The 56,372-nt window shown below is 70.8% G+C and carries 54 protein-coding genes (2 of these 54 cut by a window edge); 40 read left to right on the top strand and 14 right to left on the bottom strand.

Going from position 1 to position 56,372, the window contains the following annotated elements; genetic code table 11:
- The 3 genes from rho to AB0H64_RS19990 form a co-directional block, all read left to right on the top strand.
- A protein-coding gene (gene rho / locus AB0H64_RS19980; RefSeq protein ID WP_357626336.1) for a transcription termination factor Rho crosses the window boundary here: on the top strand, positions 1-2,033 show its 3' portion. The gene continues 22 nt to the left of window position 1, outside the view; only the last 2,033 of its 2,055 coding nucleotides appear in the window; its start codon lies off the left edge, out of view; its stop codon occupies positions 2,031-2,033.
- Between the two features lie 140 nt (positions 2,034-2,173).
- Positions 2,174-3,451: a sensor domain-containing protein gene (locus AB0H64_RS19985; protein ID WP_357626338.1), complete on the top strand. Its 1,278-nt coding sequence runs from the start codon at positions 2,174-2,176 to the stop codon at positions 3,449-3,451.
- A 10-nt stretch (positions 3,452-3,461) separates the two neighbouring features.
- Positions 3,462-4,097, top strand: a complete 636-nt coding sequence (locus AB0H64_RS19990) for a response regulator transcription factor (RefSeq protein ID WP_357626341.1) — start codon at positions 3,462-3,464, stop codon at positions 4,095-4,097.
- Positions 4,098-4,118: 21 nt separating this feature from the next.
- Here the strand turns inward: AB0H64_RS19990 and AB0H64_RS19995 are convergent, their stop codons facing one another.
- The gene (locus AB0H64_RS19995; protein WP_357626343.1) at positions 4,119-5,147 is read right to left on the bottom strand and encodes a hypothetical protein; all 1,029 of its coding nucleotides are present in this window, start codon (positions 5,145-5,147) and stop codon (positions 4,119-4,121) included.
- 228 nt (positions 5,148-5,375) lie between these two features.
- On the opposite strand from AB0H64_RS19995, the gene rpmE reads away from it, so the two are divergent.
- From rpmE to AB0H64_RS20090, 19 genes are all read left to right on the top strand, one after another.
- A complete protein-coding gene (rpmE, locus tag AB0H64_RS20000; protein ID WP_310710575.1) occupies positions 5,376-5,594 on the top strand; it encodes a 50S ribosomal protein L31 in 219 nt (72 codons plus the stop codon).
- Between the two features lie 89 nt (positions 5,595-5,683).
- Positions 5,684-6,736, top strand: a complete 1,053-nt coding sequence (prfA, locus tag AB0H64_RS20005; RefSeq protein ID WP_357626347.1) for a peptide chain release factor 1 — start codon at positions 5,684-5,686, stop codon at positions 6,734-6,736.
- Positions 6,733-7,596: a peptide chain release factor N(5)-glutamine methyltransferase gene (prmC, locus tag AB0H64_RS20010; protein WP_357626349.1), complete on the top strand. Its 864-nt coding sequence runs from the start codon at positions 6,733-6,735 to the stop codon at positions 7,594-7,596. The genes prfA and prmC overlap by 4 nt, the downstream gene beginning before the upstream one ends.
- A 22-nt stretch (positions 7,597-7,618) precedes the next feature.
- The gene (locus tag AB0H64_RS20015; RefSeq protein WP_310710578.1) at positions 7,619-8,266 is read left to right on the top strand and encodes an L-threonylcarbamoyladenylate synthase; all 648 of its coding nucleotides are present in this window, start codon (positions 7,619-7,621) and stop codon (positions 8,264-8,266) included.
- Positions 8,267-8,355: 89 nt separating this feature from the next.
- Positions 8,356-10,233, top strand: a complete 1,878-nt coding sequence (locus AB0H64_RS20020) for a hypothetical protein (RefSeq protein WP_357626352.1) — start codon at positions 8,356-8,358, stop codon at positions 10,231-10,233.
- Complete coding sequence (locus AB0H64_RS20025) at positions 10,230-10,613, top strand: hypothetical protein (RefSeq protein WP_357626355.1); 384 nt, start codon at positions 10,230-10,232, stop codon at positions 10,611-10,613. The genes AB0H64_RS20020 and AB0H64_RS20025 overlap by 4 nt, the downstream gene beginning before the upstream one ends.
- A 133-nt stretch (positions 10,614-10,746) precedes the next feature.
- Positions 10,747-12,012: a serine hydroxymethyltransferase gene (gene glyA / locus AB0H64_RS20030; protein WP_357626357.1), complete on the top strand. Its 1,266-nt coding sequence runs from the start codon at positions 10,747-10,749 to the stop codon at positions 12,010-12,012.
- Positions 12,013-12,069: 57 nt separating this feature from the next.
- On the top strand, positions 12,070-13,407 hold the full coding sequence (locus AB0H64_RS20035; protein ID WP_357626359.1) for an MraY family glycosyltransferase: 1,338 nt from the start codon (positions 12,070-12,072) through the stop codon (positions 13,405-13,407).
- A 132-nt stretch (positions 13,408-13,539) separates the two neighbouring features.
- Complete coding sequence (locus AB0H64_RS20040) at positions 13,540-13,959, top strand: hypothetical protein (protein WP_357626361.1); 420 nt, start codon at positions 13,540-13,542, stop codon at positions 13,957-13,959.
- A gap of 67 nt (positions 13,960-14,026) precedes the next feature.
- A complete protein-coding gene (locus AB0H64_RS20045) occupies positions 14,027-14,242 on the top strand; it encodes an AtpZ/AtpI family protein (protein ID WP_357626363.1) in 216 nt (71 codons plus the stop codon).
- Between the two features lie 67 nt (positions 14,243-14,309).
- Positions 14,310-15,107, top strand: coding sequence for a F0F1 ATP synthase subunit A (gene atpB / locus AB0H64_RS20050; protein WP_357626365.1), 798 nt, complete (start codon positions 14,310-14,312; stop codon positions 15,105-15,107).
- A gap of 70 nt (positions 15,108-15,177) precedes the next feature.
- Positions 15,178-15,408, top strand: a complete 231-nt coding sequence (atpE, locus tag AB0H64_RS20055) for an ATP synthase F0 subunit C (RefSeq protein ID WP_357626368.1) — start codon at positions 15,178-15,180, stop codon at positions 15,406-15,408.
- A gap of 40 nt (positions 15,409-15,448) precedes the next feature.
- Entirely contained in the window at positions 15,449-15,994 is a 546-nt protein-coding gene (locus AB0H64_RS20060; protein ID WP_357626666.1) for a F0F1 ATP synthase subunit B, read from the top strand.
- Positions 15,994-16,803: a F0F1 ATP synthase subunit delta gene (locus tag AB0H64_RS20065; RefSeq protein ID WP_357626371.1), complete on the top strand. Its 810-nt coding sequence runs from the start codon at positions 15,994-15,996 to the stop codon at positions 16,801-16,803. Before AB0H64_RS20060 ends, AB0H64_RS20065 begins: the two co-directional genes overlap by 1 nt.
- Before the next feature lie 23 nt (positions 16,804-16,826).
- On the top strand, positions 16,827-18,476 hold the full coding sequence (atpA, locus tag AB0H64_RS20070) for a F0F1 ATP synthase subunit alpha (RefSeq protein ID WP_357626373.1): 1,650 nt from the start codon (positions 16,827-16,829) through the stop codon (positions 18,474-18,476).
- Positions 18,477-18,479: 3 nt separating this feature from the next.
- Entirely contained in the window at positions 18,480-19,382 is a 903-nt protein-coding gene (locus tag AB0H64_RS20075; RefSeq protein WP_357626376.1) for a F0F1 ATP synthase subunit gamma, read from the top strand.
- 1 nt (position 19,383) lies between these two features.
- Positions 19,384-20,829, top strand: coding sequence for a F0F1 ATP synthase subunit beta (atpD, locus tag AB0H64_RS20080; RefSeq protein ID WP_357626378.1), 1,446 nt, complete (start codon positions 19,384-19,386; stop codon positions 20,827-20,829).
- A gap of 96 nt (positions 20,830-20,925) precedes the next feature.
- Positions 20,926-21,324: a F0F1 ATP synthase subunit epsilon gene (locus AB0H64_RS20085; protein WP_357626381.1), complete on the top strand. Its 399-nt coding sequence runs from the start codon at positions 20,926-20,928 to the stop codon at positions 21,322-21,324.
- A 26-nt stretch (positions 21,325-21,350) separates the two neighbouring features.
- Entirely contained in the window at positions 21,351-21,728 is a 378-nt protein-coding gene (locus AB0H64_RS20090; protein ID WP_357626384.1) for a DUF2550 domain-containing protein, read from the top strand.
- 157 nt (positions 21,729-21,885) lie between these two features.
- Here AB0H64_RS20090 and AB0H64_RS20095 read toward each other — a convergent pair whose 3' ends face one another.
- Positions 21,886-22,476: a cob(I)yrinic acid a,c-diamide adenosyltransferase gene (locus AB0H64_RS20095; protein ID WP_357626387.1), complete on the bottom strand. Its 591-nt coding sequence runs from the start codon at positions 22,474-22,476 to the stop codon at positions 21,886-21,888.
- A gap of 127 nt (positions 22,477-22,603) precedes the next feature.
- Here AB0H64_RS20095 and AB0H64_RS20100 point away from each other — a divergent pair, with 127 nt between their 5' ends.
- The 4 genes from AB0H64_RS20100 to AB0H64_RS20115 all read left to right on the top strand — a co-directional run bounded on the left by AB0H64_RS20100 (position 22,604) and on the right by AB0H64_RS20115 (position 26,238).
- Positions 22,604-23,518: an ATP-binding cassette domain-containing protein gene (locus tag AB0H64_RS20100; RefSeq protein ID WP_357626390.1), complete on the top strand. Its 915-nt coding sequence runs from the start codon at positions 22,604-22,606 to the stop codon at positions 23,516-23,518.
- The gene (locus AB0H64_RS20105; RefSeq protein ID WP_357626392.1) at positions 23,515-24,624 is read left to right on the top strand and encodes an ABC transporter permease; all 1,110 of its coding nucleotides are present in this window, start codon (positions 23,515-23,517) and stop codon (positions 24,622-24,624) included. The genes AB0H64_RS20100 and AB0H64_RS20105 overlap by 4 nt, the downstream gene beginning before the upstream one ends.
- An 11-nt stretch (positions 24,625-24,635) precedes the next feature.
- A complete protein-coding gene (locus AB0H64_RS20110; protein ID WP_357626394.1) occupies positions 24,636-25,823 on the top strand; it encodes a histidine kinase in 1,188 nt (395 codons plus the stop codon).
- A 97-nt stretch (positions 25,824-25,920) separates the two neighbouring features.
- Entirely contained in the window at positions 25,921-26,238 is a 318-nt protein-coding gene (locus AB0H64_RS20115) for an STAS domain-containing protein (RefSeq protein WP_310710597.1), read from the top strand.
- Between the two features lie 165 nt (positions 26,239-26,403).
- Here the strand turns inward: AB0H64_RS20115 and AB0H64_RS20120 are convergent, their stop codons facing one another.
- Together AB0H64_RS20120 and nucS are read right to left on the bottom strand one after the other, a co-directional pair.
- Complete coding sequence (locus AB0H64_RS20120) at positions 26,404-26,946, bottom strand: TetR/AcrR family transcriptional regulator (protein ID WP_357626396.1); 543 nt, start codon at positions 26,944-26,946, stop codon at positions 26,404-26,406.
- A gap of 304 nt (positions 26,947-27,250) precedes the next feature.
- A complete protein-coding gene (gene nucS / locus AB0H64_RS20125) occupies positions 27,251-27,913 on the bottom strand; it encodes an endonuclease NucS (protein WP_310710599.1) in 663 nt (220 codons plus the stop codon).
- 92 nt (positions 27,914-28,005) lie between these two features.
- Between nucS and AB0H64_RS20130 the strand changes: the two genes are divergently transcribed.
- Both AB0H64_RS20130 and AB0H64_RS20135 read left to right on the top strand, forming a co-directional pair.
- Positions 28,006-28,299: an ATP/GTP-binding protein gene (locus tag AB0H64_RS20130; RefSeq protein ID WP_357626399.1), complete on the top strand. Its 294-nt coding sequence runs from the start codon at positions 28,006-28,008 to the stop codon at positions 28,297-28,299.
- A 53-nt stretch (positions 28,300-28,352) separates the two neighbouring features.
- Positions 28,353-29,057: an alpha/beta fold hydrolase gene (locus AB0H64_RS20135; RefSeq protein WP_357626402.1), complete on the top strand. Its 705-nt coding sequence runs from the start codon at positions 28,353-28,355 to the stop codon at positions 29,055-29,057.
- Here the strand turns inward: AB0H64_RS20135 and AB0H64_RS20140 are convergent.
- Genes AB0H64_RS20140 through AB0H64_RS20150 form a run of 3 tightly spaced genes read right to left on the bottom strand, consistent with a single transcriptional unit; the run spans position 29,020 to position 30,912 of the window.
- Entirely contained in the window at positions 29,020-30,363 is a 1,344-nt protein-coding gene (locus AB0H64_RS20140; RefSeq protein WP_357626404.1) for a sigma-70 family RNA polymerase sigma factor, read from the bottom strand. The genes AB0H64_RS20135 and AB0H64_RS20140 overlap by 38 nt on opposite strands.
- Positions 30,360-30,731: a YciI family protein gene (locus AB0H64_RS20145; protein ID WP_357626406.1), complete on the bottom strand. Its 372-nt coding sequence runs from the start codon at positions 30,729-30,731 to the stop codon at positions 30,360-30,362. The genes AB0H64_RS20140 and AB0H64_RS20145 overlap by 4 nt, the downstream gene beginning before the upstream one ends.
- A gap of 46 nt (positions 30,732-30,777) precedes the next feature.
- Positions 30,778-30,912, bottom strand: a complete 135-nt coding sequence (locus tag AB0H64_RS20150) for a hypothetical protein (protein ID WP_357626409.1) — start codon at positions 30,910-30,912, stop codon at positions 30,778-30,780.
- A 151-nt stretch (positions 30,913-31,063) separates the two neighbouring features.
- On the opposite strand from AB0H64_RS20150, the gene AB0H64_RS20155 reads away from it, so the two are divergent.
- The 5 genes from AB0H64_RS20155 (at position 31,064) to AB0H64_RS20175 (ending at position 43,110) form a co-directional block, all read left to right on the top strand.
- Positions 31,064-31,489 (top strand): hypothetical protein, encoded by a 426-nt coding sequence (locus tag AB0H64_RS20155; RefSeq protein WP_357626411.1) that lies wholly within the window; start codon positions 31,064-31,066, stop codon positions 31,487-31,489.
- Positions 31,490-31,693: 204 nt separating this feature from the next.
- Positions 31,694-34,966 (top strand): LamG-like jellyroll fold domain-containing protein, encoded by a 3,273-nt coding sequence (locus AB0H64_RS20160; protein WP_357626413.1) that lies wholly within the window; start codon positions 31,694-31,696, stop codon positions 34,964-34,966.
- Positions 34,967-35,125: 159 nt separating this feature from the next.
- Complete coding sequence (locus AB0H64_RS20165; protein WP_357626414.1) at positions 35,126-41,332, top strand: RHS repeat-associated core domain-containing protein; 6,207 nt, start codon at positions 35,126-35,128, stop codon at positions 41,330-41,332.
- Between the two features lie 112 nt (positions 41,333-41,444).
- On the top strand, positions 41,445-42,212 hold the full coding sequence (locus tag AB0H64_RS20170) for an SDR family NAD(P)-dependent oxidoreductase (protein ID WP_357626417.1): 768 nt from the start codon (positions 41,445-41,447) through the stop codon (positions 42,210-42,212).
- Between the two features lie 103 nt (positions 42,213-42,315).
- The gene (locus AB0H64_RS20175) at positions 42,316-43,110 is read left to right on the top strand and encodes an alpha/beta fold hydrolase (protein ID WP_357626419.1); all 795 of its coding nucleotides are present in this window, start codon (positions 42,316-42,318) and stop codon (positions 43,108-43,110) included.
- A gap of 70 nt (positions 43,111-43,180) precedes the next feature.
- Here AB0H64_RS20175 and AB0H64_RS20180 read toward each other — a convergent pair whose 3' ends face one another.
- From AB0H64_RS20180 to mce, 3 genes are all read right to left on the bottom strand, one after another.
- Positions 43,181-44,248 carry an AI-2E family transporter gene (locus tag AB0H64_RS20180; protein ID WP_357626422.1) on the bottom strand — a complete coding sequence of 356 codons (1,068 nt, stop codon included), beginning with the start codon at positions 44,246-44,248 and terminating at the stop codon, positions 43,181-43,183.
- A gap of 346 nt (positions 44,249-44,594) precedes the next feature.
- Positions 44,595-45,881 (bottom strand): DivIVA domain-containing protein, encoded by a 1,287-nt coding sequence (locus AB0H64_RS20185; RefSeq protein ID WP_357626425.1) that lies wholly within the window; start codon positions 45,879-45,881, stop codon positions 44,595-44,597.
- A 193-nt stretch (positions 45,882-46,074) separates the two neighbouring features.
- A complete protein-coding gene (gene mce / locus AB0H64_RS20190; protein WP_357626428.1) occupies positions 46,075-46,497 on the bottom strand; it encodes a methylmalonyl-CoA epimerase in 423 nt (140 codons plus the stop codon).
- Between the two features lie 84 nt (positions 46,498-46,581).
- On the opposite strand from mce, the gene AB0H64_RS20195 reads away from it, so the two are divergent.
- The gene (locus tag AB0H64_RS20195) at positions 46,582-47,778 is read left to right on the top strand and encodes an acetyl-CoA C-acetyltransferase (protein ID WP_357626430.1); all 1,197 of its coding nucleotides are present in this window, start codon (positions 46,582-46,584) and stop codon (positions 47,776-47,778) included.
- 16 nt (positions 47,779-47,794) lie between these two features.
- Here AB0H64_RS20195 and AB0H64_RS20200 read toward each other — a convergent pair whose 3' ends face one another.
- The 3 genes from AB0H64_RS20200 to AB0H64_RS20210 all read right to left on the bottom strand — a co-directional run bounded on the left by AB0H64_RS20200 (position 47,795) and on the right by AB0H64_RS20210 (position 50,149).
- On the bottom strand, positions 47,795-47,926 hold the full coding sequence (locus AB0H64_RS20200; protein ID WP_357626433.1) for a hypothetical protein: 132 nt from the start codon (positions 47,924-47,926) through the stop codon (positions 47,795-47,797).
- A gap of 146 nt (positions 47,927-48,072) precedes the next feature.
- On the bottom strand, positions 48,073-48,744 hold the full coding sequence (locus AB0H64_RS20205) for a DUF4230 domain-containing protein (protein ID WP_357626435.1): 672 nt from the start codon (positions 48,742-48,744) through the stop codon (positions 48,073-48,075).
- Positions 48,745-48,796: 52 nt separating this feature from the next.
- Complete coding sequence (locus AB0H64_RS20210) at positions 48,797-50,149, bottom strand: hypothetical protein (protein ID WP_357626438.1); 1,353 nt, start codon at positions 50,147-50,149, stop codon at positions 48,797-48,799.
- Positions 50,150-50,380: 231 nt separating this feature from the next.
- Between AB0H64_RS20210 and AB0H64_RS20215 the strand changes: the two genes are divergently transcribed.
- The 5 genes from AB0H64_RS20215 (at position 50,381) to AB0H64_RS20235 (ending at position 55,045) form a co-directional block, all read left to right on the top strand.
- The gene (locus AB0H64_RS20215; RefSeq protein WP_357626440.1) at positions 50,381-50,893 is read left to right on the top strand and encodes a MarR family transcriptional regulator; all 513 of its coding nucleotides are present in this window, start codon (positions 50,381-50,383) and stop codon (positions 50,891-50,893) included.
- 97 nt (positions 50,894-50,990) lie between these two features.
- Complete coding sequence (locus AB0H64_RS20220) at positions 50,991-51,926, top strand: tetratricopeptide repeat protein (RefSeq protein ID WP_357626443.1); 936 nt, start codon at positions 50,991-50,993, stop codon at positions 51,924-51,926.
- Between the two features lie 9 nt (positions 51,927-51,935).
- Entirely contained in the window at positions 51,936-52,565 is a 630-nt protein-coding gene (locus tag AB0H64_RS20225; protein WP_357626445.1) for a cytidylate kinase-like family protein, read from the top strand.
- Positions 52,566-52,666: 101 nt separating this feature from the next.
- Positions 52,667-54,076 carry an NAD-dependent malic enzyme gene (locus AB0H64_RS20230; protein WP_357626447.1) on the top strand — a complete coding sequence of 470 codons (1,410 nt, stop codon included), beginning with the start codon at positions 52,667-52,669 and terminating at the stop codon, positions 54,074-54,076.
- A 390-nt stretch (positions 54,077-54,466) separates the two neighbouring features.
- The gene (locus AB0H64_RS20235; RefSeq protein ID WP_355437143.1) at positions 54,467-55,045 is read left to right on the top strand and encodes a YqgE/AlgH family protein; all 579 of its coding nucleotides are present in this window, start codon (positions 54,467-54,469) and stop codon (positions 55,043-55,045) included.
- Between the two features lie 4 nt (positions 55,046-55,049).
- On the opposite strand, the gene AB0H64_RS20240 is transcribed toward AB0H64_RS20235, so the two are convergent.
- Positions 55,050-55,706, bottom strand: coding sequence for a TetR family transcriptional regulator (locus AB0H64_RS20240; protein ID WP_357626450.1), 657 nt, complete (start codon positions 55,704-55,706; stop codon positions 55,050-55,052).
- 155 nt (positions 55,707-55,861) lie between these two features.
- Here AB0H64_RS20240 and AB0H64_RS20245 point away from each other — a divergent pair, with 155 nt between their 5' ends.
- Positions 55,862-56,372: the start of an MFS transporter gene (locus tag AB0H64_RS20245; RefSeq protein ID WP_357626453.1), read on the top strand. The gene runs 1,100 nt beyond the window's last position; 511 of the gene's 1,611 nt are visible here — the first part of the coding sequence; its start codon is at positions 55,862-55,864; the stop codon falls past the right edge of the window.

The following is a 56,372-nucleotide window of genomic DNA, read 5'->3' on the forward strand; positions in this document are numbered from 1 at the left end:
TCTCCGACGCATCGGGCTCGCCTGCGCAGCCCGCGTCCGGCGACACCCCCTCCCGTGCGGCGAAGCCTCGCGCGCGTCGCTCCGGCACCGGCCTGTCCGCGAAGGTGCTGCCCGAGCTGCAGAAGATGGCCGCCGAGCTGGGCATCAGCGGCACCGGGCGCATGCGGAAGAGCCAGCTCATCGCGGCCATCCAGGAGAAGCAGGGCGGCTCCGCGGACGGCGCGAGCGCGCCGGCTCCCGTGGCCGAGGCACCCGCCGTGGCTGACGCGGCTCCCGTGGCGGAGCGCCCCACCCGGGCCCGCAGGGAACGTTCCCGCGCCAAGCCCGCCGACGAGCCCGCGCCTCAGGCCGAGCCCGTCGCCGAGCCCGTGGCCGCCGCTGCCGCCCCGGCTCCCGTGGCCGAGCCGGTAGTCGAGCAGCCTGCCCAGCCCGCTGACGTGACGCAGGGCGACCAGCGTGGCGAGCGCGGCGAGAGCCGCCGCGAGCGGCGCAGCCGCGGCGAGCGCCGCGAGCGTGGCGAGCGCGCCGGCAACGACCGGGGCAACGACCGCCTGACCGGCGACCGCGGTGAGGGCGGCCGTGACGGCGGTCGCGACAGCATCCGTGACGGCGGTCGTGACGGCGGCCGTGACAGCATCCGCGACGGCGGCCGTGACGGTGGACGCGACGGCGGCCGTGACAGCGGTCGCGACGGCGGCCGTGACGGTGGCCGGGACGGCCGTGACCAGCGCGTCGCCGACGCCGGCCGTGACCAGCGCGGCGACCGCAACGACCAGCGCGGTGGCGGCGACGACGACGACCGCGGCGGACGCGGTCGCCGGGGCCGGTTCAGGGAGCGCAACCGCGGCCGCGGCCGTGACCGCTTCGAGGGCAGCGAGCCCGTGATCGGCGAGGACGACGTCCTCATCCCGATCGCCGGCATCCTCGACATCCTCGACAACTACGCGTTCGTGCGCACCAGCGGCTACCTGCCGGGCAGCAACGACGTGTACGTCTCGATCGCGCAGATCCGCCGCAACGGCCTGCGCAAGGGCGACGTCATCACCGGCGCCGTCCGGCAGCCGCGCGACGGCGAGCGCCGCGAGAAGTTCAACGCCCTGGTCCGCCTCGACACCGTCAACGGCATGGACCCGGACCAGGCCCGCAACCGGCCCGACTTCAACAAGCTGACGCCGCTCTACCCGCAGGAGCGCCTGCGCCTGGAGACCGAGCCGAACATCCTCACCACGAGGATCATCGACCTGGTCGCGCCCATCGGCAAGGGCCAGCGTGGCCTCATCGTCTCGCCGCCCAAGGCCGGCAAGACGATGGTGCTGCAGTCGATCGCCAACGCGATCACCCGCAACAACCCCGAGTGCCACCTCATGGTCGTGCTCGTGGACGAGCGGCCCGAAGAGGTCACCGACATGCAGCGGTCGGTCAAGGGCGAGGTCATCCACTCGACCTTCGACCGTCCCGCCGAGGACCACACCACGGTCGCCGAGCTCGCCATCGAGCGGGCCAAGCGCCTGGTGGAGCTGGGCCACGACGTGGTCGTCCTGCTCGACTCGATCACCCGCCTCGGCCGCGCCTACAACCTGGCGGCCCCGGCGTCCGGGCGCATCCTGTCGGGTGGTGTCGACTCCACGGCGCTCTACCCGCCGAAGCGCTTCTTCGGCGCCGCCCGCAACATCGAGAACGGCGGCTCGCTGACGATCCTCGCCACGGCCCTGGTCGAGACCGGGTCCAAGATGGACGAGGTCATCTTCGAGGAGTTCAAGGGCACGGGCAACGCCGAGCTCAAGCTCAACCGTTCCCTGGCGGACAAGCGCATCTTCCCTGCGGTGGACGTCGACGCGTCCGGCACCCGTAAGGAAGAGATCCTCATGGGCAAGGACGAGCTCCAGATCGTGTGGAAGCTCCGCCGCGTCCTGCACGCCCTGGACATGCAGCAGGCTCTGGAGCTTCTCCTGGAGAAGATGAAGGAGACCAAGTCCAACGCCGAGTTCCTCCTGCAGGTCCAGAAGACCACGGTGAGCAACGACCGCGACTGACGCGCGCACGAGTAAGGGGCGGCCGGGTCTCCCGGCCGCCCCTTTCGCGTCCCGTGGCTCCCGCGAGGGGGGATAACCCCACCCCCGGACGGGAAGCTCCCCGGATTCACTCCCGCGCTCCCGCAGGGCACGCTGTCCCCATGGGAGCCGACATGACCGCCGTGGCGACACGGACGCGGGTGCCGTTCGAGCCTCGGGGCCCGTGGGCCGTGCTGACCGACCCCGCGACGTGGCGGGCCGTGCCGTACTGCCTGCTGAGCCCCGTGGCCGGGCTGGGCTGGTTCGTGGTGCTGACGCTGGCGGTGCCGCTGTCGCTCGGCCTGGTGCTCCTGTGGATCGGCATTCCGCTGCTGGTGGCCACCATCTGGCTCTGGCGCGGCGCGGCCAACCTGGAGCGGCGCCTGTTACGCGTCGCGTTGGGCGTGCGCATCGTGCCGCCGCACCGGCCCCGGCCCGGCAAGGGCATCGCCAGGCATCTGAGCTGGCTGCTCGGCGACCCGGCGACCTGGAGGGACCTCGGTTACCTGCTGCTGCTGTTCCCGCTCAGCCTGTTCGAGTGCGTGATCTCCGTCGCGCTGTGGACGGCGACGCTGTCCATGCTGGCGGCCCCGATCCTGTTCACGGGGTACGCGACCCTGACCTACGCCTTCGGGTTCGTGGTCGACTCCTGGCCGGAGGCGGTGCTCGCCTCCGTCGCCGGGCTGGGCATGCTCGTCGTCACCGCGTACGCCGTGCGCGGCATGGCGTGGCTGCACGGCACGCTGGCCGTCGTCCTGCTCGGCGGGAGCGAGGAGGAGCGGCTGCGGGCCAGCAGGGCGAGGGGCGTCGACGCGGCCGAGACCGAGCGGCGCCGCATCGAGCGCGACCTGCACGACGGCGCCCAGCAGCGGCTGTTGTCCGTCGCGGTCGACCTGGGCCGCGCCCGGACGAAGCTCGACACCGACCCGGAGGAGGCGCGGGCGCTCATCGAGCAGGCGCACGCGGGCACCAAGGCCGCCATCCAGGAGCTGCGCGACCTCGCCCGCGGCATCCATCCGGCGATCCTCAGCGACCGGGGGCTCGACGCGGCCCTGTCGGCGCTGGCCGCCCGCGCCCCGATCCGCGTGGACGTGTCGGTCGAGGTGGAGGAGCGGCCGCCGGCGGCCGTGGAGAGCATCGCGTACTTCATCGTGGCCGAGGCGCTGGCGAACCTGGCCAAGCACGCCGCGGCCACCGAGGCGAGCGTGCGGGTGGCCCGGGAGGGCGGGGGAGTGACGGTGGACGTGTGGGACGACGGGATCGGCGGAGCGGTCGTCCACCCCGGCGGCGGGCTGGCCGGCCTGGCCGACCGGGCGGCCACCATCGACGGCGTCCTGGTGCTGCACAGCCCCGTCGGCGGTCCGACGATCGTGCGCGCGGAGCTGCCCTGCGCGTGGTAGTCATGAGGTCATGCGCGTGGTGATCGCCGAGGACTCCGTGCTCCTGCGCGAAGGGCTGGCGCGCCTGCTGGCCGACGGCGGCGTGGAGACGGTGGAGAGCGTGTCCGAGGGCGACGCCCTGGTGGAGGCGGTCGAGCGGCACGACCCCGACCTCGCCATCGTCGACGTCCGGATGCCGCCCACGCACACCGACGAGGGGCTGCGGGCCGCACTGCGCGTGCGCGAGGCGCGGCCCGACTTCCCGATCCTCGTGCTGTCGCAGTACGTCGAGGAGCGCTACGCCGGGGAGCTGATCGGCCGGGCCGTCGGCTACCTGCTGAAGGAGCGGGTCGCCGACGTGGCCGAGTTCCTGGAGGCGGTGAGACAGGTGGCCGCGGGCGGCACGGTCATCGACCCCGAGGTGGTCATGCAGCTCCTCAGCCGCCAGCGCCGTGGCGCCCCGCTCGACACGCTGTCGCCGCGTGAGCGTGAGGTGCTGGCGCTGATGGCCGAGGGCCGCTCCAACACCGCGATCGCCTCGCGGCTGGTGGTCACGGAGGGCGCGGTGGAGAAGCACATCTCCGGCATCTTCACCAAGCTGGCCCTCGGGCCGGCGCCCGAGGACCATCGGCGGGTGCTCGCCGTGCTCACCTACCTGGGCCGTTAGAACGTCCCAGGAGCGGGCGCGTCAGGGCCTGACGTCGACGAACTCCTGCGGTGACAGGGAGCTGCGGGTCTTGGTCGTGCCCGGCGCCTTGACACGGAAGTAGCCGTCCTTCCGGGCCGTGTACGTCTTGACGTACTTGCCGGAGGAGTTGCTCCGCGCGAAGCCCAGCAGCTTGTACGTCTTGGTGCCCTTGGCCTTGAAGTACACCTCCAGCTTCTTGCCCGGGTAGGCCGCGGAGCCGCGGAAGACCTTGCCCTGGACCTTGACCGGACGTCCCTTGGCCGCCTTGGCCGGGGCGCTGATCGTCACCCTGGTCCTCGTCTTCCCGGAGGAGCCCCGTGCCGGGGCCTTGACGGTGAACGACGCGACGCCCTTGAGCGTCTGGCCGCCCCGGGTGGCGTGGACCTCGAGGGTCCACGAGCCGGGCCCGGTGTCGTCGCTGAAGTACGTGACGCCGCGGTAGTAGCCGTCGGAGCCACGCTCCAGGTCGCCGAGGTCGAAGGTCTCGGCCGTCTCGTCGTGGACCAGCAGGGCCGACACGGACGCCGCCCCGGTGACGCCCGCCCGGACCGAGACCTTGACGTCCTTGCCCTTGACGAGCTGCACGGGGTTCGGCCGCACCTCCGCGTCGGTGATGCCCTGCCGGGCCGCGACGCCGAGGACGAAGACGTTGTCCCGGGTGGCGCCGTCGCGGGTGACCTTGACGTTCATCCGCCAGCTGCCGGCGGGGTCGTCCTTGCCGATGGCGAAGCGGCCGGTCAGCGTGGTCTCCGCCGCGCCGGACGGCCGGAAGTTGAAGCCCACCGGCCGCCCGGCGCCTCCGGGTGGCGTGATGTCGCCGCTGACGGCGCTGACGGTCCCCGGGTCCCTCAGCTGCAGCGTCACGCTGACCTCGACGTCCTTGTCGAGGGGGATGAACGCGTCGGAGGAGGCCGCGCCGGAGAAGTCCGGACCGGCCGTGGCCGCGTTCGCGGCCGAGACGTGCACACCTCCGACGAGAAGCGTTGCCCCCGTAGCGGCCGCGATGAGCAGCCGCATCCCCTTCATCATCTGATCGCAGTCCTTATGGGTGGTAAGTAACGGTTTGTGCGCGGGAGCCTAGTGTGACTCGCGTGACCGCGTCATAAGGATCGCCATACGACCCGGGGGAATGCCACGTGGCCTGGGAGGGTTGAAGCATCTGGCACACTGGTAGCTGACCCGTAGCGGCTCCGGCTCCCGCCGACGCGCTCAGCGCGTGAACAGGCGACCCGGCGGCCGCACCCCGAAAGGACAGCAATGAAGCGCGACATCCACCCCGACTACAACGTCACCCAGGTGACCTGCACCTGTGGCAACACCTTCACGACGCGCAGCACCGCGAAGAACGGCGCCATCCACGCCGACGTGTGCTCCGCCTGCCACCCGTTCTACACGGGCAAGCAGAAGATCCTCGACACCGGCGGCCGGGTGGCCCGCTTCGAGAAGCGCTTCGGCAAGAAGGCCTCGGGCAAGTAGCTTCACCGACGCCGGCCCGGACGCACTCATGGGTGCGCCGGGTCGGCGTTGTTGGTGAACGGCCGGAAAACCAAGCAGAAGGACCCACGGTGAACCTCGACGAGTTGCTCAAGGAGTATTCCGAGCTGGAGCTGCGGCTCGCCGATCCCGCCGTGCACGCCGACCAGCACCAGGCCCGCACCCTCGGCAGGCGTTACTCCCAGCTCACGCCCATCGTCACCACCTACCGCGAGCTGGAGTCGGTCCGCGACGACCTGAGCGCCGCCAAGGAGCTGGCCGGTGAGGACGAGGCGTTCGCGGCCGAGGCGACCGAGCTGGAGGAGCGCATCCCCCAGCTGGAGGAGCGCCTCAAGCACCTGCTGATCCCGCGCGATCCCAACGATGACAAGGACATCATCATGGAGATCAAGGCGGGCGAGGGCGGCGAGGAGTCCGCGCTGTTCGCCGGCGACCTGCTGCGCATGTACCTCCGCTACGCCGAGCGGCTCGGCTGGAAGACCGAGATCATCGACACCCAGCCCTCCGACCTCGGCGGCTACAAGGACGTCACGGTCGGCATCAAGGCCAAGGGCGACGAGGGCGTGTGGTCCCGGCTCAAGTACGAGGGCGGCGTCCACCGCGTGCAGCGGGTGCCCGTCACCGAGTCGCAGGGCCGCATCCACACCAGCGCCGCGGGCGTGCTCGTCTATCCGGAGGCCGAGGAGGTCGACGTCCACGTCGACCCCAACGACCTGCGCATCGACGTCTACCGCTCCAGCGGCCCCGGCGGCCAGAGCGTCAACACCACCGACTCCGCGGTCCGCATCACCCACCTGCCCACCGGCGTGGTCGTCTCCTGCCAGAACGAGAAGAGCCAGCTCCAGAACAAGGAGTCGGCGCTGCGCATCCTGCGCGCCCGGCTGCTGGCCATCGCCCAGGAGCAGGCCGACGCCGCCGCGCAGGCCGAGCGCAAGTCGCAGGTCCGCACCGTCGACCGCTCCGAGCGCGTCCGCACCTACAACTTTCCCGAGAACCGCATCTCCGACCACCGCGTCGGCTTCAAGGCGTATAACCTCGACCAGGTCCTCGACGGTGAGCTCAACGCCGTCACCCAGGCACTCATCGACGCCGAGATGGCGGAGAAGCTCGCACAACACTCATGACATTTCTGCTGGACGAAATCGCGCTCGCCACCGCCCGGCTGGCCGAGGCAGGTGTGCCCTCGCCGCGCACCGACGCGGAGGAGATCGCGGCATTCGTTCACGGCGTGCGCAGGAGTGAGCTGCACACGGTCGGGGACGCCGACTTCGATGCCCTGTTCTGGGAGGGCGTCGCCCGCCGCGAGGCCCGTGAGCCGCTGCAGCACATCACCGGGCACGCCTACTTCCGCTACCTGGAGCTCAGGGTGGGGCCCGGGGTGTTCGTGCCGCGGCCCGAGACCGAGGTCATGGCCGGCTGGGCCATCGAGACCCTGCACGCGATGGACGTCGCCGCGCCGCTGGTCGTCGACCTCGGCACCGGCTCCGGCGCCATCGCGCTGTCCATCGCCCAGGAGGTGGCGCTGGCCGAGGTCCACGCGGTCGAGGTCGACCCCGACGCGTACGGCTGGGCCAAGCGCAACATCACCGAGCACGGCCAGGGCCGGGTCCACCTGCACCCGGAGGACCTCGCCGAGGCGCTGCCCGAGCTCAACGGCAAAGTCGACCTGGTCATCTCCAACCCGCCCTACATCCCGCCCGGCGCCATCCCGCGCGACCCCGAGGTGCGCGACTACGACCCCTCGCGGGCGCTCTACGGCACCGGCGACGACGGCCTCGGCGAGGTACGCGCGGTCGAGCGCACGGCCCGGCGGCTGCTGCGCCCCGGCGGCTGGGTGGCCGTCGAGCACGCCGACGAGCAGGGCAACGCCGTCTACCTTACGTTCCCCGAGGCCAGCGGATGGCGTGACGTGCGCCTGCACCAGGACCTGACCCGAAGGGACCGCTTCGTCACCGCGAGGCTCGGCCAGGACGAGCCCGACTAGCCCGACTGACTAGGATGCACGCGTGGGCAGAACCTTTGACTGCACGGACCTCGAACAACGCGCCGAGGGCCTGACCGAGGCCGCCGCCGCCGTCCGCCGCGGCGAGCTGGTGGTGCTTCCGACCGACACCGTCTACGGCATCGGCGCCGACGCGTTCACCCCCGCGGCCGTCACCGCGCTGCTGGAGGCCAAGGGCAGGGGCCGCGACATGCCGCCGCCGGTCCTCGTCGGCACCGTCCGCGCCGCCGGCGCGCTCGTCGAGGACCTCGGCCCGTACGGCCAGGACCTCATCGACGCCTTCTGGCCCGGGCCGCTCACGCTCGTCTGCAAGGCCAACCGGGCCCTGTCGTGGGACCTCGGCGACACCAAGGGCACGGTCGCGATCCGCATGCCGCTCCACCCGGTGGCGCTCGACCTGCTCAAGGAGACCGGCCCGATGGCCGTGTCCAGCGCCAACCGGTCCGGCGCGCCCGCCGCCGTCACCGCCGGCGAGGCCGAGGAGCAGCTCGGCGAGTCCGTCGCCGTCTACCTCGACGGCGGCAAGACCACCGACAACACGCCGTCCACCATCCTCGACCTCACCACCGCGGTGCCGCGGCTGCTGAGGCGCGGGGCGATCCCGGTGGAGAAGCTGCGCGGCATCATCGGGTACGTCGCCACCGACGACTGACGTATACCGTCTGCTTATCCCGGCTGCGGTCGCGGTCCGGACATGCCTACGGTGACTTCCGGAGCGGCCACGACGTCCGGGAGCAGCCCATGGGCAAGTTCGACGGCATGGATCCCGAAGCGGTCCGTGACCTGCTGGCGGAGATCAAGCGCGCGGCCGCCCAGATGCGCGCCACGGAGGGCCGGGTCACCCAGATCATGACCCGGGCCGGCCTGCCCACGCGCGCCACCCACCGTCCGGCCCAGATCGCGGACGCCGCGGACACCATGGCCAAGGACGTTCGCGTACGGCTCGGGCTGCTGGAGAAGCGCGCCGACGAGCCCCGCGACCACAGCCCCTCGGTGCGCGCCGACACCAAGGACGAGACTCCCAAGAAGTCGGACGAGCCGAAGGCGGACGACGGCCAGCCCAAGAAGGGCGAGGACGCCAAGAAGGACGACGACCCCAAGCCGTCCAAGCCGTCCAAGCCGGACGCCAAGGACGACGTCCCCAAGACCGGCGAGCACCACGAACCAGCCAAGGACGACGCCAGAACGGGCGACGAGCAGCCCAAGAAGGGCGAGGACGAGCCGAAGAAGGGCGAGGACGCCAAGAAGGACGACGACCCGAAGCCTTCCAAGCCGGACGCCAAGGACGACGACGGTCGAAGGGTCGACACCGACACAGGTCGCGACGACGGCGGGACTCGGGACGGGGGCGGGACCCGGGACGACGGCGGGACTCGGGACGACGGCAAGTCGTGCAAGGACGACAGCCGCACGGGCGGTGACACGCGGACCGGCGGTGACACGCGCACAGGCGACGACACCCGTACAGGTGACGACACGGGCACGCGCGACGACACGGGCGTCGGTGACGACCTGGGCACGCGCGACGAGCCGAAGGGCGACGACCTGGGCAGCAGGCGTGACCGCGGCGCCGAGTCGGGCGCGGACGCGTCCGACCTCACGCCTGCGGACCCCATCGGCGTCCCCGACCCCGGAAGCGACGGCGCCGACCGCACAACTCCGATCGACCCCACGACTCCGGCCGACCCCTCGACCCCTGCAACCCCGGCAGACCCGGGCACCCCGGCGGAACCCGTCATCCCCGCCGATCCCGCCTCTCCGGACGACCGCGTGGACACCCCCGCCAAGAACCACCCGGCCGATCTCGACCCCCACAAGCCACACGTGGTGACCGTCGACGGCGTGAAGGTCCTCCAGATACCCATCGATCCACCCACGGCCGCGCAGATCAGCGACATCCTGGACAACCTCGACAAGGTCCAGCCGATCGAGATGCCCACCCCCTCAGGCGACGCCCAGCCCGCCACCCCGACCACCCCCATCGGCACCGCTCCTGCGGACGGCACTCCGATCGGTGGCGCCCACCCGGTCCACCCGATCGGCACGGTTCCGGCAGATGGCACTCCGATCGGCGGCGCTCACCCCGCCCAGCCGATCGACACCACGCCCGGTCACGCGGACGGCACCGGGACGGATCGTACGACCGGCACCACGCCCGGCCAGGTGGACGGAGCCGGCACGGGATGCGCGGACACCACGACGCCGCGAGACGTCGACGGCACCACACCCGACCGTGACCCCACACCCGGCCGTGAGACAACACCCGGCCGCGACACCACCCCCGGCCGTGACGCGACGCCCGGTCAGGGTGCCCCGGTGGTCATCGACCCCACGGCCCCCGCGTCATCCGGTGGCTCGGGGGCCGCGGCCGCCCCGGTGACGCCCGACGCACCACCGGGCGCCGACCAGGCCATCACCGCCCAAGGCACCCCTCACGCCGTATCCGCCCCGGCCGGCCCCCTCGACCTCGACGAGCTGCGCTCCCTCCTCGACCGGATCGGCGGTGCTCAGCCGACCGACACCGTCCCCACCCCCGAAGACGCGCGGAACCCCTGGGACCCGGACGACCCCGAGCACCCTCACGACGGCGGCCCCGGCACCCGATACAGGAGCGCATGATGGCACTCGTCGACCCGCCCGCCCCCCAGCCGATGCGCCCGGGGGAGACCCCGCCCATGACCGGCGGCACCAACCCGCTCGACTCCCAGCCGAGGGCCTGGGAGTTCAATGCCGAGTACCAGCGCCTGGTGACCGCCTGGCAGACCGTCCAGCCCCTCCTGGAGGAGCTCACGAAGGCCCTTGACAAGGCCTACACGCTCGCCAGGAGCCCGCAGACGTGGGACGCCCCCGTGGGGTCCCGGTACGTCGAGGACATCGCCGAGTGGCGCTCCAGGCTCGCCCTGTACCGCCAGGCGGTGCTCACCTCCATCAGCGACGAGGCCGCCGACACGCCGCGCTGGATCCCCAGCTCGGCGGGCGCGCCGCACGCGTTCTCCTGAGCCGGCGAACCCCTGAACGGGCGGACCAGCACGACGGGGCGGTCGGGCCGCGGCCGAACGGCCACCCGCCGGCACGGGACACCAAGGACAGCACGCTCTTAGAAAATCGGACATCCGCCCTTACAGTGGAAAAATGGGTGCTCAGCCCTACTACGGCCCGGACTTCGACCTGCTCCAGGGACAGGATCCGGAGCTGGCCCAGGTACTGCTGGACGAGCTGGAGCGGCTGCGCGGCGGCCTCCAGCTCATCGCCAGCGAGAACTTCGCCTCGCCCGCCGTCCTCGCCGCCCTCGGGTCCACCCTCACGAACAAGTACGCCGAGGGCTACCCCGGCCGGCGCTACTACGGCGGCTGCGAGGTCGTGGACCGGGCCGAGCGGCTCGCGACCGAGCGGGCACGGCGGCTGTTCGGCGCCGACCACGCCAACGTCCAGCCCCACTCCGGCGCCTCTGCCAACCTGGCCGCCTACGCGGCGCTGCTCCAGCCGGGCGACACGATCCTGGCGATGGCGCTGCCGCACGGCGGCCACCTCACGCACGGGTCCAAGGTCAACTTCTCGGGCCGCTGGTTCGACGTGGTGTCGTACGGCGTGCGCCGGGACACGGAGCTGGTCGACTACGACGAGGTCAGGGATCTGGCGCTGCGGCACCAGCCGAAGGTCATCGTGTGCGGGGCGACGTCGTACCCGCGGCTGCTCGACTTCGCCGTGTTCCGCGGCATCGCCGACGAGGTCGGCGCGTGGCTGATGGCCGACGTCGCGCACCCGGCGGGGTTGATGGCGGCCGGGGTGGTCCCGTCGGCGGTGCCGTACGCGGACGTCGTGACGTTCACCACGCACAAGACGCTGCGCGGGCCGCGCGGCGGCGGCATCCTGTGCACGGAGGAGCTGGCGGCGCGCGTGGACCGGGCGGTGTTCCCGTTCGTGCAGGGCGGGCCGCTGATGCACGCCGTGGCGGCCAAGGCGGTGGCGTTCGGGGAGGCGCTGCGGCCGGAGTTCGCCGCGTACGCGAGGCGCGTCGTCGCCAACGCGCGGGCGCTGTGCGACGCGCTGGCCGCGGCGGACATGCGCCCGGTGTCCGGCGGCACCGACACGCATCTCGCGCTCATCGACCTGCGCGGCCTCGGTGTGTCGGGGGCCGAGGCGGAGCGGCGGTGCGCCGCGGCGGGGATCACGCTGAACCGCAACGCCATCCCGTATGATCCGGAGCCCCCGGCCGTGACCTCGGGCCTGCGCGTCGGCACGCCGTGCGTCACGACCCAGGGCATGGGGCCGGAGGAGCTGAAGGAGGTCGGCACGCTGGTGGCCGAGGCGGTGCGCAATCCCGGGGGCGCCGGGGACGTCCGCGAGCGGGTGACGGCGCTCCTGACCATCCATCGGCCATATCTCAGCGAATATTAAGCCGGTCTGTGTCGTTTTCCGGTCACAGTGGCCCGGCGCATCCGCGAAACTAGGATCGTGCGCGAATACCTGTTCATGGCGCTCATAGCGGCTGCGGTGACGTACCTCCTCGTCCCGCTGGTGCGCCGCTTCGCCATCCGCATAGGGGCCGCTCCGGAGATCCGCGAGCGCGACGTGCACACCACGCCGACGCCCCGGCTCGGGGGCCTGGCGATGTACGGCGGCCTGGTGGCGGGGCTGCTGGTGGCCAGCCAGCTCGCCCACACCGGCGAGGCGCTCGGCGAGGCCGAGGGCAATCCGGTGATGGCCTTGATCATCGCTGGCGGCCTCATCACGGTCACCGGCTTCCTGGACGACTGGTGGGGGATGGACCCCTTCATCAAGCTGGCCGGCCAGATCGCCGCCGCCGGCGTCCTCGTCTACTTCGACCTGCGCCTGGTCTACATCCCGCTGCCCAAGGACTGGGGCGGCTCCACCAGCCTCGACTACACGTTGAGCACCATCATCACCATCCTGGTGGTGGTCGTCACGATCAACGCGGTCAACTTCGTCGACGGCCTCGACGGACTGGCCGCGGGCATCGTGTGCATCGCCGCCATGGCCACCTGGACATACTCGATCTTCCTGTCGCAGAGCATCAGCGGCGACAACATCACCACCACGGCCGGCATCGCGGCCATCCTCATCGGCACCTGCCTCGGCTTCCTGCCGCACAACTTCCATCCGGCCAAGATCTTCATGGGCGACACCGGGGCCATGCTGATCGGCCTGGTGCTCGCCTCCTCGATCGTCACCGTGACCCCGGTCGACCCGTCGGTCATCGAGGGCATCAACCGGTTCGGCGTGCTGCTCCCGCTGCTGGTGCCGGCGGCCGTGCTGGTCCTGCCGCTCATCGACCTGATCACCGCCGTCGTGCGCCGCACGTCCCAAGGCCTGTCGCCCTTCGCGCCCGACCGCGGCCACCTGCACCACCGGTTGATGGACGTCGGCCACTCGCACCGCCGTTCGGTCCTCATCATGTACGCCTGGGCCTTCCTGTTCGCGTTCGGCCTGGTCGCGATGTCGAAGGGGGGTGTGCCGGTCCTCATGTTCCCCGTCGTGATCCTGCTCGCGGTCGGCCTCCTGGTGGTGCTGATGGCGGCGCCGCGCTGGCGCGGCAGGGGCGGAGCGCACACCCGCGGCGGGGCGCCCTCCGACGACGACGGCCCGCCTACCGGCCCCATGCCGCCGGTCCCGCCGGTGAACCGCCCCGTGGCCGGCCGGGTGGACGACTCGGTCAACAGTCCGGTGAACAACCAGGTCAACCCGCCCGCCCGGCCGATGGAGGAGCCTCCGCACGGGCGCGCGCAGGCCGTCGGCGAAACGGTCATCCACGCCTTTCCAGGCAGTTCATGATCGCGAACTAGAAACGGCAGGTAAAAGCGGTCTTCCGTGAGCTTGTGATATCTTTCACGAGCAGGGAGCCTCCATTGCCTAGTCTCTGGAGGTAGCAAACGCTCGCTTGACAACTTGCCTTATGGAGCACCGATGCAGGCCAACGACGTGCGCGTCCTCAAGACCGCCGCGATTCCCACCCTCGGGGCGGGAGCGATCGTCGCGGTCGTGGCCCTCGTGGTCGCCGGCGGCAAGGGGATGTTCGGCGCGGTCGTCGGCACTCTGCTGGTCGGGGTTTTCTTCAGCGTCAGCGTGGTAGCCGTGAGCTATGCCGCAAAGGTCTCCCCCCAGATCATGGCCATCGCCGCGATGGTCAGCTATCTCGTCAAGGTGGTCGCCGTCATGGCGATGCTCTCCGCCTTCGGCGACACCGACGCGTGGAATCCCAAGGCGTTCGCCTGGTCCGTGGTGGTCTGCACGATCGTCTGGACGGCCTTCGAGGTCCGCGCCTTCATGAAGACCAAGATGCTGTACGTGGACCCCGAGGCCAAGGTCCCCGGGAAGGGCGACTGATGGAGCCGGTCACCGGGCGGGTCCGATATGACTAGTCCTCTCTGCGCCTGCTATCGTCGGGCGCGCGATGAGCGAAAAGGAACGCCGGCCGGAGTCAGACGGTCGCGACTTCGCCGACGCCATGTGGGCGGTCCCCAGCTATCTTCTCGCCGGGATGGCGGTCTACGGGGGCATCGGGTGGTTGCTGGACCGCTGGCTCGACATGTCCGCGTTCTTCCCCATAGGCATCGTCCTTGGGTTGGTGCTCGCCGGCTACGCGGTCTACCGGCGACACGGTCGCTGACTCTGTGCGGCGACCGACTCGCCGAGGAAACTCCTGTGATCCATTACGACGTTGAAGGGAACGCCGCGTGAGTGCGCTGACGGTCCTGGCATCACCGGGCGATCAGTTCGGAGCGCCGACGCCTGGCTCGCTGTTCGAGTTGCCCCCCATCATTCCCGGGGTCGACTGGTTCACCAAGCCGGTGCTGCTCGCCATCATCAGCTCGATCTTCGTGATCGGCCTCTGCTGGGCTGCCTTCGCCAGCCCCAAGATCGTACCGAGGGGCGTCCAGAACGTCGTCGAGTACGGCTACATGTTCGTCCGCGACCAGGTCGCGCGGCCCTTCCTGGGCAAGGACGCCGACCGCTGGATGGGCCTGCTGGTCAGCGTGTTCTTCCTGGTGCTGGTCTGGAACCTCATGGGCGTCATCCCCGTGCTGCAGTTCCCCGTCGCCTCGCACATCGCCTTCCCGGCCGTCCTCGCGATCACGATCTACGTGCTCAAGGTCTACCTGGGCATGAAGCACCAGGGCGGCGTCGGCTACTTCAAGAACATGATGTTCCCGCCGGGTCTGCCCAAGCCGATCTACCTGCTGCTGGCCCCGATCGAGTTCCTGTCGAACATGATCATCGCACCCTTCACGCACGCGGTGCGACTGTTCGCCAACATGTTCGCCGGTCACATGCTGCTCGCCTTCTTCAGCATGGTGGGCTTCTGGTTCCTGTTCGAGAAGCTGACCCCCCTCGGCGCCCCCGTCGGCGTCGTCGGCGTGGTCATGACCATCATCCTCACCGGCTTCGAGATGTTCATCCAGTTCCTGCAGGCGTTCCTCTTCGCCATGCTGGCCGCGATGTACATCGGCGGCGCGCTGCACGCAGAGCACTGAGAACCACTACCGGAATATCCATGACCGGTGATACTCCGCTTCACCGGCCGTCCAGTAAAGGAAAACAGCAATGAGCGTTCTCGCTGAGGTTGCCGGCAACGTCACCGCCATCGGTTACGGTCTCGCCGCCATCGGCCCCGGCATCGGCGTGGGCATCATCTTCGGTCAGGGCGTGCAGGCCATCGCGCGCCAGCCCGAGGCTTACGGCCTGATCCGCCAGAACATGCTCCTCGGCTTCGTCCTCACCGAGGCCCTCGCCCTGATCGGTCTGGTCGCGCCGTTCATCTTCGCGAACATCTAAAGACCAGAAGAAACCCTGACGAAAGGCTGCATCCATGACCATGGCAGCTACGCTCCTCGCGGAGGAGGGGGCGGCCAACCCCCTCATCCCGCATACCTATGAGCTTGTCGTCGGTATCTTCGCGTTCGCCGTCGTTTTCTTCGTCGTAGGCCGGATGCTCGTCCCGCGTATCCAGAAGACGCTGGCCGAGCGCACCGACGCGATCGAGGGCGGCATCAAGCGGGCGGAGGAGGCCCAGGCCGAGGCGCAGGCACTGCAGCAGCAGTACCGCGACCAGCTGGCCGAGGCCAGGCAGGAGGCGGCCCGGCTGCGCGAGGAGGCTCGCGAGCAGGCCGCCCAGATCAAGACGGAGCTCCGTGAGGAGGCGCAGGCCGAGGCCCGCCGCCTCATCGAGGCCGCGCACGCGCAGATCGAGGCCGACCGCCAGCAGGCGTTCGCCCAGCTCCGCGCCGAGATCGGTCGCCTGTCCACCGACCTGGCCAGCCGCATCGTGGGCGAGTCCCTCGAGGACGAGGCCCGGCAGCGTCGCACCGTCGACCGGTTCCTCGACGAGCTCGAGAGCTCCAGCGCGCAGGCGGTGCGCTAATGAGAGGCCTGAGCAGAAGCTCGCTGGCAGAGGTCGAGGAGCGCTTCAACGCGGTCGCCGGCAGCGCCGACCTCGGCGCGCTCTCCGACGAGCTGTTCGCGATCGCCGATCTGCTCGACCGCGAGCACGGCCTGCGCCGCGCCTTGTCCGACCCCTCCAGGTCGGCGGAGATCAAGGCCGGCTCCGTGCGGGCCCTGCTCGCGGGCAAGGTCGGCGAGGCCGCGCTCGCCACCACCGAGGCCGCTGTGTCGGCCAGATGGTCGCGCGCGAGTGACCTCGCCGACGTCCTCGAGCGGCTCGGCGTCGTCGCCGCCGCCGCGGAGGCCGAGAGCCAGGGCACGCTCGACGAGGTGGAGGACGAGCTCTTCCGCTTCGGCCGCGTGGTCGCCGCCAACCCCGCCCTGCGCCGGGCGCTCGCCGCCGGCGACGCCCCGGAGGAGGGCAAGCGGCAGCTGCTGAGCGACCTGCTCGGCGGCAAGGCGGCGGTGACGAGCCTGCGCCTCATCACGCAGGTGGCAGTCCACCCGCGAGGACGTAGCCTGGAAGCAGGTCTGGAGGAGTTCGGCCAGCTTGTCGCACAGCAGCGCCAGCGCTATGTCGCGGTGGTGCGCAGCGCCGTCGAGCTGACCGACGAGCAGAAGCAGCGCCTGGCGACGTGGCTGCGCACCTCCTACGGCCGCGACGTGCACCTGAACGTCGAGGTGGATCCGCGAGTGCTCGGTGGCTTCTCGGTCCGCATCGGCGACGAGATCATCGACACCACCATTGTGGGACGAATCGAAGAAGTCCGCCGCCGGTTGGCCGGCTAGGCGAAGAGGGAGACAGAGTAGAGATGGCGGAGCTTACGATCCGGCCGGACGAGATCCGGGACGCGCTTGAGCGCTTCGTCCAGGCGTACGAACCGGAAGGCGCCGCGCGCGAGGAGATCGGGACCGTCGTCGACTGTGGCGACGGCATCGCCCATGTCTCCGGCCTTCCCTCGGCGATGGCGAACGAACTGCTGGAGTTCGAGGACGGCACGCGCGGTCTGGCCCTGAACCTCGACACCCGTGAGATCGGTGTCGTCATCCTGGGCGACTTCAGCAAGATCGAGGAGGGCCAGACGGTCCGCCGGACGGGCGAGGTCCTGTCCGTGCCGGTCGGCGACGGCTTCCTCGGCCGCGTGGTCGACCCCCTGGGCAACCCGCTCGACGGCAAGGGCGCCATCGAGGCCGAGGGCGTTCGCGCCCTCGAGCTCCAGGCCCCGTCCGTCGTCCAGCGGCAGCCGGTGAAGGAGCCGCTGCAGACCGGCATCAAGGCGATCGACGCCATGACGCCGATCGGCCGCGGCCAGCGCCAGCTCATCATCGGCGACCGCGGCACGGGCAAGACCGCGATCGCCGTCGACACCATCCTCAACCAGCGCGAGAACTGGGCGACCGGCGACCCGACGAAACAGGTCCGCTGCGTCTACGTCGCGGTCGGCCAGAAGGGCTCGACGATCGCGCAGGTCAAGGCCCGCCTGGAGGAGGCGGGCGCGATGGAGTACACCACCATCGTCGCCTCGCCGGCCTCCGACCCGGCCGGTTACAAGTACCTCGCCCCCTATACCGGCTCGGCCATCGGCCAGCACTGGATGTACCAGGGCAAGCACGTCCTGATCGTCTTCGACGACCTGACCAAGCAGGCCGACGCCTACCGCGCCGTCTCCCTGCTGCTGCGCCGCCCGCCGGGCCGTGAGGCCTTCCCGGGCGACGTGTTCTACCTCCACTCCCGTCTGCTGGAGCGATGCGCCAAGCTCTCCGCCGACATGGGCGGCGGCTCGATGACCGGTCTGCCGATCATCGAGACGAAGGGCAACGACGTCTCGGCGTTCATCCCGACCAACGTCATCTCCATCACCGACGGTCAGTGCTTCCTTGAGACGGACCTGTTCAACGCCGGTGTCCGTCCCGCCATCAACGTCGGCATCTCGGTCTCCCGAGTCGGCGGCTCGGCGCAGATCAAGGCCATGCGGAAGGTCGCCGGCACGCTGAAGCTGTCGCTGTCGCAGTACCGCGACCTGGAGGCGTTCGCCGCGTTCGCCTCCGACCTCGACGCCGCCTCCCGCGCCCAGCTGGACCGCGGTCAGCGGCTGGTCGAGCTGCTCAAGCAGCCGCAGTACTCTCCGTTCCCCGTGGAGAAGCAGGTCGTGTCGGTGTGGTCCGGCACCACCGGTGAGCTCGACGAGGTGCCGGCCGAGGACGTGCGCCGCTTCGAGGCCGAGTTCCTGGACTACCTCCAGAGTTCGCGCAAGGGCGTCTTCGACGCCATCCGCGAGACCAAGGAGCTGTCGGACGACACGGTGACCGCTCTGAAGGACGCCATCACGGAGTTCAAGAAGGGCTTCACCACCTCCTCCGGTGAGCTGCTGGTCAAGGACGAGCCGGTGGCGCCGCTCGGCGCCGACGAGGTCGGCCAGGAGAAGATCCAGAAGGTCGTCCGCCCGGCGGAGAAGAAGTAGGCCATGGGTGCCCAGCTAAGGCTGCTGAGGCGGCGGATCACCTCGGTCAAGTCGACCGCCAAGATCACGCGCGCCCAGGAGCTCATCGCCTCTTCACGGATCGTGAGGGCGCAGCAGCGGATGCAGGCGGCGATCCCGTACGAGCGTGAGATCACTCGCGCCGTCACCGGCGTCGTCAGCAACGCGGCCAGCGTCGACCATCCGCTGACCGTGGCGAAGGACAACCCCGCCAGGGCGGGCGTCCTCATCGTCACCAGCGACAGCGGGTTCTGCGGCGGCTTCAACGCCAACGTGCTGCGCGAGGCCGAGGCCCTGCGCGGTCTGCTGGAGAGCCGCGGGCTGACCGTGACGCCGTTCGTCACCGGGCGCAAGGGTGTCACCTGGCACACCTTCCGCAACCGCGAGATGGGCGGCAGCTGGGTCGGCTTCTCCCGTAAGCCGGCCTACGCCGACGCCAAGGAGATCGCCTCGATGCTGATCGACTCGTTCAAGGACGAGAACGGCATCGACGAGATCCACATCGTGTCGACCGAGTTCGTCTCGATGCTGGCGCAGAACGTCGTGGTCAAGCGGGTTCTGCCGCTGGAGGTCGAGGAGACCGAGGCGACCGAGTCCACCACGATCCCGCCGTACTTCGAGTTCGAGCCGACCGCGGGCGACGTGCTGGAGTCGCTGCTGCCGCGCTACGTGGAGTCCCGTATCTTCACGGCGCTGCTGCAGTCGGCGGCCTCCGAGGAGGCCGCGCGGCGGCGCGCCATGAAGTCCGCGACCGACAACGCCAACGAGCTGATGCGGGTGCTGACCCAGCAGATGAACCAGGCTCGCCAGGCCGAGATCACCCAGGAAATCAGCGAGATCGTCGGTGGCGCCAACGCGCTGGCTGACGCCGCAGCCGGGAAAGAGTGAAATGACTGCAGAGGCTGTTGAGACTGTAGAGAGTGCCGCGGGCGGCACCGGCCGGGTGGCTCGTGTCACCGGCGCCGTCGTCGATGTGGAGTTCCCCGTCGAGGCGATGCCCGAGATGTACAACGCGCTCAAGGTCGAGGTGACCCTCGGCGGCGAGACCAAGACCCTGACCCTCGAGGTCGCCCAGCACCTGGGCGACAACGTCGTCCGGGCCATCTCCATGCAGCCCACCGACGGTCTGGTCCGCGGCCACGCCGTGACCGACACCGGCGCGCCCATCTCGGTGCCCGTCGGCGACGTCGTCAAGGGCCACGTGTGGAACGCGCTGGGCGAGACGCTCGACGTGCCGACCTCCTCGCTCAAGATCACTGAGCGTTGGGGCATCCACCGTCCGTCGCCGGCCTTCGACCAGCTCGAGTCCCGTACCGAGCTGCTCGTCACCGGCATCAAGGTCATCGACCTGCTCACCCCGTACGTGCAGGGTGGCAAGATCGGTCTGTTCGGTGGCGCCGGTGTCGGCAAGACCGTTCTGATCCAGGAGATGATCCGCCGCGTCGCCCGTAACTTCGGTGGCACCTCGTGCTTCGCCGGTGTGGGCGAGCGCACCCGTGAGGGCAACGACCTCTGGCTGGAGATGGAGGAGGCCGACGTCCTCAAGGACACCGCGCTGGTGTTCGGTCAGATGGACGAGCCGCCGGGCACCCGTCTGCGGGTCGCCCTGTCGGCCCTGACGATGGCCGAGTACTTCCGCGACGTCCAGAAGCAGGACGTGCTGCTCTTCATCGACAACATCTTCCGCTTCACGCAGGCCGGTTCCGAGGTCTCCACGCTGCTCGGCCGTATGCCGTCCGCCGTGGGTTACCAGCCGACGCTGGCCGACGAGATGGGTGTCCTCCAGGAGCGCATCACCTCGACGCGCGGTCACTCGATCACCTCCATGCAGGCGATCTACGTGCCCGCCGACGACATCACCGACCCGGCCCCGCACAACGCGTTCGCGCACCTCGACGCGCAGACCGTTCTGTCCCGGCCGATCTCGGAGAAGGGCATCTACCCGGCGGTGGACCCGCTGGACTCCTCCTCCCGGATCCTCGACCCGCAGATCGTGGGCGAGGAGCACTACCGGGTGGCCCAGGAGACCAAGCGGATCCTGCAGAAGTACCGCGAGCTGCAGGACATCATCGCCATCCTCGGTATCGACGAGCTCTCCGAGGAGGACAAGGTCACCGTCCAGCGGGCCCGCCGCATCGAGCGCTTCCTGTCGCACCCGATGTACGCGGCCGAGGCCTTCACCGGCCAGCCGGGCGAGACCGTGCCGCTGGACGAGACGATCGCCTCGTTCAAGGGCCTGTGCGCCGGCGAGTACGACCACCTGCCCGAGCAGGCCTTCTTCATGGTCGGCGGCATCGACCAGGCCATCGCCAAGGCGAAGGAACTCGAGCGCTAGTCGCCCCGGCCATAGGGCGGGCGCGGCCCGTCCGGAGATACGGTGGTGGTGCGGCTGAGGCCGCGCCACCACCTGATCGGAAAGGAACCTGCACAAGTGGCCAAGCTACGCGTAGGGGTTGTCTCACCCGAGCGTGAGATCTGGTCGGGCGAGGCCGACATGGTGATTGCCAAGACCGTGGACGGCGAGATCGGTATTATGCCGCAACACGCACCCGTGCTCGGTGTCCTCGTCGAGGGCGGCGTGCTGCGCGTCAAGCGTGAGGAAGGCGAGCTGGTCGCGGCCGTCCACGGCGGGTTCATCTCCGTGGCCGACGACGAGGTGTCCGTGCTCGCCGAGGTGGCCGAGCTCGGTTCCGAGGTCGACGTCGCCGCCGCGCGTGACGCGCTGGAGCGGGCGCAGGCCTCGATCGAGGCCAACCAGGAGGACGCCGACGCGGCGGTCGAGGCCCAGCGTGCCAGGGCCCGGCTGCGCGCCGCAGGCGAAGAGGTCTGAAGAACTCAAGCTAGGGGGCGGCATTGGTGGCAACGGTATTCATCTGCGTGCTACTGGTCGCCGCCCTGGTGGTCCTGCGCGGCTTCACGCTGGCCCGCTCGCGCGGCAGCGTCCCCTGTCGGCTGCGGGTAGCCGACCACGGCTGGCGCGGCGGGGTAGCCCGCTACGCCGACGGGGAGCTCCACTGGATCCCGCTCATAGGTCTGCGACTGAGGCCGCGCCACGCGATCGCGAGGCGCGGCCTCGTCGTTTCCTCCCGTCGCGAGCTGGACAACGGGCTGTACGCGATCGACTGCGGCGGCTCCACGCGGGACATCTCGCTGGCCATGAGCGCCGACGCCCTGACCGGGTTTCTGGCCTGGCTGGAGTCGGCCCCTCCCAGCGCGTACCTGGACGTCGCCTGATCTTTTCCAGGGTTACGGCACAGCCACCCCACCCGCCACCCACCGCACGGGGTTGACGGCCTCCAGGGAGACGGCCTCTGACCCGCACGGGGCCGGCCGCCGTGACGGCCCGCCGCACCCGTCCGAGCGGTTCACGCCTGACCACCCACAACCGCGACTAGCGGGTGGCGCCCGGCTTCCAGAGGATCTCGTCGCCCGCGTGAGCGACGCGGCAGAGGATGAACAGCAGGTCCGACAGGCGGTTCAGGTAGGCCGCCGTGAGCGGGTTCATGTCGTCGTGCGCCTCCAGCGCGCCCCAGGTGGTGCGCTCGGCGCGGCGTACCGTCACGCGGGCCACGTGCAGCGCGGCCGTCGCCGGGTCGCCGCCGGGCAGGATGAAGCTGCGCAACGCCGTCAGCGGCTCGTTGAACCGGTCGCAGAGCTCCTCCAGCCGGTCCACGTACGTCTGCTCGACCCGTAGCGGCGGGAACTCCGGTTCGGCGACGACCGGCGTGGCGAGGTCGGCACCCAGGTCGAACAGCTCGTTCTGCACGCGTGACAGCACGTCCGCCACCTCGGCCGGGAGCGTGCCGTGGGACAGCGCCACCCCGAGGTGGGCGTTGGCCTCCTCGACGTCGGCGTAGGCGGCCAGCCGCGAGTCGGTCTTGGGGACGCGGCTCATGTCGTTGAGCGCAGTGGTGCCGTCGTCGCCGGTGCGGGTGTAGATGCGGGAGAGGACGACCGGCTTGTCCTTGTCCGAGCGCGTCATGGGGTCAGCGTAATGACAAATGTCATCGAGAAGGGACGCGGGGCGCATGTGGGAGCCATGATTTCTCCGACTACCAGGGCGAATGCCGCAGACGGCACCATTGCCTCATGACGAAGGAGAGGACCTGATGCTCGAGATCAGCGAGCTGCGTAAGCGCTTCGCGGGCGGCCCCGGCTCGCCGGAGGGCAAGCTGGCCCTGGACGGGATCGGTTTCGCCGTGCGGCCGGGTGAGATGTTCGGGTTCGTCGGCGCGAACGGTGCCGGCAAGACGACGACGATGCGGATCGTCATGGGCGTGCTCCAGGCCGACGGCGGCTCGGTGAGCTGGCAGGGCCGCCCGCTGGCGTACGAGGACCGGCGCCGGTTCGGCTACATGCCGGAGGAGCGCGGGCTGTACCAGAAGATGCGCGTGGCCGAGCAGATCGAGTACTTCGGCCGCCTGCACGGCCTGAGCGGCGCGCGGGCCGCCGAGGCCACGGCCGCGCTGATCGAGCGGCTGGGCCTGGGCGAGCGGCGCGACGACGCCGTGGAGGGCCTGTCGCTGGGCAACCAGCAGCGCGTGCAGCTCGCGGTCGCGCTGGTGCACGACCCCGAGGTGCTGATCCTCGACGAGCCGTTCTCCGGGCTTGACCCGCTGGCGGTCGACACGCTGGCCACGGCGCTGCAGGAGCGCTGCCGGGGCGGCGTGCCGGTGATCTTCTCCAGCCACCAGCTCGACCTGGTCGAGCGGCTGTGCGACTCGGTCGGCATCGTGTCGTCCGGCCGGATGGTGGCGAGCGGAACGGTCACCGGCCTGCGGGCCGCCGAGGGCGGCACGCTGCGCGTCGTGGTGCGCGACCCGGCTCCGGGCTGGGCCGACGGCCTGCCCGGCGAGCTGAGCGTCCAGGACGGGCGGCACGTCCTGCTCGTGAACGCAGCCGCCGGCCGCGACCGGGACGGCGACCAGGAGATCCTGCGCCGGGCCATGAAGGCGGGGCAGGTCGAGCACTTCGGGGTCGAGCAGCCGACCCTCACCGAGATCTTCAAGGAGGCCGTGGCATGAACGGGCTGACACTGGTGGCGCGCCGGGAGATCACCACCCGGATCAGGACCAGGGCGTTCCTCGTCAGCCTGCTCGTCACCGCGGTGCTGGTGGGCGCCGCCGCGTTCGCGCCCAAGCTGATGGGCGGCCCCGACTCGTACACGCTGGGCACCGTGAACGCGCAGCGGCTGCCGCTGGAGGCGGCGGCGCCGGAGTCGGAGTTCGCCTGGAAGGCGTTCCCCGACGAGGCGGCCGCCAGGAAGGCGCTGCTCGGCGGCGACGTGGACGCGGTGCTCGTCGGCGACGCCAAGGTGCTCACGGACGGCGAGATCGACCAGGAGCTCGGTGTGCTCCTGCAGAGCACGAACCGCGAGGTGAAGCTCGGAGCCTCCGGGGTGCGGATCGCGCCGCTGCAGATGGAGTCGGTCGGCGCCGACACCCGTTACCAGGCCGCCCGCACGGGCATTGCCGTGGTGCTGGTGCTCGTGCTGTTCATGCTGCTGATCGGCCAGGCGACGATGGTCGGGATGGGCGTGGTGGAGGAGAAGGGGAGCCGGATCGTGGAGATCCTGCTGACCTCGATCCGCCCCTGGCAACTGCTCGGCGGCAAGATCCTCGGCCTGGGCGTGCTCGGGCTGGTCAACCTGGTCACGATCCTCGTGGTGGGCGTCGCCGCGGCCGTCGGCTCCGGGGTGGCGACGGACTTCCCGCCCGGCATGCCGGGCATCGTGGCCGGCGTCGTCGTCTGGTTCGTCCTCGGCTACGCGTTCTTCGCGACGCTGGCCGCCGCGCTGGCCTCGCTGGTCTCCCGCCAGGAGGAGGTCGGCAACGTGATGTCGCCGCTGACGATGCTCATCATGGTGACCTACGGCGTCGCCTTCTACGCGACCGCGGAGCCGACCGGCACCCTGGCCACCGTGATGTCGATGATCCCCCCGTTCTCCTCGATGGTGATGCCGGTGCGGACGGCAGCCGCCGAGGTGCCGCTGTGGCAGGTCGGGCTGGCGCTCGCGCTCATGGCGGCGGCCGTGGTGGCCGTGCTCGCCCTCGGCGCGCGGGTCTACGAGCGGGCCGTCCTGCGCACCGGCGCCCGGGTCCGGCTCGGCGACGTGCTGCGCGCGAAGTAGCGCGGGCGTAGGTGGGGGAGATCGCGCAGGCGCGCCGCCTGTGCTGGTGGATGCTGATCTCGTTCCTCGGGCTGCTGTGGGGCGGGGTGGCGCTGTCGTACGTGGCCGAGGCCGGCAGGCGCGACCTGCCGTGGCCGGTGCTCGTCGTGGGAGTGGTCGCCGTCGCCGCGTTCAGCGGGCTCTACCTGCGCCTGGTGAACGCGGTGATCGAGTCGCGGTACCCGGTGCGGCAGGTCGTGGCGGCCGGCGCCCTGGCCGTGGTCGTGGCGGTGGCCGGCGGGGCGCAGGCGTTCGGGGCGGGGATGGCGCTGGCGGTCTGGCTCTCCATCGCCGCCGTCGGCATCCCGCGCCGGTGGGCGGTCGCGCTGGCCGCGGGCACGATGACCCTGGGCGTCGCGCTGAGCGTCGCCCTGGTGATGGCCGGGTGGGGGTACGTGCTGGGCATGCCGGAGACGGGGGGACAGGACTGGCTCGGCCCCTTGGTCGTCAGCAACACCTTCATGTACGTGGTGCTGTGCGCGGCCTCGGTCGTGTCCAACCGGCTCTGGATGTGGATCTACCGGCTGGCCGTGCGGGCCCATGAGGGCATGGAGGCGCACGCCCGGCTGGCCGTCGCCGAGGAGCGGCTGCGCTTCGCCCGGGACCTGCACGATCTCGTCGGCCACCGGCTCTCGGCCATCGCCGTCAAGACCGCGCTGGCCGTGCGCCTGTCCGATGTCGACGTGGGGGCGGCCCGCGACGAGATGGCCGCGGTGAACGGCCTGACCCGTACGGCCCTGCGCGAGCTGCGCGAGGCGGTGCGCGGTTACCGGCGGCTCGACCTCGGCGCTGAGCTGGCCAGCGTGCGGGGCGTGCTGGAGGCGGCCGGCGTCCGGTGCGAGCTGCGCCTGCCGTACCGAGAGCCGCCGGAGGAGGTGGCGGCGGTGTTCGCCTACGCCGTGCGGGAGGCCGTCACGAACGTGCTCAAGCACAGCGCGGCGACGTTCTGCGCGATCACGCTGAGCTTCACCGCCGAGCGGGCCGAGCTGGAGGTGCGCAACGACGGCGCGCAGACCCGGCAGCCGGACGGCGAGACGGGGCACGGGCTGCACGGGATGCGGGAGCGGATGGTGTCGCTGGGCGGCGAGATCACGGCCCGCTATGGGACAGACGGGCACTTCATTCTCAAAGCGGTCGTGTCACTGCCGATTCCTGGGTAGGGGTAAAGAACTGGAGGGAGTTTCGGCCCTCCCGAACGCCCTGCCACAGGGTAAGCCGGCATCGCGTGCGGTCGCGCGGTGTGAATGAGGAGGTGGCATGCGAGTCCGGGGCAACCCGAAGGCCCAGGTGGTGCAGATCGGCGCCCGGCTCGACGCCGGAACGTCGGCCGGGGTCCGCGCCCGGCTGCACGACGCGGTGGACTCCGGTGAGGGAGACCTGATCCTCGACCTGTCCAAGCTGGAGATGATCGACGCCACCGGCCTGGGAGTTCTCGTGGGCACGCATCGGCGCGCATCCGCCGGGGAGCGCCGCCTCGTCCTCCGGGGAGTGCCGCCGAGGATCATGCGCGTCCTCGCGGTGACCCGGCTGAACCGGGTCCTGCGCGTCGAGGCGGAGGAAGCCGCGGTGGCCTGACAGGCCGGCGGCTCATGGCGGAGCGGGCGACGACGATGCCGTAGCCCGCTCTCTTCGTGTCCGGAAACCGGCGTTCGCGAAAAAGCAACAGCCTAAATACCGATTGGCGGGGGTGTTTTATCCCCGTCTCGCACCACAAAATAAGCACAATCCGTAATCAACGCTTCACGAGTCACCGAGCGATCTGCGGAAGATGTGCGAGGCAACCTCGACGAGTTCGCCGATGTCCGGCGAAGGGCTCGCGAGGATCCATTCGATGAGCAACTCTTGTAGCGCTCCAATGGCACCCAGCGCCACGAGCCGTCGATTGAGGCCGCCGCTCACCGGGAATTCGGCCGACGCCTCCTCGATCAGCCGGGCGAACGCGTCGACCGCGCGTTGCCGCGAGGCCGTCAGAACGTCACCCGACCGGCGCACCTCAAGATGCATGATGCGGGCCCGCCGCCAGTCCGCCGTGGCGAATTCGATATACGCGCGGATCCCGGCCTCCACCTTGCCCTCCAGGCTGTGCGGGGCCTCCTGCAGGACCTTGGCCACGTAGGAGAGGGTCTCCTCCACGCAGCGCTCGTGCAGTGCCTGAAGCAGCTCCTCGCGTCCCCCGAAACATTCGTAGAAGGCGCGGTTGGAGATCCGCGCCTCCGAGCACAGTCTTTCGATGGTCGTCGCCGCGAAACCCGGCTTCGCGTATAGCGTGTACGCGGCCGTCATCAGCCGCTCGCGTCTGTCTGCCAGCCTTTGCTCGGCTGACATTCCCCGGTAAGACCGGTTCACATTCCACCCGTCCAACATGATCGTGGCCCCCAGAGCACACAATTATGGACGGATGATCCGCTTTGGGAAAGGGCGCGGAGTTTGCCTCTTACGTCGGCCGTGCAAGAACGTGACAATCCTGATCAGCCGCTCAAGCCCTTCGGGCTCGCGGGCGAACGAGGTGAGGCTCACGCCGGGCAGCACGAAACGCTGCCCGGGGCGATGACCTCGGGCAGGCGAACTCGCGCCCCTGGAGAAAGCGTCAGAAGAGGGTGGGGTTCTCCGGCTCGATGCCGCGCAGCGCGGCGTAGTCGAGGGTGACACAGTCGATGCCCCGGTCGGCGGCCAGCACGCGCGCCTGCGGCTTGATCTCCTGGGCGGCGAACACGCCGCGCACCGGCGCGAGCAGCGGATCGCGGTTGAGCAGCTCCAGGTAGCGGGTGAGCTGCTCGACGCCGTCGATCTCGCCGCGCCGCTTGATCTCGACCGCCACGGTCGCGCCGCCCGCGTCACGGCACAGGATGTCGACCGGGCCGATCGCCGTCATGTACTCGCGGCGGATGAGCGAGTAGCCGTCGCCGAGCGTCGTGATGTGCTCGGCCAGCAGCTCCTGCAGGTGCGCCTCGACGCCGTCCTTGATCAGGCCCGGGTCGACGCCCAGCTCGTGGCTGGAGTCGTGGAGGATCTCCTCCATGGTCAGCACCAGCTTCTCGCCGGTCTTTCCGTGGGTGACCGTCCAGGTGCCGCCGTCCTCCTTGAGCTTGCACGGCGGGTTCATCCAGTTGAGAGGCTTGAAGGCACGGTCGTCGGCGTGGATGGACACGCTGCCGTCCGCCTTGATGAGAACGAGCCGGGGAGCCATCGGCAGGTGCGCCGTGAGCCGTCCGATGTAATCCACGCTGCATCGCGCGATGACCAACCGCATGACGGTCCACCTTAGCGGCTCTGGAAAACTGGACGCATGGCGTTCGACAGCGTGGGAGCGACGGCACTCCCCATCTGGGTGGCCGGGATGACATGAGCCCGCGCAGAGCCCGCCGCAGGGAGCCCCCGCCCCGCCCTGCCGGCTTCCCCCGGGGCATGGACCGCGTCGAGGAATGGCCTGACGGCGAGTGGAAGGTGCGCATGCTCACCGGCGGGTCGTCCGGCAAGAGCTACCGTTGCCCGGGCTGCGACCAGGAGATCCCCGGCGGCAAGCCGCACGTGGTGAGCTGGCCGAACTGGCCCGGCGGCGACGAGGAGCGGCGACACTGGCACACGGCGTGCTGGCGCAAGCGGCTCGACCGCGGTCCGGGCCGCAGCCGCTACTGACCCCCTCCGCACGCAGACGAACCGCAGGCGCACGAACTCTCGAAGGGACCGAAGTGGAGATCCGCGCGGGCACCGAGCTGCCGGCCAGGCGTGAGCCGATCGAGCTGCACACCGGCGACGGCCTGACCCTCGTCGGGGAGCTGGCCCAGCCCCTCGACCGCCCCCCGGTGGCCACGCTGGTCACCCTGCACCCGCTGCCCACCCACGGCGGCTTCATGGACAGCCACGTCTTCAAGAAGGCGGCCAACCGGCTGCCCGCGCTCGCCGACCTCGCGGTGCTGCGCTTCAACACGCGCGGCACGTCCTCCGAGCGCGGCACGTCGCAGGGGGCCTTCGACGGCGGCGAGGGCGAGCGCTTCGACGTGGCCGCCGCCCTGGAGTACGCCGAGTACCACGACCTGCCCCGCGTGTGGGTGGTCGGCTGGTCGTTCGGCACGGAGCTGGCCCTGAAGTGGGCGCACGACCCGCTGGTGGAGGGGGCGATCCTGCTCTCGCCGCCGCTGCACCGCGCCAAGGACGACGACCTCGACGCGTGGGCGCGCTTCGGCCGGCCGCTGACGGTGCTGGTGCCGGAGTTCGACGACTACCTGCGGCCGGAGGAGGCGCGGGAGCGGTTCGCGCGGGTGCCGAAGGCCGAGGTGATCGGGGTGGACGGGGCCAAGCACCTGTGGGTGGGGGAGCCGTACGTCCGGATCGTGCTGGACGAGATCGTCAAGCGGGTCAGTCCGGCCGCCTACCCGCTGCCGACGCACCTGTGACCGCGGACGTCGAGCGATCGGCCCTGCCGGCGAGGTAGCGCCGCTCGACCTGGTTGTCCGTCAAGGCCGCCGCCTCGCGGTACAGCGTCGCCGCGCCGGCCGCGTCGCCGGTCATCTGGAGGAGGTGGGCGCGCACCGCGCGTTCTCGCTGCCGGGTCAGTGGGTCCTGATCCAGCCGATGGCGCCGGTTGAGGTCGTCGAGCAGTGCCAGCCCGCGGGCCGGCCCGTAGGCCTTGGCGACCGCCACCACCCGGCTGAGCCGCACCGGCGCGGTCGGGTTGAGCCGTTCGAGCCACAGGTACAGCACCGCGATCTGCGGCCAGTCCGTCCGCTCCGGCGACGGAGCCGCGGCGTGCACGGCCGCGATCGCCGCCTGCAACTGGTACGGGCCCACCTCGCGCCCGCTCCAGACGCTGTCGATCAGCTCGGTGCCCTCGCGGATCAGCTCAGGGTCCCACTGCGTCCGGTCCTGCTCGTCCAGCGGCACGAGCTCGTCGTCCGCGCCGGTACGGGCTCCACGCCGCGATTCGGTGAGCAGCATCAGCGCGAGCAGGCCGGTCACCTCGGCGTCGCCGGGCAGGGAGTCGCGGAGCATCCGGGTCAGCCGGATCGATTCGCGGGTCAGGTCGATCCGGGAGAGGTGGTCGCCGGCGGAGGCCGTGTAGCCCTCGTTGAAGATCAGGTAGAGCACCTGCATCACGGCGGCAATCCGGCTGTCCCGGTCTGCGTCGGTCGGCGGGGTGAAACGGGCGCCGGCGCGGGCCAGTTGCTGCTTGGCCCGGCTGATCCGCGTGCCCATGGTGTTCTCGGCCGTCCCGTAGGCGTGCGCGATCTCGCCGGTCGTCAGGCCGCCCACGGCGCGCAGCGTGAGCGCCACCTGGGAGGTGGCGCTCAGCGCGGGGTGGCAGCAGAGCAGCAGCAGGGTGAGGGTGTCGTCGGTCTCCTGCGAGGGGCGCGCCTGGCGGGCCGGCTCCCGCATGGCCAGCTCGGCCATCCCGGCTTCCTGCTCCCGCCTGCGCCGGGCCTGGTCGGAGCGGAGCAGGTCGACCATTCGCCGGTAGCCGATTCGGATCAGCCAGCTGCGCGGGTTCTCCGGCACGCCGTCGACCGGCCACGCCCGGCTCGCGGCGAGCAGCGCCTCCTGCACCGCGTCCTCGGCGATGTCGAACTGGCCGAAGCGTCGCGCCAACGCGCCGAGCACCTGCGGAGCCTCCACGCGCAACAGGTGCTCGACCTCCGCGGTCATGTCCGGCTCCACCTCGAGCGAGCTCTCCGCTTCCGGGCGCCGCGCGGTGCCATCGGTCATGCCGTGAAGTCCTCGCCCATGATCGGCCGGATCTCGATCGGCTCACCCAGCACCTCGACGATCCGCGAGACGATCTCGACTGCCCGCTCGTGGTCGGCCACGTCGATCACGGCGAAGCTGGCCAGGACCTCTTTGAGCTCGGCGAACGGCCCGTCGGTCGCCACCACGCCGCCCGGCGTCCGGCGGACCGTGGTGCTGACCGCAGGGTGGCCGAGGCCTTCGCTGCCGACGAACTCGCCTGTCTCGATCAGTTCGCGCTCGAACTCCTGGTAGGCGGCGAACGCGGCCATCGCCTCCTCGGACGGGGTGTCGGCGGTCGCGGCGTCCCAGGCGGCGGACGGTGTGTAGCTGAGCAGCAGATACTTCACGGGTGGATCCTGTTCTCGATCGTGCTTGGGCAGACGGTACCCGGGGTCAGGCCGAACGGCGCGGGAACAGTGCCTGGACGGTCGTCCAGGTGAAGGCGACGGCTCCCGCGGCCGGCGCCACGCCGGCGAGCAGCATGTTGCCGGGCACGCGGCGGACGGCGGGGGTGCCGACGGTGGCCATGAGTTCCTCCTCGGTGGGTGGTCTGCCGGTACCTCGGGGCCGGACCGGGAATCTCGACATGGCTGTCATGTGATCTAAGCCACATGTCACGGGTGTCGAGGATCGGCGGTCGCCTCCGAGGTATCGGCAAGCACTCACCAAGGAGGACGAGATGTCTGAGACCATTCAGCCGGGCAGCGAACTGCAGTCCCTGGACCGCCTGGTCGGCACCTGGGCGGTCACTGGGGGCGCCGAGGGAACGGTGCGCTACGAGTGGATGCCCGGCCGCTTCTTCCTGCTCCAGCACGTTGAGCTCACCCAGTTCGGCGAGCCGGTCACCGGCCTGGAAGTGATCGGCAACCTGCGCCCCTTCGGCGAGCCGACCGGCGTGGACGTGGTGTCGCGGTTCTACGACTCGGCCGGCAACACCCTCGACTATGTCTACGAGCTGGCCGGCGACACGCTGACCATCTGGGGCGGCGCGAAGGGCAGTCCGGCGTACTACCAGGGCACGTTCAGCGCCGACGACACCACCGTCACCGGCGAGTGGGTCTACCCCGGAGGGGGCGGCTACCCCTCCACCATGACCCGCGTCTGAGACCCCCGACCGGCGGGAATGGAGTTTTTCTTCACTCCGAATATTGTTCTGATGAAATCTGTCAGAAGATCTGGACGAAAGCCACATCCTGATTGACAATCCGAGCAACTGAAGATCGTGGAGGCGCCGGGCGGGTCTGACCCGCGCGGCGTCCCGCCTCGGCGCTTGCGAGGGCGGATGCGCGTTGGTCGTGGGCTCGTCGTGATGATGTTGGCAGGGGCGGTCGCGGCGGCGCCCCTGGATGAACCGGCTTCGGCCGCCGCACTCCGACAACAGGTTCCCTCCCACGACACCCTCCGCGGGCCGGCCCCCGGGGGGACGGGCGCCGACCCGGCCGAGACCTCCGCGCTGGCGCTGGCCCGCCGCGACGGGAAGCGGGTCGAGGTCGAGTCGCTGCGCACGGAGACCCGCCAGGTCTTCGCCAAGCCCGACGGCACGTTCGCCCTGGAGCTGTACGCCCGTCCGGTACGCGTCCGCAAGGGCGACGCCTGGGTGCCCGTGGACACCACGCTGCGCCTGCGCCCCGACGGCGCGGTGGAGCCGGTAGCCGCGGCGGCCGGCCTCACCTTCTCCGGCGGCGGACCCGGCCCGCTGGCCCGCCTGTCGCGCGGGGCCAAGGCCCTGGAGCTCGGCTGGCAGGGCGCGCTCCCCAAGCCCACCCTCAACGGCGACACCGCCACCTACGCCGAGGTCATGCCGGGAGTGGACCTCCAGGTCACCGCGGACGTGGACGGCTTCTCGCACATCCTGGTGGTCAAGTCGCGTGAGGCGGCCGCGAGCCTGACCGACCTGACGTACCCGCTGGCCACCAGCGACCTGTCGCTGAAGGCGGACAAGGCGGGCAACCTGGAGGCCATCGACGGCGGCGGCGGCACGGTGTTCATCGCGCCCACCCCGACGATGTGGGACTCCGAGGGCATCACCAGCCCGCAGGCGCTCAAGGAAGGCCGCTCCCCGGAGGCCAGGCAGGCCACGATGGGTGTGGAGCTGGCCGGCAAACGGCTCCGGCTGAAGCCGGACAGGAAGATGCTGGCCGATCCCAAGACCCGCTTCCCCGTCTACCTGGACCCGTACTTCTCGGCCGCGCGCGGCTCGTGGACGGCGGTCTGGAGCAACTGGCCCAGCTCCAACTACCTGAACTCCAGCGACGTCGCCAGGGTCGGCCACGTCGAGTCGCAGAAGAACCGGTCCTTCTTCCAGATGTCGTCCGGGACGGCGATCCACGGCAAGCAGATCATCAAGGCGACGCTGCGCACGTACGAGACGTGGTCGTACTCCTGCAGCGCCCGCAAGGTGGAGGCCTGGGGAACGGGCGCGATCAGCAAGAGCACCACCTGGAACAACCAGCCGTCGTGGACCAGGCTGCTGTCCACGGTGAACGTGGCCAAGGGCTGGGGCTCCTCCTGCCTGCCCGGCGGCGTGGAGTTCGACGTCACCTCGTGGGCCGCGGACGCCGCCGCCAAGAAGTGGAACTCCATGACCATCGGTCTGCGCGCCACCAGCGAGACCGACGTCTACGCCTGGAAGAAGTTCAAGAACAACCCGACCGTCGTCATCGAGTACAACTCCATCCCGTCCGCCCCCGTGGCCGCCGACGCGTGGTCCGACCCGGGCGGCGCCTGCGCCTCCGGCGACGGGCGGCCGGTCATCCCCACCGCCACGCCGAAGCTGTGGGCCAAGCTGAAGGACGCCGACAACTCGGTCAAGGGCCGGTTCGAGTGGTACAACGCCGCCGGGACGAAGACCGGCGAGTACGTCACCGCGACCGGCTCGTCCGGAGGCGCCTACTACGCGACGATCCCGACGAGCCTGTACGCCGACGGCGCGCTCATCCGCTGGCGGGTCCGCGCCGAGGACGGCAAGGCCACCAGCGCCTGGAGTCCCTGGTGTGAGGCCACCGTGGACGCCACGGCCCCCGGCAAGGAGCCGGTCGTGACCTCACCCGAGTACGCCGAGACCGGCTGGAGCGACGGCGTCGGCCTGGCGGGCACGTTCAGGTTCGAGCCCAACGGCGTGCCGGACGTGGCCGCGTACGTCTACGGGCTCGACACCACACCCAAGACCGAGGTCGCCCCGGGCGCCGACGGCACGGCCACGATCGCGCTCACCCCGCGCCATGACGGGCCCAACGTCCTGTCGGTGCGCAGCAAGGACCGCGCCGGCCAGTCCGGCCCGATCCGCACGTACGTCTTCAACGTCAACTCGGGCCGCGCGCCCAGCGGCCACTGGGCGCTGGACGAGGGCCAGGGCACCGTGGCCGCCGACGCGGCGAACGCCCACCCCGCGACGCTGAACGGCGCCACGTGGACGACCGGCAAGACCGGGTCGGGGCTGCGCCTGGCCGGTGCGTACGCGCAGACCTCCAGCCCCGTCCTCGACACGAGCCGCAACTTCACCGTCACCGCCTGGGCCCGCCTGACGGCCAACACCGCCACCGCCACCGTGCTCACTCAGGAGGGCGCGAGGACCGGCGGCTTCGCGCTCCAGTACTCGAAGCCCGACGACCGCTGGGCGCTGGCCCGCGCCGGAACGGACGCCGACGGCGCCGCGACGGTCCGCGCCCTCTCCGCGGCGGCCCCGAGGCTGAACGAGTGGACCCACCTGACCGGCGTCTACGACTCCGCGGCGGGCCAGATCTCGCTCTACGTCAACGGCAAGCTGGAGTCCACGGTCGCCTACACCAAGCCGTGGAACGCCACCGGGCCGCTCACCATCGGCCGCGGCAAGGTCAACGGCGCCGCGGCGGAGTCCTGGCCGGGCGACGTGGACGAGGTCCGCGTCTACGGCCGGGCGATGTTCGCCGACGAGGTGGCCGACCTGGTCAACAGCGCCGCGACCCTGATCGGGCACTGGGCGCTGGACGAGGAGACCGGCGTGACGGCCGCCGACTCCTCCGGCCGCGGCACGGCGGCGACTCTCGGCGGCGCCGCCTCCTGGACCGCCGGCTGGCTGGACGGCGCGCTGGCGCTCGACGGCGTCAACGGGTACGCCCAGGCCGGCGCTCCGGCTGTGAACACCAAGGCCGGGTTCACGGTCGCGGTCTGGACGCAGCTCGATTACCTGCCGACCCGTGACGCCGCCGCCGTCTCCCAGCCGGGCAACCGGGCCGCGGGCTTCCAACTCGGCTTCGACAAGGAGCAGAGCAGGTGGACGCTCGGCATGGCGGCCTCCGACACCGACACCGCCGCGCTGGTGCGGGCCCGCTCGGACGCCGTCGCCGTGCCCCTGGAATGGACGCACGTGGCCGGCGTCTACGACGCCCTGCGGAGTGAGCTGCGCGTCTACGTCAACGGGCAGCTCACCACCACCAGCGTCACCAGCCACGCGAGCGCGTGGAACGCCGTCGGCGCCCTCCAGCTCGGCCGGACCAGGAGCGCGGGCGCCTTCACCGGCTACTGGCCGGGGACGGTCGACGACGTACGCCTCTACGACGGACCCCTCAGCGTCGAGCAGATCGCCCAGCTCGCCGCCCAATGAATCCGCCGGGGGCCTCGACCGAGGCCCCCGGCCCTCTTCCGCGACCCCCTCAGATCTCGCCGAATCCGCCCAATAACCCCCCTTACCGATTGGGTGATCATGGATACACCGTCCGAGTTAGATCTGTCCGAGTCCTACTGGAATCGTTTACAGGGCGCGATGCGCGAGTCGGCGTGGCCACGCCGACTGGCGGCCGTCCTGTCCGTCATCGTCCTCGCACCCCTGGCGCCCGCCCAGCCCGCGAGCGCCGCGCCCCGCACGGCGCCGGCGGTGCAGAAGGAGAAGCCCGTCACCGGCAAGCCCGTGCCGGTGCTGCCCGAGCTGGCCGACCCGACCGAGAAACAGGCGTGGAAGGCGCCGCCAGGCGTGACCTGGCCCAAGCCGCAGGCCGTCGAGCTGGGTGGCGCCGCCCAGCTCAAGGCCGCCGACTCGTCCTTCCCCGTACGGCTGGCCGAGCCCGCGAGCGGTGACGCGAAGACGGCCAGGGCGGCCGAGGCCGGGCCGGTACGGGTGGAGCTGCTCGACACCGCGCAGACCCAGCGCGCCGGGCTGCTCGGCGTCGCCCTCCGGGTCTCGCCCGGTCAGGGCGTCGCGGCCAAGGCCGGCAAGACCCGGCTCCAGTTCGACTACTCGGGCTTCCGCTACGCGTTCGGCGGCGACTACGGCTCCCGGCTGCGCATGGTCAAGCTGCCCGACTGCGCGCTGACGGCCACCACCGGGGCGAACTGCCCCCTGCCGGAGCCGGTGCCCGCCAAGAACGACACGAAGGCCGGCACGATCACCGCCGAGCTCGACACCCCCGCCCTGTACGCGGTGACGGCGTCGTCGTCGGGACCGGCGGGCGACCACACCGCCACCTCCCTCGCCCCGTCGGCGAGCTGGAGCGTCGGAGCCCAGTCGGGCGACTTCAACTGGGACTACGACCTGCGAAGTCCACCGGCGCTGGGCGGCGACGAGCCGGAGCTGTCCATCGACTACTCCTCGCAGAGCGTGGACGGCCGCACCGCCTCCACCAACAACCAGCCGTCCTGGGTCGGTGAGGGTTTCGAGCTGAACCCCAGCGGCTACGTCGAGCGCCGCTACAAGTCCTGCATGGTCGACGGCAAGAAGACCGGCGACCTGTGCTGGAGCGGGGAGAACGTCACCCTGTCGCTCGGCAACTCGGCCATCGAGCTGGTCAAGGACGCCACGACCAAGCAGTGGCGGCCCAAGCACGACGACGGCACCCGCATCGAGTACCTCACCGGCGCCACCAACGGCGACAACAACGGCGAGTACTGGCGCGTCACCGGCGCCGACGGCACGCAGTACACCTTCGGCCTGAACCGCCTGCCCGGCTGGGTCAGCGGCAAGCCGGAGACGAAGTCGGTGCAGACGGTGCCGGTGTTCGGCAACAACAGCGGCGAGCCCTGCTACAACAGCACCCCCGCCAACGCCTGGTGCCAGCAGGCGTACCGGTGGAACCTCGACTACGCGGTGGACACCCACGGCAACGCCACCACGTACTGGTACGCCCAGGAGAAGAACTACTACGGCCGTAACATGAAGCCCGAACAGGGCACCGTGTACGACCGCGCCGGGTACCTCACCCGCATCGACTACGGCTACCTGCAGAACGAGCTGTTCACCAAGGCTCCCGCCGCCCGCGTCGTCTTCGACGTGGCCGAGCGCTGCCTGCCCAACGGCACGATCACCTGCGCCGCCGACCAGCTCAAGAAGGAGACCGCCAGCTCCTGGCCGGACGTGCCGTTCGACCAGATCTGCGCCTCCGGCGTGAAGTGCACCGACCGTCTGGCGCCGACGTTCTTCACACGCAAGCGCCTGACCAAGGTCACCACGCAGATCGTCAACGCCTCGGGCCAGTACACCCCTGTGGACTCCTGGACGCTGACGCACCAGTTCCCCGCCTCGGGCGACGGCATGAGCCCGTCGCTGTGGCTGGCGTCGATCCAGCAGAGCGGCCACGTGGGCGGCACGATCACGCTGCCCAAGGTCACGTTCACCGGCGTGCAACTGCCCAACCGGGTGGACTCCAACGAGGGCCGCGCCCCGCTGGTCAAGTGGCGCGTGCAGGCCGTGAACAACGAGTCCGGCGGCGAGCTGCGCGTCAACTACTCCGCCGCCGACTGCAAGCCCGGCGACGTGCCCACCGCTGACAAGAACACCAGGCGCTGCTTCCCGCAGCGGTGGGCACCGCCGAACGAGGGCGAGGTCACCGACTGGTTCCACAAGTACGTGGTCACGCAGACGATGGAGGTGGACCGCGTCGGCGGCGCGCCGAACGTCGTCACCGACTACGAGTACCTCGACGGCGCCGCCTGGCACTACGCCGAGAACGTCCTGGTCAAGCCCGAGCACCGCACGTGGGCCGACTACCGGGGATACGGCCGCGTACGGGTGCGCCAGGGCGACGGGCAGGACGCCAAGCGCACGCTGACGGAGTTCCGCTACTTCCGCGGCATGCACGGCGACAAGCAGGCCGACGGCTCCAAGCGCAGCGCGCAGGTCACGGACACCGAGGGCGGCAAGCGCGACGACCTGGACCAGCTCGCGGGCTTCGAGCGGGAGGAGATCCTCTACGACGGCGACGGCGGGGCCATCCTGACCGCCACGCTGGAGGAGCCCTGGTCCGTCAAGACCGCCGAGTCCACGCAGGACGGCGTCACCAAGGCCGCGTACGTGGTCGAGCCCAAGTCCATGGTCACCCGCACCGCGCTGGAAGGGGGCAAGTGGCGGCGTACCGGCGAGGAGCGCGCGTACGACACCAAGGGCCTGCTCACCCAGGTGGAGGAGAAGGGTGACCTGGCCACGACGGACGACGACCAGTGCACCCGCTACACCTACGCCCGCAACGACACGGCCTGGATGCTCGATTACACGAGCCGGATCCAGAAGGTCGCCGCGGGGTGCGGCACCGCCGTGTCCAAGCTGGCCGCCGGTGAGGTCATCTCCGACCAGAAGGTCCAGTACGACAACAAGGCCTACGGCCAGGCGCCGAGCAAGGGCGACGTGACCACGGTCGAGCACACCGTCTCCGGGGACGGCGCGACGATCGTCGAGAGCACCCACACCTACGACGCCTACGGCCGCGAGACCAGCGAGACCGACGCGGTGGGCACCAAGTCCACCACCACCTACGTCCCGGCGGCGGGCGCGCCCCCGACCGAGATCAAGGAGGTCAACCAGCTCGGCCACGTCGATCGCACGCTGCTCGAACCGGCCTGGGGAGAGCCGTACGCCGAGATCGACGCGAACAACCGCCGCACCGACATGGAGTACGACGCGCTCGGCCGCCTGATCAAGGTCTGGCAGCCCGACCGCAGCAAGGCCGCCGGGCAGACGCCCAGCACCGAGTTCTCCTACACGATGCGCACCGACGGCCCGAGCGTCGTCACCACGAAGACGCTGAACGCGGACGGCACCTACAGCGCCAGCCACGAGCTGTACGACGGCCTGATGCGCAAGCGCCAGACCCAGGAGCCCGCGCCGCGCGACGACCAGACGCAGGACCCGGCGCTGCGTGACGGGCGCACGATCACCGACACCCTCTACAACTCGCTCGGCACGGCCGCCAAGGCCAACACCGGCTACTTCGCCACCGGCGCCCCCTCGACCGACCTGCTGGCCGTTGCCGACACGGACGTGCCCAACCAGGTCGTGACGACGTTCGACGGCACAGGCGACGCCAACGCCCAGATCCTCAAGACGAAGGGCCAGGAGAAGTTCCGGGTCACCAGCACGCAGCAGGGCGACCGGGTCCACGTGACGCCGCCGCCCGGAGGCACCGCCACGACCCGCATCGGCGACGCCGACGACCGGCTCATCGAGCTGCGCCAGTACAAGGGCGCCACCCCGACGGGCGAGTACGAGTCCACCAAGTACACCTACGACCACGCCGGACGGCTGTCCACGGTGACCGACTCGGCGGGCAACGTGTGGCGTCACCACTACGACATGCGCGGCCGCGAGATCAAGACCGAGGACCCCGACAAGGGCGTCACGACGATGACGTACAACGACGCCGACGAGTTGCTCACCACGACCGACTCGCGTGGCAAGACGTTGTACTACGTCTACGACGAGCTGGGCCGCAAGAAGGAGCTGCACGAGGGCTCCGCGACCGGTCCGCTGCTGGCCGAATGGCAGTACGACGCGCTGGCCAAGGGCCACATGAACGCCAGCGTCCGCTACGTGGGCGGGCAGGCGTACAAGGCCGAGATCAACGCCATCGACACCGACTACCGACCGCTGCGCGAGACCGTCACCATCCCCCAGCGGGAGGGCAAGCTGGCGGGCTCGTACGTGCTCAACACCCGCTACACGATCGACGACCAGGTGCAGTCCGTCAGCTTCCCGGCCGCCGGCGGGCTGGAGGAGGAGTCGGTCGTCTACAGCTATGACGCGCTCAGCCAGCCGACGAAGGTCACCGGCCTGTCGACGTACGTGAACGCGACCCGCTACTCCAAGCTGGGCGAGACCCTGCAGTACGAGCTGGGCTCCGGGACGAAGAAGACCTGGCTGACCTACACCCACGACGAGGCGACCCGCAGGTTGTCCAGGATGCGGGTGGACAGGGAGGGCGCCCCGGCGACCGACCTGGACCTCAACTACAGCTACGACGCGGTCGGCAACATCACCAAGATCGCCGACAAGGGCGCCAGCGGCCCCGACACGCAGTGCTTCACCTACGACCATCTGCGCCGGCTGACCTCGGCGTGGACGGCCAACGACGACTGCGCCAGCGGAACCCCGCAGTCGGACAAGATCGGCGGCGTGGCTCCGTACGCGGTCAGCTACGCCTACGACTCCACCGGCAACCGGACCAAGGAGACCAAGCACGCCTTCGGCGGCGCGGGCGAGAGCACGCGTGACTACACCTACCCGGCCGCGGGCGGCAAGCAGCCGCACGCACTGCAGACCGCCGGGCAGGACATCTTCGAGTACGACGCCGCCGGCAACACCACCAGGCGCAAGGTCGGCAACTCCGACCAGAGCCTGGTCTGGGACGCCGAGGGCAACCTGGAGTCGGTGACGGAGGCGGGCAAGACGACGTCCTTCGTCTACAGCGCGGACGGCGACCGGCTGATCCGCAAGACGCCGACCGATGCCACGCTCTACGTCGACGACATGGAGCTGCGCTTCGACTTCGCCAAGGACGTCGTCGAGCAGACCCGCTACTACACCATCGGCGGCGAGCCCATCGCGGTGCGCACGCCGGACAACCAGGTCTACTTCCTGGCCAACGACCACCAGGGCACCTCGCAGGCCGCGGTGAACGCCGCGACCGGTGAGCTCGCCGTACGGAGGACGACGCCGTTCGGCGAGAACCGGGGCTCGCCCCCGGCGTTCTGGCCGGGGCAGCGCGGGTTCGTGGGCGGCACGCAGGACGCCACCACCGGCCTGGTCCACCTCGGCGCCCGCGAGTACGACCCCAAGCTCGGGCGCTTCCTGTCGGTCGACCCGGTCATGGAGGAGCAGAACCCGCAGCAGCTCAACGCCTACGCCTACGCCAACAACAGCCCCGTCACCATGAGCGACCCCGACGGGCAGCTGTTCTGGGTCGTCGCCGTCATCGTCGTGAGGGTCTCGGCGCAGATCATCGCCAGGAGGCTGGCGATGGCCGCCGCCAGGCGGGCCGCCATCGCGGCGGCGCGTGCGGCGGCCAGGCGGGCCGCTCTCGAGGCGCGGCGCCGGGCGCTGGCGGCGGCCAAGAAGGCCGCGGCGGAGGCCAGGAAGCGGGCTCTGGAGAACGAGAAGAAGAGGGCCGCGGCCGCGGCCAGGAAGAAGCTCCAGGAGCAGGCCAAGAAGAGGGCGCAGGAGAGGGCGAGGAAGGCGGAGACGGCACGGGCCAAGCGGCGGGCCGCGGCTCAGGCGAGAAGAGAGGCGAAGAGGAAGGAAGCCGATCAGGCGGCGAAGCGGCGGGCGTCCGCGGCGGCCAGGACGCGCAACCGGCGGGCCGGCAAGCTCCCCAGCGGGATCCAGCGGGCACGGCAGCGTCCGGCGCAGCGGCCGACCAGCCACAGGGCGACGCAGCGGCAGTCCCCGCCCAGGGACAGCCGGCAGCCGATGCAGCCGAGGCCGAGCCAGGTCTACCGCAACGACGGCACGACCCAGCCGACCCAGTCCTACTCCGTCTACCGTGACGGCCGGATGTACCCGGACGGACCGCCGCCTGCGGCCCGCCCCGGTGGCTCCGGCACCGGCTCCGGTGAGCGGCAGATCTTCAGACCGGAGAAGGTCGAGCCGGAGAACACGAGGACGGGCACGATCGCCGAGACCGGCGCCAGAGTGACCGGCTACATGGACAAGAGCGGACTGGCCGACGCGATCGAGATCATCCTCTGGGGACTGGGCGGCGGCGGCTGACGCCCCCCTGAACCAGGACGCCGGCGCGGGACCCTTCGCGGGTCCCGCGCCGGTGGCGTTCATGGGCGTCATGTCCCTAGAATCTTGTTCGGTAATGACTTGAGGAGGAACTGTGGGCGCGTTCGATCTCACTGGCAAGCAGGCTCTGGTCACAGGGGCGTCGAAGGGCATCGGACGGGCCATCGCGCTCGCCTACGCCGAGGCGGGAGCGGACGTGGCCCTCGTGTCCCGCTCGGCCGACTCCCTGACCGAGGTCGCCAAGGAGGTCGAGGCCCGTGGCCGGCGTGCCCTGGTGATCCCCGCCGACCTCACGGACCGCGAGGCCGCCGCGGACGCCGTACGGCAGGCCGTCGAGGGACTCGGGCACGTCGACATCGTCGTCAACAACGCGGGCGGCTCGAACTTCATGGTCGAGTTCAAGGACCTGCGGCTGTCCGGGTGGGACAAGCTCATGCGGCTCAACCTCGACTCGGCCATGGTCGTCTGCCACACGATCGCCCCGCACCTGCTCGAACGCGGCACCGGCTCGGTGATCAACGTCGCGTCGGTGGCCGCGCTCGGCGCACCCTTCCTCGCCGGGTACGCGGCGGCGAAGGCCGGCCTGGTGGCGCTCACCAGGACGCTGGCGGTGGAGTGGGCGCAGTCGGGCGTCCGGGTCAACGCCCTGTGCCCCGGCTGGACGGCCACCGAGCTCAACCGCAACCTGTGGGAGGACGAGGCGGCGAGCCGCGCCACGGTCGGCGGGGTTCCGATGCGCCGCTGGGGCACACCGGAGGAGATGGCGCATCCGGCGGTGTTCCTGGCCGGGGACGCGTCGGCGTACGTGACGGGCCAGGTGCTCTTCGTGGACGGCGGCTCCACGGCCATCGGCACGAGCTGACCTGTCGTTTTCCGGGGAGATCGGGAAAACGGCTGCCTATATCCGGGTATATAGGTATGCGACGTGAAGTGATTGTCCGAGGGAACCGGTCTACCGTGTGATCGTGCAGCTCTACACGAGATCAGCGGGAACCGGCCTGCCGGTCGTACTGCTCCACGCCTTCCCCCTCTCCTCCGCCATGTGGCTGGCGCAACGCGAAGGGCTGGCGGCAACCTGCCGCGTCATCACGCCCGACCTGCGCGGCTTCGGGGGATCGCGGCTGGGCGAGGACGAGCCCTCCGTGGACGCGATGGCCGACGACGTGGCCGCGCTGCTCGACGACGAGGGCATCGACCAGGCGGTGGTCGGCGGCCTGTCGATGGGCGGGTACGTGACGATGGCCTTCTGCCGGCGTCACCCCGACCGCGTCCTCGGCGTCGTCCTGGCCGACACCAAGGCCGGCCCCGACCCGCAGCCGGCCCGCGACAACCGCGAGCGCATCGCCCAGGCGGTGCTGTCCGGCGGCACCGACGTGCTCCTCACCGACGTGCTGCCCGCGCTCATCGGGCCGACCACCAAGGAGCGGCGGGCCATGGTCGTGGGCCGGGTCAAGGGCCTCGTCCAGTCCGCGCCGCCCGGGGCGGTGGCCTGGGCGCAGCGCGCCATGGCGGCCCGCCCCGACTCCGCCGCCACGCTGGCCGCTCTCAAGGTGCCGCTCCTCGTCATCGTGGGGGAGGAGGACGAGCTGGCGCCGCCCGCCGAGGCCGAGGCCATGGTCCGCGCCGTGCCGCACGGACGGCTGGAGGTCATCCCGAAGGCCGGTCACCTGAGCGCGGTCGAGCAGCCCGAGGCGTTCAACGCGGCGGTCACCGAGTTCCTCACGACCGAGCTCGGCGAGGCGGGACGATCGCCCGGATGACCAGGACCCGGCTTGACGGGATGATCGGGACTGAGCTTGGCGGTGGTCAGGACCGGGCTCGACGGGATGATCAGGACTGGGCTTGGCGGGGCAGGACGATCTCCCGGATGATGAGCGCGATGGCGGCGGCGACCGGGATGGCCAGCAGCGCGCCGACGATGCCGAGCAGCGCGCCGCCGAACAGCGCGGCGATCACCGTCACCGCCGGCGTCACGTCCACCGAGCGCTTCATCACCCTGGGGTAGACGAGGTAGTTCTCGATCTGCTGGTACACGATGAAGAAGATCGCGCACGCGATGCCCAGGGGCAGCGACTGGAGCAGCGCCACCGCGGAGACCAGCACCGCGCCGATGGTGGCGCCCACCAGCGGGATCAGGTCCGTCAGCGCCACCACCAGCGCCAGCGCCAGCGCGTACCTGACGCCGAGGATCGACAGGAAGATCCACGTCAGCGCGCCCGCGATGATCGAGATGATCACGTTGCCCGCGACGTAGCCGCCGATGCCGGCCAGGATCTGCTCCGACAGCGCCGCCGTCCGCTCCCGCCGCGAGGCCGGCACGAGCCTGAGCAGGTACGCCTTGATCGTGTGCAGCGAGCCGAGGAAGTACAGCATGAGCACGAGCAGCGTCACCGTGGTGAACACTCCGTCGAGCACCACCAGCCCCGCCCCGACGACGCCGCTGGCCAGCCACGGGCCGACCGTGCCGGTGACGAACTGGGCCAGCTTCGGCAGGATCTGGTAGTCGGCGTCGAGCCGGCGCAGGGTCGGATGGTTGCTCAGCTCGCTCACGTAGCCGGGCACCGCCGCGACGAAGTCGGCCAGCTCCTTGCTCACCGGCGGCACCACGGCCAGCCCGAACAGCACGAAGCCCACGATGACGCCGGCGAACACGATCGAGATCGCGCCCCGCCGGGCCAGGCCGCGCCGCTGCAACGCCTCGACGGCCGGGTTCAGCCCCACGGCCAGGAACATCGCCACCACGACGAGGACGATGACGCTGAGCGAGGCGACCACCATCTGCGCGATGGCGATCGCCGTCAGCACACCGAGCCCGCCGACCAGCCCGAACAGGAACGGCCCACGAGCCAGCGGCTTGCCCGGCAACCCGTACGCCGCCGGGCCCCCACCTGCGCGCACGTCCCTGCTCTCGCCCGAGGAGCCTTCACCTGCCGGGCCTTCGCCCGCCGGGCCATCGGAGGGCGGCCCATCGGAGGGCGGGCCGTCGGATGGCGGGCCTTCGGACGACCGGCCGTCAGAGGCCGGGCCTTCGGGCGGCGGCGTGGGGACGGAAGACGGCGGCCGGTCGGCTGCCGGGTCCTGTGCGGCGTCGGACGCGACGTCTGCGGACAAGGAGGGCTCCTGGAGGTCGGGGGGCGGCGGACCAGGCGCCGGAGCCCGGAACGGGCCGGCAACAGAAAGAGAGCCTAGCGACCAGCCGGTCGCCAGGCTCTCTCAGCCGTCACTCACCCCCCGGTGAGGCGGGCTACTCCTGCCACCACTCCGCGTCGTCCTCGGCCTTGGCCTCCTGCTTGGCGGCCGGGGCGGGCGTGAGCGGCTTGTCGCTGACCGGCGCCGACAGCGCGGGCTTCGGCGGGGCCGCCGTGACCGCGGGCTCGGGCTCCATGCCCGGCAGCGCGGCGCCGCCCAGCAGCTGGCGCAGCTGCGCCAGGTGGCTGGTGATGCTGTCGCGCTGGCGGGTGAGCTCGTCCACCTGGCGCTGCATGGACGTGCGGGTGCGCTCGGCCTCGTTCTTGGCCTCGGTGACGATCGTCTCGGCGCTCGACTTCGCCTCGGACACGATCTGGTCGGCGTTCTTGCGCGAGTTGGCGACCAGCTGCTTGGCGTGCAGGTCGGCCTCGCGGCGGGTCTGCTCGGCCTGCTGGGTGGCCTTGGTGGCCCGGGACTCGGCCGTCGCGGCGCGCTGCTCGGCCTCGGCGACCAGCTTCTGCGTCGCGGCCTGCGCGGTGGCGTGGCGCTCCGCCTCCTGGCGCTCCGCCTCCTCACGCCGGGACGCGAGCTGGATCTCGAACTCCGCCTCGTCCTGCGCCCGCTTGGCCTCGGACTCCTCCAGCACCCGCTGCGCCTGCGCCCGCATCTCGTCGGCCTGCCGCTTGGCCGTGGTCAGCACCTCGTCACGCTCGCGCTTGGTCGAGGCCCTCAGCTGGGCCACCTCGCGCTCGGTCGTGGTGCGCAGCTTGGCGATCTCACGCTCGGCGTCGGCCCGCTTCTCGGCCACCTCGTGGTCGGCGGTGGCCCGCAGCTTGGCGACCTCGCGCTCGGTGGTGCTGGTCAGCTCGTCGGCCTCGCGGCGCGCGGTCGAGCGGATGTCCTCCGCCTCGCGCTCCGCGGTGGTGCGCATCTCGTCGCTCTCGCGGGTGGCCTGCGCGCGCTTCTCGGCCGCCTCCGCCTCGGCGGCAGCCCTCAGGTCGGCAGCCTCGACCTTGGCCGCCGCCTTGATCTCGTTGGCCTCGGACCTCGCAGCCTGGACCAGCTCGGTGGCCTGCTCCTCGGCCAGCCGCAGCAACTGCTCGATGCGGGCGCCCAGACCGGAGTAGGTGGGGCGCTCCTGCTCCTGGAGCTGGCGCTGGGAGTCGGACAGATCGCGCTGCAGGGTGGAGACCTGCTCGCGAGCCTGACGCAACTCGCCGTCGAGCTGCTTCAGGTGATCATGGACCTGGTGACGGTCATAACCACGGAGGACCACGTCGAACTCGCGTGCGGGGGCGTCCTCGAAGAAGTTGTTGAGCTGGGCGTCGATGTCGGACTGCATGGAGGCTCGATCCTGGGTTGTCGAGACGGCTACACGGGCCGGACGGGGGGTTCGGGGGCAGCCGAGCCGGGAGCCTGTGCCTCACGGCAGGCCCCTTGTCCGGTGGAAAGCCAGAGTACTCCGCCGGTGCCGAGTCTGAAGCCCCGTCCAACTTTCTGCACGACTAGTTACATATGAACGTTTTTTGCGTTTGTTACGACCTGGTCGCCTGGACCAACTCCGTCAGCATTCCTCCCACGTCCTTCGGATGCAGAAACGCGATCTGCGAGCCCATCGAGCCATGCCGGGGCCGCTCGTCCAGGACACGTACGCCTTTCCCGCCGATTCTATCGATGGCCTCAAGCACATCAGGCACCCCGAAGGCCACATGATGCACACCCTCGCCGCGCTTCGCGAGGAACTTGCCGACGGGGGAGTCGGGCGACAGCGGCTCCAGGAGCTGGATGTAGGAGCCGCCGCCCTCGCCGTCGGCGATGTGCAGCATGGCCTCCTTGACCCCCTGCTCCTCGTTCACCTCCCGCGCGACGACGCTGAGCTCGAACGTCTCGGAGAAGAGCGCGATCTTCTCCTCCAGGTCGTGACAGGCGATCCCGATGTGGTCGATCCGCATGAACATGTGTGGTCAGCCTCCATAGCCGTCGAGCGTGCACCCGTGGGTATGGTGTCAAAGAACCCCTTGCCCGCACAGGAGGCCATCGCCATGTCTGGTTCCGTCATCGTCGCCGGAGCGCGCACCCCGATCGGCAGGCTCCTCGGGGCGCTGTCCGGGCTGCCGGCCGTGGAGCTGGGAGGCATCGCCATCAAGGCCGCGCTGGAGCGCGCCGGCGTGGCTCCCGCGGACGTCGAGTACGTCATCATGGGCCAGGTCCTCCAGGCCGGCGCCGGGCAGATCCCCTCCCGCCAGGCCGCCGTCCGGGCCGGCATCCCCATGACCGTCCCCTCGGTCACCATCAACAAGGTGTGTCTGTCCGGCCTCGACGCCATCGCGCTGGCCGACCAGCTCATCCGCGCGGGCGAGTTCGACATCGTCGTCGCGGGCGGCATGGAGTCGATGAGCAACGCGCCGCACCTGCTGCCGGGGCTGCGCAGGGGCGTCAAGTACGGCGGCTCCGAGATCGTCGACTCGATGGCCCACGACGGCCTGTTCTGCGCGTTCGACCAGTGCGCGATGGGCGAGTCCACCGAGCGGTACAACGCCCGCCTCGGCATCGGCCGTGAGGAGCAGGACTCCCTGTCGGCCCGCTCGCACCAGCTCGCCGCCGCGGCCGTCAAGAACGCCGTCTTCGAGGACGAGATCGTGCCCGTCGAGGTCCCGCAGCGGCGCGGCGAGCCGCTGGTCGTCAAGGACGACGAGGGCGTGCGCGGCGACACGACGGTGGAGACACTGGCCAGGCTGCGCCCGGCGTTCGCGGCCGACGGCACGATCACGGCGGGGTCGTCCTCGCAGATCTCCGACGGCGCCTGCGCGGTCGTCGTCATGTCGCGCGCCAAGGCCGAGGAGCTCGGCCTGCCGTGGCTGGCGGAGATCGGCCGGCACGGCAACGTCGCCGGTCCCGACGCCTCGCTCCAGTCCCAGCCGGCCAACGCCATCAAGCAGGCCCTGCTCAAGCAGAACCTCACGGTCGCCGACCTCGACCTGGTCGAGATCAACGAGGCGTTCGCCAGCGTGGTGCTCCAGTCGGCCAAGGAGCTGGACCTGCCGCTGGACAAGGTCAACGTCAACGGGGGCGGCATCGCGCTGGGCCACCCCATCGGCGCCTCGGGGGCGCGCATCGTGCTCACCCTCGCCCACGAGCTGCGCCGGCGCGGCGGCGGGCTGGGCGCGGCCGGCCTGTGCGGCGGAGGCGGCCAGGGCGACGCCCTGATCATCCGCGTCCCGTCCCAGGACGAGGGCTAACGGTCGTAGGAGAGGGTCACGAGAACAGCTTGGAGATCAGCGACCGCCGGCGGCCGCTCGCCTGACGGGCGAGGCGGTCGTCGCTGGCGGCGCGCCGCAGCTCCTCCGCGCGGTTCTTCATGACGAGGTACTCGAGTTCGGCGTGCATTCGTCCGGCTCCCGGATCTTGAGGTGCTTGTTGCCTGCACTCTCAAGACTCGTCCTAAGGCCTGTCCGCCCACATCGGGCGGATGCCTTATCCCTGGACACCCATGGACGGACGGGCGGAGCCTGAGGTACCTAGGGGTGCCTAGGTCACGGCTCGTCGCTGAACTTCACCGTCACCTTGGTGAACCCGAGCGACTTCAGCAGCCCCTCCAGCATGGCCTTGGTGTTGGCGTCGGCCCGCCTGCGCAGGTCGCTGGCGGCCGCCGCCTCGGCGATCTTCTTCTCGGCCAGCACGTACACCTCCCTCTGGTCGCCCGGCGAGGACGACAGGAAGTCCTGCATCCGGTCGAGCAGCCCGCGCTGCTGCGCGAAGACGTACGAGCGGCTGTTGTCCAGGTTGGGCTTCTCCAACTGGGAGCGCGGCAGGCGGATCGTGACCTGGGTCCGGTCCGGCGACACCGTCACGGCGTCGGCCGAGAGGCCCGAGAAGTCCACGTACGCGTCGACGCCGCCCGCCCCCACGAACAGCGTCCGGGTGCCCTTGACGGCGTCGGGCAGGAAGTTGGCGTCCTTCTCCAGGTCGACCACGACCTGGAAGCTGCCGGTCGCGGCCTCGAAGCGGCTCAGGTCTTTCATGGACTGGAGCAGGACGGGCTGGCTGCGGTCGATGGTCCGCTCGCCGGTGGGGTCCAGCCAGGTCCACGCCAGCCGGCCGCCGACCACGAGCAGGACCGCGAGGACCAGCAGGCCGGCCACGTATCGCCACCTGCGGCGCCGCCCCGGTGAGACCGTGGCGGGCGCCGTACGGGATGTCGTCATACGGTGTTGACTACCCGGACGTGGATCATCATTGCCAGCCGTTTGGTGACATCTACGGTCTCCAGTCGGTCACGGGCGGGTCGCCCGCGTCCGGATAGACCGGATACACCTGCTGGGGCGAGCCCGCGGTCGCGGCCACCTGGGCCGCCCCCGACCGGCCCCGCGGCGTCTCGGCGGGGCCGCCGCCGAAGTGGGTGCTCGACAGCCTGCACGACTGGAAGTCGCTGAAGAACATGCGCAGCCACTCGCGCCGCTGGTGCTCGCTCAGCCCGGAGAACCACGCCGCCGCGTACTCGTGCTCCGGCAGCGGCCCGCCGGGCAGCGGCTCGCCCCGCAGCCACGCCATCACGATCTCCCGGTAGCCGTCGGCCGGGGTGCCGGCGCACTTGGCCGCCAGCGACTCGACGTACTCGTACGACGCCTCGTCCGCGAAGCCCGCCGACAGGTCGCGCACGTGGATGGGCGCCAGTCCGGGCGCCGGCCTCAGCTCGTCCTCCAGCGGCCGCTGCTCTACCCGGGTGAACGCCGCCGGGGTGCCCGCCAGCCGCGAAGCGATCTTGGTGAAGGCCGCCCCCAGCTCGGTCAGGCCCGCCCGCATGGCCGGATGGAGGCAGACGGTGATCGGCCACTCCTGACAGGAGTAGGCGATGTCCTGCGCGGCGGCCGGCTTGGGCGCGCCCAGCAGCCGCGCCACCCCGGTGCCGGCCGCGAGCACGGCCAGCAGCGCGCACGCCAGCACCAGCGCCTGCCGGGTCACCATCGCGGCCCAGCCGAGCAGCAGCGCCGTCGTGATGCCGAGCAGCCAGATCGTCTGGTCGAGGAACGCCGCGCCGCCGCTCATCTGGAACAGGTCGTACGGCCGGCCGGCGCCCGGAGTGAGCCGGTCGGTCCAGCCACCGCCGGCGGCGAGCCGGCTGAACAGCAGGTAGCAGCCCAGCCCCGCCAGCGGCGGCGTGATCGCCACGGGCGCGAACCAGCCCGCGACCCACCCGATCACCGAGTAGAGCGCCAGCCCGGCCATCCCCACGCCCAGCCCCGGCAGGCCGAGCGGCCCGGCCTGCTCGGTGAGGACCGTCTTGACGGCCAGCACCAGCACGGTCGCGGCGAACGACCCGAGCACCACCACCACGATCGCCAGCGGCGCCTTGAGCGCCCGCCACGCGCCGATCGTCCGGCCGCGCAGCGCCTTCCGCTTGCGCAGCGCCACCCAGGCGGCGAAACCGGCCGCCACGGGCCCGGTCAGCCGCAGCGAGCCGATGACCGCGGCCACGATGTTCTCCCACGCGTCCACGCCAGGGATCAGGACGCTCCATGCCGCGGCCAGACCGAGCGCCATGAGCACGGCGACGGTGACGGCCGCGCTCTGTTTCAGTTCCTCACGTGTGACGCCCGCGTGCTCACGCACGCGATCTCCCCTTGAAGTCCATCAAGCACCCCCCGTGCCCCGTAGGCGAACGCGGAACGTCAGCAGTCCGGCAGGTCCCCACCGCCGATGGACTTGGTGTCCGCGTCACCGTTTGATGCGAGAACCATAACTGAGCGTGATGATTGACGTCCGGATTCTTGGCCAAGCAGTGAATGCGATAGCTCAGAGTAACCAGACGAATGGGGACGAGCGGCGCGCTACCGTAGCGCTGTGTCGCAGCCGAAGCCGCTCAACCTGCCGTTCGATCCCATCGAACGCGCCGCGCAGACCTGGCGTGTTCACTTCGGACCCTCTTCCGCCATGGCCGCCGTCACTTCGATCATGAGAGCGCATCAGATCCTCCTGTCGCAACTTGACTCGCTCCTGAAGCCGTACGACTTGACCTTCGCGAGGTACGAGGCGCTGGTGCTCTTGACCTTCAGCAGGACGGGGGCGCTCCCTCTGTGGAAGATCGGAGAGCGTCTCATGGTGCATCCGACCAGCGTCACGAACACCGTTGACCGGCTCGAGAGGTCCGGACTGGTCAGCCGCATGCGCAACCCCAAGGACGGCCGCGGGGTGCTGGCGGAGATCACCGACGCGGGCCGCGACGTCGTGCGCCGCGCCACGGCCGACCTGATGGCGGCCGACTTCGGCCTGTCCATGTACGGGGAGGGCGAGTTGCACGCCATGTTCGACCAGTTGCGCACGCTCCGGGTGGCCGCGGGCGACTTCGGGGAGTGATCGGCGGTGCGGGCGCGCGGCGTCCGGAGTTCGGCCCATGGCGGACGGCGGGCCTCGCTGGCGCTCCCGCGTCGTGGCATGCGGCAAGATGAGGAGCATGGCGGACTTCTCTAGGCCCGGGTCGCTCTACGGAGCGGTGGACCTGGGCGCGCGCAAGCAGGCTCTGGACGCGCAGGCCCGGCGGGAGACCGCGGGCCCGCAGGCGGCCTCCTCGGCCTCGATCGTCGACGTGACCGAGGAGACCTTCACGACCGACGTCATCGACCGCTCGATGAGCGTCCCCATCGTGCTCGACCTGTGGTCGCCGCGGGCGCCGGGCAGCGCCCAGCTGAGTCCCGTGCTGGAGAAGGTGGTCGGCTCCATGGGCGGCCGGGCCGTCCTGGCCAGGGTCAACGTCGACGCCAGCCCGCAGATCGCGCAGGCGCTGCGCGTGCAGGCGGTGCCGACCGTGCTCGCCGTCTTCCAGGGGCAGGCGGTCACCGGCTTCCAGCAGGTGCTGCCCGAGCAGGAGGTGCGCCGCTGGCTCGACGAGCTGATGGGCGCGGTCGAGCAGTTCTACGAGGCCAACCCCGACGCCAGGCCGGCCCAGGGCGACGGCGAGCAGGCGCCCGAGGCGCCTCCGGCCGACCCCGACCTGCTGGCCGCCGAGCAGGCCATCGAGCAGGGCGACCTCGACGCGGCCGAGACCGCCTACGAGCGGCTGCTGGCCCGCGTGCCCAGCGACGAGGACGCCAAGATGGGCCTGGCGGGCGTCCGGCTGATCAAGCGCACCGCCGGCGCCGACCCGGCCGACGTGCAGCGGCGGCTGGCCGACCCGGCCGACATCGACGCCCACCTGCTCGCCGCCGACATGGAGATGCTGTCCGGCTCGGTCGACGAGGCGTTCGCCCGCGTCGTGGCCGTCGTCAAGCGCACCTCCGGCGACGAGCGCGACAGGGCGCGGCGCCACCTGCTCGGCCTGTTCGAGACGCTCCCGGCCGAGGACCCGTCCCTGGCCAAAGCGCGTAGGGCCCTGGCCAGCGCACTGTTCTAACCTGAGGGTGTGCGGGTCGTCACCATCTCGGCGACGTACGGCACGGCGGGCGGCCACATCGGCCCCGCCGTGGCCGAGTGCCTCGGCGTGCCGTTCGTCGACCGGGCGATCCCCGGCGCCGTGGCCGAGGAGCTCGGCTGCACCCTGGAGGAGGCCCTGGCCCACGACGACCGGGCCGCGCACGGCCTGGCCAGGCTGCTGGCCGGGGCGATGCGGCTGCCCACGGTGACCTTCGGCGGCGTGGACGTGTACATGGCGGGCGCCATGCCGCTGGCTCCCGAGGAGTTCGTCCGGCGCACCGAGCGGGTGCTCCAGGAGATGGCCCGCACCCAGGGCGGCGTCTTCCTGGGCCGGGCCGGCGCGATCGTGCTCGCCGACCATCCCGGCGCCCTGCACGTTCGGCTCGACGCGCCGTTGCGGCGACGGGTGCTCCAGACGGCCACACTGAGGGACCTCGGCGAGCGCGAGGCGCTCAAGCTGATCGAGCGCAACGACCGCGCCCGCACCGCCTACGTGCGCCACTTCTACCGGGCCGACGCGGCCGACCCGAGCCTCTACCACCTCGTGATCGACAGCACGAGCATCCCCGTGCCGGCCTGTGTCGACCTGATCGTCACGGCGGCCGAGGCGCTGGCCTGACGGCGTGCCTCCCACCGGTGACGACGGCCGAGGCATCGGCCTGACCGCGTTCCCCCTACCATAGGAGAACTTCTTGGTCAGGCCCCGAAGGAGCGATTGACGTGGCGACCGTCCCGAGTGTGTCGTACTCCATCACTGTGCGGCTGGAGGTGCCGGCAGGCGGCAAGGCCGTCAGCCAGCTCACCCACGCCGTAGAGTCGGCAGGCGGCGTGGTCACCGCCCTCGACGTCACCAACGCGGGCCACGAGAAGCTCCGCATCGACGTCACCTGCGCGGCGCGTGACACCGACCACGCCCAGGCCATCGTCGACCAGCTGGAGGCCGTCGAGGGCGTCGTCATCCACAAGGTCTCCGACCGGACCTTCCTCATGCACCTCGGCGGCAAGATCGAGATGGTGTCGAAGGTGCCGCTGCGCAACCGTGACGAGCTCTCCATGGCGTACACGCCGGGCGTGGCCCGGGTCTCGCTGGCGATCGCCCGCAACAAGGAGGACGCGCGCCGGCTGACCATCAAGCGCAACACGGTCGCGGTCGTCACGGACGGCTCGGCGGTGCTGGGTCTCGGCAACATCGGCCCGGAGGCGGCGCTGCCGGTCATGGAGGGCAAGGCGGCGCTGTTCAAACGCTTCGCCGGCATCGACGCCTGGCCGCTCTGCCTCGACACGCAGGACGTCGACGAGATCGTCCGGACCGTGCAGCTCATCGCGCCCGGCTTCGGCGGCATCAACCTGGAGGACATCTCGGCGCCGCGCTGCTTCGAGGTGGAGCGGCGGCTGCGCGAGCTGCTCGACATCCCGGTCTTCCACGACGACCAGCACGGCACGGCCATCTGCGTGCTCGCCGCGCTCACCAACGCGCTGCGCGTGGTGGGCAAGTCCATCGAGGACGTGCGGATCACCATGGCGGGGGCCGGCGCGGCCGGCAACGCGGTGCTGCGGCTGCTGCTCGCGGCCGGCGCCCGCAACGTCGTGGTCTGCGACTACCTCGGCGCCGTCCACAAGGGCCGCGACGACCTCGACGACTCGCTGAGGTGGATCGCCGAGCACACCAACGCCGAGGGCTACTCCGGCGACCTGCGCGGCGCGGTCAAGGACGCGGACGTGTTCGTGGGGGTGTCGGCGCCGGGCATCCTGACGGGCGACGACATCGCCACGATGGCGCGCGACGCGGTGGTCTTCGCGCTGGCCAACCCGGAGCCGGAGGTGTCGCCGGACGACGCCCGCGAGCACGCGGCCGTGGTGGCGACGGGCCGCTCCGACTACCCCAACCAGATCAACAACGTGCTGGCCTTCCCGGGCGTCTTCCGGGGGCTGCTGGACGCGCAGGCCACGGAGGTGTCGACGCAGATGCTGCTGGCCGCCGCCGGGGCGCTGGCCGCCGTCGTGACGCCCGAGGAGCTGGGTCCCAACTACATCATCCCGAGCGTGTTCCACCCGGACGTGGCGGGCGCGGTCGCGGCGGCGGTCCGCGAGTCCGCCGGCGGCCGCGCGCGCGGCTTCACCGAGGCGTGACGACTCTCACCACCCAAAATATTCGATCATCTTTTACGGCACAGCCCGGTGGGCTCCAGTCGCCGTACGGGGCTGGGGGCCTCCAGGGAGACGGCCGCTGACCGGATGACGGCGTGCCGCCGTAACGGCGCCCCCTGACCGGGCCTTCCGCGACCCGCTGCCGCAGCGCCGGTGCGCTTTGTCGTCGTTCTCCCTGTCGGGCGGAGTGTGCGTCGCTGACAGGGACGACTGTGCTCCCGGGCGGTTCGGGAACGCTGACGACCGGCCGTCAGCGCGGACGTCGGCGCCCGACCGTCGAGGACGCGGACGTCCCGCGTCCGCACAGTCGCAAAACGTCATAACGGCGGACCAGGGGAGCGAGATGCGCGGGTGACCCTTCATGATGGATGTATGGCGGAAGCGATCTACGTCGGCGGTCTGCTGGTGGCGACGCCGCTTCTCGATGACCCCAACTTCCGGCGTAGCGTCGTGCTGATCCTCGAACACGACAGCGAGGGCGGCACCCTGGGTGTGGTGCTCAACCGGCCGAGCGAGATCTCCGTGACCCAGGTGCTGCCCGTGTGGGACCCCCTGGTGACGGGGCCACCGGTGCTGTTCGAGGGCGGCCCGGTGCAGACCGACAGCGCGCTGGCCCTCGCCGCGGTCCCCAGCGGCGAGGAGCCCCTGGGCTGGCGCCGCCTCCACGCGGGCACGCCGTCCGTCTCGCGGCTCGGCACCGTCGACCTGGACGCGCCGCCCGAGATCCTCCAGGGCGAGATCTCGCAGATGCGGATCTTCGCCGGGTACGCCGGGTGGACGTCCGGCCAGCTGGAGAGCGAGATCGCCGAGGGGGCGTGGTACGTCGTCGACTCGGAGGCGGGCGACACCTTCCACACCGACCCGCGCTCGCTCTGGCGCCACGTGCTGCGGCGGCAGCGCGGCGAGCTGGCGTTCGTGGCCAACTGCCCGGACGATCCGACGATGAACTGACCTGCTAGGCGGCCCCGGATCCGGGGCGATCCGCCGGGGGCACCGGCTCGCCCGTGTCCCAGCCGGGGCGCATCATGCTCTCCACGAGCTCCAGCGTCTCCTCCATCTGCTGGACGACCTGGGACAGCTCGGGCCGCCGGCCCGGCGGGCACTCGAACCCGACCCGTAGCGACGACATGGCGATGGCCACGACGAGGTGCGACACCCGGTCCGTGGTCACGTCGGCGCCCCGGCGCGCGGCGATCTCGGTGGCCAGGTGCCGCTCGGTCTCGGCGCCCCTGGCCACGGACAGGCCGACCAGGTGCGGGTGGTCGTCCAGCAGCCGGCGCAGCTTGAGGAATCTCTGGGCGTCCTCGGGAGTTGAGTCCTGCAAGTCGCGCAGCACGGCGCGCAACGCGTGCGTCATGGAGACGAACGGGGACTCCCCGGCCGGTCGGGAGCGCAGGACCTCCAGCATGATCTCCTCGCCGTGCTCGTGGAACCAGAAGGCGACGGCGTCCTTGCTGGTGAAGTAGCGGAAGAAGGTGCGGGGCGAGATGTCGACCGACCCCGCGATCTGCTCCACGGTGGTGGAGTCGTACCCTTGTTCGAGGAAAAGATCCAGCGCGGCGTCCAGGATCGCCAGGCGCGTCTTCTCCTTCTTGCGCTCCCGTAGACCCATGGGCGTCACTCCCTCGACATCTTCGTGTCACATTGTGACATAAGTCGCGACGCGACTTTTTTAAATGGTTTGAGATCTTTCATCGACTGACATACATTACCTGAGGCTTAAGAGATCTATGTCCCGGTGTGGGACACATGTGTTGAGGGGGTTTCATGGCGCACACGAAGGCGGTCGACGCGCCGCCGGCGCCGGAGTCCGGTGCCACGGGGGCGGGAAGCAATCCATGGCTCGTGCTGCTGGCGGTCAGCCTCGGCGTCATCATGGTGATGCTCGACGGGACCGTGGTGGGCATCGCCAACCCGGTCATCCAGAGCGACCTGGGTGCATCGCTTTCCGACCTGCAGTGGGTCACCAGTGGCTACCTGCTGGCTCTGGCCGTCTTCCTGATCACGGCCGGCAAGCTCGGTGACCTGTTCGGTCACAAGCGGGTGTTCCTCATCGGCGTGGCCGGGTTCGCGCTCTCGTCGGTCGGCATCGGCCTCAGCCAGGAGCTGGCCGACGTGGTTCCGGGCCTGTCCCCGGTGGGTGCCCTGATCGGGCTGCGCGTGATGCAGGGCCTGTTCGGCGCGCTGCTCCAGCCGGCCGCGCTCGCGCTGCTGCGCGGGGCCTTCCCCGGTGAGAAGCTCAACCAGGCGATGGGCGCCTGGGGCGCCATCATCGGCC

Origin of the sequence: Nonomuraea sp. NPDC050733 (assembly GCF_040654215.1) — a bacterium.
Taxonomy (GTDB): Bacteria; Actinomycetota; Actinomycetes; order Streptosporangiales; family Streptosporangiaceae; genus Nonomuraea.

Excerpts from the sequence above, each read along its gene's own strand:
- AB0H64_RS19985 (WP_357626338.1), top strand. The coding sequence starts at position 2,174 with ATGGGAGCCGACATGACCGCCGTGGCGACACGGACGCGGGTGCCGTTC.
- AB0H64_RS19990 (WP_357626341.1), top strand. The coding sequence starts at position 3,462 with ATGCGCGTGGTGATCGCCGAGGACTCCGTGCTCCTGCGCGAAGGGCTG.
- AB0H64_RS19995 (WP_357626343.1), bottom strand. The coding sequence starts at position 5,147 with ATGATGAAGGGGATGCGGCTGCTCATCGCGGCCGCTACGGGGGCAACG.
- rpmE (WP_310710575.1), top strand. The coding sequence starts at position 5,376 with ATGAAGCGCGACATCCACCCCGACTACAACGTCACCCAGGTGACCTGC.
- prmC (WP_357626349.1), top strand. The coding sequence starts at position 6,733 with ATGACATTTCTGCTGGACGAAATCGCGCTCGCCACCGCCCGGCTGGCC.
- AB0H64_RS20020 (WP_357626352.1), top strand. The coding sequence starts at position 8,356 with ATGGGCAAGTTCGACGGCATGGATCCCGAAGCGGTCCGTGACCTGCTG.
- AB0H64_RS20025 (WP_357626355.1), top strand. The coding sequence starts at position 10,230 with ATGATGGCACTCGTCGACCCGCCCGCCCCCCAGCCGATGCGCCCGGGG.
- glyA (WP_357626357.1), top strand. The coding sequence starts at position 10,747 with ATGGGTGCTCAGCCCTACTACGGCCCGGACTTCGACCTGCTCCAGGGA.
- AB0H64_RS20040 (WP_357626361.1), top strand. The coding sequence starts at position 13,540 with ATGCAGGCCAACGACGTGCGCGTCCTCAAGACCGCCGCGATTCCCACC.
- AB0H64_RS20045 (WP_357626363.1), top strand. The coding sequence starts at position 14,027 with ATGAGCGAAAAGGAACGCCGGCCGGAGTCAGACGGTCGCGACTTCGCC.
- atpE (WP_357626368.1), top strand. The coding sequence starts at position 15,178 with ATGAGCGTTCTCGCTGAGGTTGCCGGCAACGTCACCGCCATCGGTTAC.
- AB0H64_RS20060 (WP_357626666.1), top strand. The coding sequence starts at position 15,449 with ATGGCAGCTACGCTCCTCGCGGAGGAGGGGGCGGCCAACCCCCTCATC.
- AB0H64_RS20065 (WP_357626371.1), top strand. The coding sequence starts at position 15,994 with ATGAGAGGCCTGAGCAGAAGCTCGCTGGCAGAGGTCGAGGAGCGCTTC.
- atpA (WP_357626373.1), top strand. The coding sequence starts at position 16,827 with ATGGCGGAGCTTACGATCCGGCCGGACGAGATCCGGGACGCGCTTGAG.
- AB0H64_RS20075 (WP_357626376.1), top strand. The coding sequence starts at position 18,480 with ATGGGTGCCCAGCTAAGGCTGCTGAGGCGGCGGATCACCTCGGTCAAG.
- atpD (WP_357626378.1), top strand. The coding sequence starts at position 19,384 with ATGACTGCAGAGGCTGTTGAGACTGTAGAGAGTGCCGCGGGCGGCACC.
- AB0H64_RS20095 (WP_357626387.1), bottom strand. The coding sequence starts at position 22,476 with ATGACGCGCTCGGACAAGGACAAGCCGGTCGTCCTCTCCCGCATCTAC.
- AB0H64_RS20100 (WP_357626390.1), top strand. The coding sequence starts at position 22,604 with ATGCTCGAGATCAGCGAGCTGCGTAAGCGCTTCGCGGGCGGCCCCGGC.
- AB0H64_RS20105 (WP_357626392.1), top strand. The coding sequence starts at position 23,515 with ATGAACGGGCTGACACTGGTGGCGCGCCGGGAGATCACCACCCGGATC.
- AB0H64_RS20115 (WP_310710597.1), top strand. The coding sequence starts at position 25,921 with ATGCGAGTCCGGGGCAACCCGAAGGCCCAGGTGGTGCAGATCGGCGCC.
- AB0H64_RS20120 (WP_357626396.1), bottom strand. The coding sequence starts at position 26,946 with ATGACGGCCGCGTACACGCTATACGCGAAGCCGGGTTTCGCGGCGACG.
- nucS (WP_310710599.1), bottom strand. The coding sequence starts at position 27,913 with ATGCGGTTGGTCATCGCGCGATGCAGCGTGGATTACATCGGACGGCTC.
- AB0H64_RS20130 (WP_357626399.1), top strand. The coding sequence starts at position 28,006 with ATGAGCCCGCGCAGAGCCCGCCGCAGGGAGCCCCCGCCCCGCCCTGCC.
- AB0H64_RS20140 (WP_357626404.1), bottom strand. The coding sequence starts at position 30,363 with ATGACCGATGGCACCGCGCGGCGCCCGGAAGCGGAGAGCTCGCTCGAG.
- AB0H64_RS20150 (WP_357626409.1), bottom strand. The coding sequence starts at position 30,912 with ATGGCCACCGTCGGCACCCCCGCCGTCCGCCGCGTGCCCGGCAACATG.
- AB0H64_RS20155 (WP_357626411.1), top strand. The coding sequence starts at position 31,064 with ATGTCTGAGACCATTCAGCCGGGCAGCGAACTGCAGTCCCTGGACCGC.
- AB0H64_RS20160 (WP_357626413.1), top strand. The coding sequence starts at position 31,694 with ATGATGTTGGCAGGGGCGGTCGCGGCGGCGCCCCTGGATGAACCGGCT.
- AB0H64_RS20165 (WP_357626414.1), top strand. The coding sequence starts at position 35,126 with ATGCGCGAGTCGGCGTGGCCACGCCGACTGGCGGCCGTCCTGTCCGTC.
- AB0H64_RS20185 (WP_357626425.1), bottom strand. The coding sequence starts at position 45,881 with ATGCAGTCCGACATCGACGCCCAGCTCAACAACTTCTTCGAGGACGCC.
- mce (WP_357626428.1), bottom strand. The coding sequence starts at position 46,497 with ATGTTCATGCGGATCGACCACATCGGGATCGCCTGTCACGACCTGGAG.
- AB0H64_RS20195 (WP_357626430.1), top strand. The coding sequence starts at position 46,582 with ATGTCTGGTTCCGTCATCGTCGCCGGAGCGCGCACCCCGATCGGCAGG.
- AB0H64_RS20200 (WP_357626433.1), bottom strand. The coding sequence starts at position 47,926 with ATGCACGCCGAACTCGAGTACCTCGTCATGAAGAACCGCGCGGAGGAG.
- AB0H64_RS20205 (WP_357626435.1), bottom strand. The coding sequence starts at position 48,744 with ATGACGACATCCCGTACGGCGCCCGCCACGGTCTCACCGGGGCGGCGC.
- AB0H64_RS20220 (WP_357626443.1), top strand. The coding sequence starts at position 50,991 with ATGGCGGACTTCTCTAGGCCCGGGTCGCTCTACGGAGCGGTGGACCTG.
- AB0H64_RS20235 (WP_355437143.1), top strand. The coding sequence starts at position 54,467 with ATGGCGGAAGCGATCTACGTCGGCGGTCTGCTGGTGGCGACGCCGCTT.
- AB0H64_RS20240 (WP_357626450.1), bottom strand. The coding sequence starts at position 55,706 with ATGGGTCTACGGGAGCGCAAGAAGGAGAAGACGCGCCTGGCGATCCTG.